Below are 43331 nucleotides of genomic sequence, written 5' to 3'. Positions count from 1 at the left end.
CCCTGACGGGGCGCTGCCCCTGACGGGGCGCTGCCCCTAACGGGGCGATGCAGGCAGCCGTGTCGTGAAGTCCGCGACCGCCGCTCGCACGTCCTGGGACGTCCATTCCAGGCCCGCCTCCGCCACCGTCACCTCCGTCATCGACAGGCCCGGCCCCTTCGGTTCCCAGAAGCCGGCGAAGAGGTAGGTACCGGTCTCCTCGGCCTGGCGTACCGCCGTCTCCGTCAGCACATCGGGGTCGTACGGCAGCCAGACCTGGAACTGGTGGGTGTGCGGTTCCTCGGGGTGGACGCGGGACCAGGGCACGCCTGCCTCCGCGAAACCCTCGCGCAGGGCCGCGGCGACCACGCGCGCGTGGTGGACGTAGTCCGGAAGGCGGGGCAGTTCGCGCTCCAGGCCGACGAGGGCCGCCAGGGCGGTCGGGAACTGCTGGAAGACCATTCCGCCGTAGCGGTGGCGCCAGGTCTTCGCCTCCTCGATCAGGGGCTTCGGGCCGGCCAGCGCGGCGCCGCCGAAGCCGTCGAGGGACTTGTAGAACGACACGTAGACGCTGTCCGCCAGATCCGCGATCTCCGGCAGTGACCGCCCGAAGTGGACGGTGGACTCCCACAGGCGCGCGCCGTCGAAGTGCACCACCGCGTCGCGCTCCCGCGCCGCCTCCACCAGTTCCGTGAGCTCCTCCCAGGACGGCAGCACGAAACCCGCGTCCCTGAGGGGCAACTCCAGCATCAGCGCCCCGAAAGGCTCCTCGAAGTCGCGCAGTTCCCGGGCGGTGGGGAGCCGGGGCTCGCCGGTGACGCGCACGGTGCGCAGGCCGGCCACCTCGCGCAGGGCGTTGCGTTCGTGCACCTCGGGGTGGGCGAGGGCGTGCAGGGCGACCGTGGGGTTGCCGGTGCGGGCCGCCCAGCAGCGCAGGGCGACCTGCTGGGCCATCGTGCCGGTCGGGAAGAACGCGGCGGCCTCCGTGCCCAGCAGGGCCGCGACGCGCCGCTCCAGGGCCTCGACGATCCCGTTGCCGTAGACGTCCGACGGCTCGTCCAGGTCGTACACCTCGGGGGCCGCTTCCTGGAGACGTGCGAGGCGCTCGCGGAGCGGGGCCCGCACGCCCACGCGCGCGAGGACGCGGTCGGCCCGCCGGTAGGCGGCGGTGCGCCGCTCTCGCAACTGCTCGTCCGCCGACCGTGGTCCGGTCGGCTGCTCGTCCTGGGGCGTCGCCGTGTCACTCATGCGGTGGATGATGCCGTGGCGCGCCGGCCGGGGCACCCGGATTTTCCGCACCGCCGATGTGACCGGTCCGATGTGACCAGTCACCCACAGCCTGTGGACAGCCGATCGACCCCGGACCGGATAGCGTTAACATGACGAGAAATCGTCCGGTACCCAGAGCGGACTGGAACGGGAAGGCCACCCTCGCGTGAGTACAGTCCAACAGCCAGACCCCAGTGACCGCCCCGCGCGGCTCACCGTCGGTGTCGTCGGCGCCGGCCGGGTGGGTCCCGCGCTGGCCGCGTCCCTGCAGCTCGCCGGGCACCGTCCGGTGGCCGTCTCGGGGGTCTCCGACGCCTCCCGGCGGCGCGCCCAGGAGATGCTGCCCGAGGTCCCGCTGCTCCCGCCCGCCGAGGTCCTCCAGCGCGCCGACCTGGTCCTGCTGACCGTCCCCGACGACGCCCTGCCCGGCCTGGTCGCGGGCCTCGCCGAGACCGGTGCCGTACGGCCCGGCCAGCTGCTCGTGCACACCTCCGGGCGATACGGCGCGAAGGTCCTGGACCCGGCCCTGCGCGCGGGCGCGCTGCCGCTGGCCCTGCACCCGGCGATGACCTTCACCGGGACCCCGGTGGACGTGCAGCGGCTGGCGGGCTGCTCGTTCGGGGTGACCGCGCCCGAGGAGCTGCGGCTGGCCGCCGAGGCCCTGGTCATCGAGATGGGCGGCGAACCGGAGTGGATCTCCGAGGAGAACCGCCCGCTCTACCACGCGGCCCTCGCACTCGGCGCCAACCACCTGGTCACCCTCGTCGCCCAGTCCATGGAGCTGCTGCGCGCCGCCGGCGTCGAGGCCCCCGACCGGATGCTCGGCCCGCTGCTCGGCGCCGCCCTGGACAACGCCCTGCGCTCCGGCGACGCGGCGCTGACCGGGCCGGTCGCGCGCGGCGACGCGGGCACCGTCGCCGCGCACGTCACGGAGCTGCGCAGGCACGCACCGCAGGCCGTCGACGGCTACCTGGCGATGGCCCGCGCGACGGCCGACCGGGCGCTCGCGCACGGCCTGCTGAAGCCGGAACTCGCCGAGGACCTCCTCGTCGCCCTCGCCGATGGCGGCGACGGCACCGGAAAGCCCGGCACCAACGGCACCGAGGGGACCCGATGAGCACCGCCCTGCTGCGCACCGCCGAGGCACTGCACGCGCGCGTACGGCACGGCCGCCGCGCCGTCGTGATGACCATGGGTGCCCTGCACGAGGGCCACGCCACCCTGATCCGCACCGCGCGCGAGATCGCGGGACCGGACGGCGAGGTCGTCGTCACGGTCTTCGTCAACCCGCTCCAGTTCGGTGCCGGCGAGGACCTGGACCGCTACCCGCGCACCCTGGACGCCGACCTCAAGATCGCCGAACAGGCGGGCGCCGACGCCGTCTTCGCCCCCTCGGTCGACGAGGTCTACCCGGGCGGCCGGCCCCAGGTGCGGGTCACCGCGGGACCGATGGGCACGCTCCTGGAGGGCGCCTCCCGCCCCGGGCACTTCGACGGCGTCCTCACCGTCGTCGCCAAGCTGCTGCACCTCACCCGCCCCGACGTGGCCCTGTTCGGGCAGAAGGACGCCCAGCAGCTGGCCGTGATCCGGCGCATGGCCCGCGACCTGAACTTCGGCATCGAGATCGTCGGGGTGCCGACCGTGCGCGAGGCCGACGGGCTCGCGCTGTCCAGCCGCAACCGCTACCTGTCCGCCGACGAGCGGCGCACCGCGCTCGCGCTGTCCCGCGCGCTGTTCGCCGGCCGCGACCGCCACGCGGCCCAGGAGGCGCTGCGCGCGCGGGCGCTCGAGGTGCCGTCCTCGCGGGCGCGCGCCGAGGCGCTCAGCGCCATAGGCGAGTCCCGCGCGGCCGCCGACGCCCACGCCGTAGCCAAGGCCGTGCCGAACGCCGCCGCCGCGGTCCGCGCGGCCGCCCGCCAGGTCCTGGACGAGGCCGCCCACTACGACCCGCCGCTCGACCTGGACTACCTGGCCCTGGTCGACCCCTCCGACTTCACCGAGATCGACGACGACTTCACCGGAGAGGCCGTCCTCGCCGTCGCCGCCCGGGTCGGGACGACCCGGCTGATCGACAACCTCCCTCTCACCTTCGGACCCCTCGGAGCCGCCTTGTGACCAGCACAGGCACCAGCACTGGCGCCAGCACAGGCATACGACTGCACGCGCCCGCCCCGGGGTGGAGCATCTCGGCCGACGTGGTCGTCGTCGGGTCCGGGGTGGCCGGCCTGACCGCGGCACTGCGCTGCCAGGCCGCCGGGCTCACCACCGTCGTCGTCACCAAGGCCCGCCTGGACGACGGCTCCACACGCTGGGCGCAGGGCGGCATCGCCGCGGCCCTCGGCGAGGGCGACACCCCCGAACAGCACCTCGCGGACACCCTGGTGGCCGGCGCCGGCCTCTGCGACGAGGAGGCGGTGCGGATCCTCGTCACCGAAGGCCCCGGCGCGGTACGGCGGCTCATCGACACCGGCGCCATCTTCGACGAGTCCTCCGAAGGCGGCCTCGACCTCACCCGCGAGGGCGGCCACCACCGGCGCCGGATCGCGCACGCGGGCGGCGACGCCACCGGCGCCGAGGTCTCCCGGGCCCTCGTGGAAGCGGTACGCGCGCGTGGGCTGCGCGCCATCGAGAACGCGCTCGTCCTGGACCTGCTGACCGACGCCGAGGGCCGTACGGCCGGGGTCACCCTGCACGTGATGGGCGAGGGCCAGCACGACGGCGTGGGAGCCGTGCACGCCCCCGCGGTCGTCCTCGCCACCGGCGGCATGGGCCAGGTGTTCTCCGCGACCACCAACCCGTCGGTGTCGACCGGCGACGGCGTCGCGCTGGCACTGCGCGCGGGCGCGGAGGTCAGCGATCTGGAATTCGTGCAGTTCCACCCGACCGTGCTCTTCCTCGGCCCGGACGCGGAGGGCCAGCAGCCGCTGGTCTCCGAGGCGGTGCGCGGCGAGGGCGCCCACCTGGTCGACGCGGACGGCACGCGCTTCATGATCGGCCAGCACGAACTGGCCGAGCTGGCGCCCCGCGACATCGTCGCCAAGGGCATCCTGCGCCGGATGCTGGAACAGGGTGCCGAGCACATGTACCTCGACGCCCGGCACTTCGGCGCCGACATGTGGGAACACCGCTTCCCGACCATCCTGGCCGCCTGCCGGGCCAACGGCATAGACCCGGTCACCGAGCCCATCCCGATCGCCCCGGCCGCCCACTACGCCTCCGGTGGCGTCCGCACCGACGCGCGGGGGCGCACCACCGTCCCCGGGCTGTACGCGTGCGGCGAGGTCGCCTGCACCGGCGTGCACGGCGCGAACCGGCTGGCCTCCAACTCCCTCCTCGAAGGCCTGGTCTACGCCGAGCGGATCGCCGCCGACATCACGGCGGTCCGCGCGGAGCACGGCCTGCACGCGCGCGTGCCCGCACCGGTCCCGCACCCCGAGAAGCCCGCGCACCCGCTGCTCGCCCCCGAGACCCGCTTCGCCATCCAGCGGACAATGACCGAGGGCGCCGGTGTGCTGCGCTCCGAGGAGTCCCTGGCCAGGGCCGCCGAACAACTGCAGCGGCTGCACACGGACGCCCGTGACACCCTGGCCGAGAACGGCAAGACCGCCGAGCCCGGAGTCGACACCTGGGAGGCCACCAACCTCCTGTGCGTCGCGCGCGTGCTCGTCGAGGCGGCCCGCCGCCGCGAGGAGACCCGCGGCTGCCACTGGCGCGAGGACCACGCCGACCGTGACGACGCCGCATGGGGCCGCCACATCGTCGTACGGCTGAATCCGGACCGTTCACTGGCCGTGCGCACCACCGACACCGCAGACTTCCCCCCTACCCGGCCGCACCAGCCACACCAGGAGCAGTGACAGACGTGAGCACCAACGACCTTCCCCTTGCCGACGGCGGTGGCTGCGGCGACGGCTGTGCCTGTGGCGCCGAGGGCGACGAGGAGTACCTGGAGTGCGGGCTCGACCCCGCGCTCGCCGAGCTGCTGGCCGCCGCCGGACTCGACCCCATCGAGGTCGAGGACATCGCCAACGTGGCCATCCAGGAGGACCTGGCGGGCGGCGTGGACGTGACGACCGTCGCGACGATCCCCGAGGAGGCCGTCGCGACCGGCGACTTCGTCGCGCGCGAGGCCGGAGTGGTCGCGGGCCTGCGGGTCGCCGAGGCCGTGGTCTCCGTGGTCTGCACCGACGAGTTCGAGGTCGAGCGGCACGTCGAGGACGGCGACCGGGTGGAGGCCGGGCAGAAGCTCCTCTCGATCACCACCCGCACCCGTGACCTGCTCACCGCGGAGCGCAGCGCGCTGAACATCCTGAACCGCCTCTCCGGCATCGCGACCGCCACGCGCGCGTGGGCGGACGTCCTGGAGGGCACGCGGACACGCGTGCGTGACACCCGCAAGACCACTCCGGGGCTCAGGTCGCTGGAGAAGTTCGCGGTGCGCTCGGGCGGTGGCGTCAACCACCGCCTGTCGCTCTCGGACGCGGCGCTGGTCAAGGACAACCACGTGGTCGCCGCCGGCGGCGTCGCCCAGGCCTTCAAGGCCGTCCGCGAGGCCTTCCCGGAGCTGGCGATCGAGGTCGAGGTCGACACCCTGCACCAGCTGCGCGAGGCCGTCGACGCGGGCGCCGACCTGATCCTGCTAGACAACTTCACGCCGGGGGAGTGCGAGGAGGCCGTCGCGATCGTCGGCGGGCGCGCGCTCCTCGAGGCGTCCGGGCGGCTCACGCTGGACAACGCGCGGGCGTACGCCGAAACCGGCGTGGACTTCCTGGCCGTCGGCGCCCTCACCCACTCCTCGCCGATCCTGGACATCGGCCTGGACCTGCGCGAGGCGGAGTGACCCCATGCTCCTCACGATCGACGTCGGCAACACGCACACCGTCCTTGGGCTCTTCGACGGCGAGGACATCGTCGAGCACTGGCGCATCTCCACGGACGCGCGCCGTACCGCGGACGAGCTGGCGGTGCTCCTCCAGGGCCTGATGGGCATGCACCCGCTGCTCGGCGACGAGCTCGGCGACGGCATCGACGGGATCGCGATCTGCGCGACCGTGCCGAGCGTGCTGCACGAACTGCGTGAGGTCACCCGGCGGTACTACGGCGATGTGCCGGCGGTGCTGGTGGAGCCCGGGGTGAAGACCGGGGTGCCGATCCTCACCGACAACCCCAAGGAGGTCGGCGCCGACCGGATCATCAACGCGGTCGCCGCGGTCGAGCTGTTCGGTGGGCCGGCGATCGTCGTCGACTTCGGTACGGCGACCACCTTCGACGCGGTGTCAGCGCGCGGGGAGTACGTGGGCGGTGTGATCGCGCCCGGCATCGAGATCTCGGTGGAGGCGCTGGGGGTCAAGGGCGCGCAGTTGCGGAAGATCGAGGTGGCGCGGCCGCGGAGTGTGATCGGGAAGAACACGGTGGAGGCCATGCAGGCGGGCATCGTGTACGGGTTCGCCGGGCAGGTCGACGGGGTGGTCGGGCGGATGGCGCGGGAGCTGGCGGATGATCCGGACGATGTGACGGTGATCGCGACGGGGGGGTTGGCGCCGATGGTGCTGGGGGAGTCGTCGGTGATCGACGAGCATGAGCCGTGGCTGACGCTGGTGGGGCTGCGGTTGGTGTACGAGCGGAACGTGTCGCGTATGTGAGCGGCCGGTGGGGGCGGGCCGTGGGGTCTTCGCCCCCGCCGCCCCTGCCCGTCCCGTCCTCCAGGGAGTGGGCCCCCTTCGACCGCCCGCTCCGGGGGCTGCCGCCCCCGGACCCCCGCATCGGCCTGAACGGCCTCGTCCTCAAACGCCGGACGGGCTGATAACGGGGGTGCGGGCCGGTCTTCGTCCTCGGACGCCGGACGGGCTGGGGGCGAGTCGGTCTCGTTCTCAGGTGCCGGACGGGCTGGTGGGGGGCCAGGACGGTCTTCTTCCCCAAGCTGCGGCGGCCAGGTGGGTGGCCCTCTTGCGGCACACCGGGTTGTTGTGTCTGGTTTGTCTGATTTACGCGTATCTTCGGTACATGCCCACGCCATACGGATCCCGCGGCGGCATGGCGTTCGGTGCGGAGGAGCTGCGTGTGCTCCGCCGTGCTCTCGCCCTCGCCCTTCATCCCGGTCCCGTCTCCGCCGAGGACGTCAAGGACTGTCATCGGCTCGCCGAGTCACTTGACGAGGCGTTGTGCGAGGGGGCCCGGCTGCGCGCCTTCCTGGTGGCCGACCTGGCCCGGTACCGCGCCGCGCTGCCGGGGGCCGTCGCCGGTTACCTCGCGCTTCTGGAGGAGGCGCTGGGTGCCGGGCACCGGCCCACCCCGGACGACCTGGCCGCGCTGCGGGCGCTACGGGGGAACACCGGCGCCGCCGCTCTGCTCGGCCGCTGCCAGGATCTCGCCGAGCGCGATGTGCGGGCCCGGCTCGCCCAGGGGGACCTGCCGGTACCCGCGCCCGCTGTTCCGGTCTCCAGGGCCCGGCTGACGGCCCTGCCGGGCGGTGTGGCCAAGGAGCCGGAGAAGAAGCCCAAGGAGAAGCCCGCCGAACGGCCCGACCCGCGACCCGCGGCTCCCGAGCCCGCCCCGCCGAAGCGGCCCATTCCCACGCCGGGCGAGGTCTTCCCCCGCCGCCGCCCCGGCTCGCCGTCGACCGGGTCCCCGGAGCAACTCGCCGCTGGCTGAGAAAGCCGGGAAAGCCGAGAAGGCCGAGAAAACGGCACTCGGCGGGGGAACGGGGGAGTGGTTCGCCCACCCCGCCCCTTTCGCCCGGTACTCCCTGGCTACTCTGGACCCATGGACTACGTCTCCGCGCTCCTGCCCCCGGTCGTCATGGCCGTCTTCTTCATCGGTCTGGTCCGGGTGATCGTGAAGACCCAGGGCGGCGCCGCCAAGGCCAAGGAGGACGCCGCCGTCGACGCCGCCCTGGAGCGCGCGGCGAGCGCCCGCCGGGCCGCCGTCCCCGAGTCCGACGGCGTCTGAGTCCCGCCGCGCCCTGCCCGGCGTACGACTCGCCGGGCATCCCTCGCACGCCTGCGCCCGCCGAGCTGTACGCCCTTTTTGTCCACGTTTACCGGTCAATGTGCACGTTCGGCACGCCATAGGCGTGATCTCCCACTATTGTTCTGAGTTGTGCCTCGCCCATTGGGAGAACTCGAAGACGCGGTCATGACGCGGGTGTGGAAGTGGAACCGCCCGGTGACCGTTCGAGAAGTCCTGGAAGACCTTCAGCGGGAACGGTCCATCGCGTACACCACGGTGATGACCGTTTTGGACAATCTCCATCAGAAGGGCTGGGTCCGGCGGGAGGCCGAAGGCCGTGCCTATCGATATGAGGCCGTCTCCACCCGGGCCGCCTACGCCGCCGCCCTGATGAACGACGCGTGGTCGCAGAGTGACAACCCGGCCGCCGCACTCGTCGCCTTCTTCGGGATGATGAGTGACGAACAGCGACAGGCCCTGCGGGACGCCGTGCGCATCGTGCAGGGTCCGGATAGGCAGAGGGAAGACCGGGAAGCTCCGCAAGAGGAGAACCCCGGCTCCGTGGCGGACGCCGACGGACGATAGCGTCCGCTCATGTCAGCGACGCACCCCGAAGTCACCGCAAAAGCCATCACCGTCCGGCGGGCCCGGACCAGCGATGTCCCGGCTGTGCGCCGCCTCCTCGACGTGTACGTTCGCGACCGCATCCTGCTCGACAAAGCCACGGTGACGCTTTACGAGGACATCCAGGAGTTCTGGGTTGCCGAACGCGACGACAACGCAGAGGTGGTCGGCTGTGGCGCACTGCACGTGATGTGGGAAGACCTCGCGGAAGTACGCACTCTCGCGGTGAACCGCAGCCTCAAGGGCGCCGGTGTCGGTCATCAGTTGCTGGAGAAGTTGCTGGAGACCGCACGCTGGCTTGGTGTTCGCCGTGTTTTCTGTCTGACCTTCGAAGTCGAGTTCTTCGGGAAGCACGGCTTCGTGGAGATCGGTGAGACACCTGTCGACACCGATGTCTACGCGGAGCTGCTGCGTTCCTATGACGAGGGTGTCGCGGAGTTCCTCGGACTCGAACGAGTGAAACCGAACACCTTGGGCAACAGCCGGATGCTTCTGCATCTGTGATCGTCGAGAGGGATCGGCGGACAAGGGCCATCGGGGCAGAGATGGGCGGGAGATCGGCCCGCTATTCCGGTCAACCCGCCTGCCCGGGTGCCCTATGTCCGAAACGCGCATGTTTCCGGGTGTGGGCGGGCCCCTCGGTCTCTCCCGGGGGTTTGTGTTTTTCCCGCAAAAGCGGTTTGCTTTCCGAGTACTGCAGTACTGCATATAACAGGGGGGCGGCGAAACGGCGGACGCCGCAGACCCCCGGCCCCTGAAGTTATCGATGAAAGGAAATCCGGTGGCACAGAAGGTTCAGGTCCTTCTTGTCGACGACCTCGACGGCGGCGAGGCGGACGAGACCGTGACGTTCGCGCTGGACGGCAAGACGTACGAGATCGATCTCACGACCGCCAATGCGGACAAGCTGCGCGGCCTTCTCGACCCCTACGTCAAGGGCGGTCGCCGTACCGGTGGCCGTGCTTCCGGTGGGCGTGGAAAGGCTCGGGTGGCTTCCGGCGGCAGCCAGGACACCGCGCAGATCCGTGCGTGGGCCAAGGAGAACGGTTACGAGGTCAACGACCGCGGCCGTGTTCCCGCGACGATTCGCCAGGCCTACGAGGACGCCAACGCCTGACCGTGCTGCGGTCCTTGGTCCGCGCGCCGCAATCGGATGCGGTGGCACTCCGTGGCCACCGTGTTCACCAGCCGTACGAGATCGGGGGCTCCTCCGAGGCCCCCCATGGCCGACAGCGTCGGCAGCGAGGCCTCGACCTCGCACCCCGACTCGGGGGGCCGCAACCAGAGGGCGGCCCCCTGCACGGGCGTGTCCGGACCGGGCCGTGCGGGCGCGTCCATCGCGTCTCCGGCGCCCAGCGCCCGCAGATCGAGGTCCAGGGCCGCCGTGCCCCACTCCAGCCAGTCCAGCAGCCCCGGCAGCTCCTCCGCGCTGCCCGCGGCCACCAGCAGCCGCGCCCGGACGCCCTGCAGGGCCACCGGAGAGCCCGGCGCGAGATGCCTGAGCGCCCGCACGCCCGCCCGCGCCGGCACCTCCAGCACGTCGAAACGCACGCCCGTGACCAGCCGTAGCGGCTCTCCGGGCGACGGGGGCACTGTTGCCCACCCCAGATCGTTCTCGTACCAGTGCCGCAGCCGGCCCGGCTGCCCGGCGCGGGGATCGGACGGATGACGGGGGTGAGGGACCGTGGAAGCTGCCGGAGGCGCTGTGCCAGCCATGCCCGGTGCAACCTTTCCGAGACCACCGTGGTTACGCTGGGTGTGCGCACTGCTGCGCTGAGTCCCCGAAAAACGGGGCGTGCGGGAGCCGGAGAGACGCAAGGCTGTTCGCCCATAGCGGAGGGACCGGGGGGCCACGGCATGGACTGTCCGTCGCTGCGGGTAAGACATCCCTAGTGGGAGGGGGGCGACACGCAGACGAGGCCGTCTCACGTTCGCCATCGGCGTACTGACGGAAGGGGTAACTGCCTGGCCTGCGGGAACATCGTCTCGCACCATCGGGTTGGAGCAGATGTCGGCGTTCGGGGTCAGGAGGCCATCGACGGTGTCGGCAGTTGGAATGAGCGGTCCCCGCTTGCGGGACTAAGCTGCGGAAGGACAGGAGGGGAAGTTCCCCCCACTGCCTGACCGCTCTGAGGAGCGATTAACGATGTTCGAGAGGTTCACCGACCGCGCGCGGCGGGTTGTCGTCCTGGCTCAGGAAGAAGCCCGGATGCTCAACCACAACTACATCGGCACCGAGCACATCCTCCTGGGCCTGATCCACGAGGGTGAGGGTGTCGCCGCAAAGGCCCTGGAGAGCCTCGGCATTTCGCTTGAGGCGGTCCGTCAGCAGGTCGAGGAGATCATCGGCCAGGGCCAGCAGGCCCCGTCCGGGCACATCCCCTTCACCCCCCGTGCCAAGAAGGTCCTGGAGCTGTCGCTCCGCGAGGCCCTTCAGCTGGGCCACAACTACATCGGCACGGAGCACATCCTGCTCGGCCTGATCCGTGAGGGCGAGGGCGTCGCCGCCCAGGTCCTGGTCAAGCTGGGCGCCGATCTCAACCGTGTGCGGCAGCAGGTGATCCAGCTGCTCTCCGGTTACCAGGGCAAGGAGACCGCCACCGCCGGCGGCCCTGCCGAGGGCACCCCCTCGACGTCCCTGGTCCTCGACCAGTTCGGCCGGAACCTCACCCAGGCCGCTCGTGAGTCCAAGCTCGACCCGGTCATCGGGCGCGAGAAGGAGATCGAGCGGGTCATGCAGGTGCTGTCCCGCCGTACCAAGAACAACCCGGTCCTGATCGGTGAGCCCGGCGTCGGCAAGACCGCCGTCGTCGAGGGCCTCGCCCAGGCCATCGTCAAGGGCGAGGTGCCCGAGACCCTCAAGGACAAGCACCTCTACACCCTGGACCTCGGTGCACTGGTCGCCGGCTCCCGCTACCGCGGTGACTTCGAGGAGCGCCTGAAGAAGGTGCTCAAGGAGATCCGCACCCGCGGTGACATCATCCTGTTCATCGACGAGCTCCACACGCTGGTCGGTGCGGGTGCGGCCGAGGGCGCCATCGACGCCGCGTCGATCCTGAAGCCGATGCTGGCCCGCGGTGAGCTGCAGACCATCGGTGCCACCACCCTGGACGAGTACCGCAAGCACCTGGAGAAGGACGCGGCCCTGGAGCGCCGCTTCCAGCCCATCCAGGTCGCCGAGCCGTCCCTGCCGCACACGATCGAGATCCTCAAGGGTCTGCGTGACCGGTACGAGGCCCACCACCGGGTCTCCATCACGGACGAGGCGCTGGTTCAGGCGGCCACCCTGGCCGACCGCTACATCTCGGACCGCTTCCTGCCGGACAAGGCGATCGACCTGATCGACGAGGCCGGTTCCCGGATGCGTATCCGCCGGATGACCGCGCCGCCGGACCTGCGCGAGTTCGACGAGAAGATCGCCGCCGTCCGCCGGGACAAGGAGTCCGCGATCGACTCGCAGGACTTCGAGAAGGCCGCCTCCCTCCGCGACAAGGAGAAGCAGCTCCTGGCCGCCAAGGCCAAGCGGGAGAAGGAGTGGAAGGCCGGCGACATGGACGTCGTCGCCGAGGTCGACGGCGAGCTGATCGCCGAGGTCCTCGCCACGGCCACCGGCATCCCGGTCTTCAAGCTGACCGAGGAGGAGTCCAGCCGGCTCCTGCGCATGGAGGACGAACTCCACAAGCGCGTCATCGGCCAGGTCGACGCCGTCAAGGCGCTGTCGAAGGCGATCCGTCGTACGCGGGCCGGCCTGAAGGACCCGAAGCGCCCCGGTGGCTCGTTCATCTTCGCCGGTCCGTCCGGTGTCGGTAAGACCGAGCTGTCCAAGGCCCTCGCCGAGTTCCTCTTCGGTGACGAGGACGCGCTGATCTCCCTCGACATGTCGGAGTTCAGCGAGAAGCACACGGTGTCGCGTCTCTTCGGTTCGCCCCCCGGCTACGTGGGCTACGAAGAGGGCGGCCAGCTGACCGAGAAGGTCCGCCGCAAGCCGTTCTCCGTCGTCCTCTTCGACGAGGTGGAGAAGGCCCACCCGGACATCTTCAACTCGCTGCTGCAGATCCTGGAGGACGGTCGCCTGACCGACTCCCAGGGCCGGGTCGTGGACTTCAAGAACACGGTCATCATCATGACGACCAACCTCGGCACCCGGGACATCTCCAAGGGCTTCAACCTGGGCTTCGCGGCCTCGGGTGACACGAAGACCAACTACGAGCGCATGAAGAACAAGGTCCAGGACGAGCTCAAGCAGCACTTCCGGCCCGAGTTCCTCAACCGCGTCGACGACGTGGTCGTCTTCCCGCAGCTGACGCAGGAGGACATCCTGCGGATCGTCGACCTGATGATCGGCAAGGTGGACGAGCGCCTGAAGGACCGGGACATGGGCATCGAGCTCTCCCAGTCCGCCAAGGAGCTGCTGTCCAAGAAGGGCTACGACCCGGTGCTGGGCGCGCGTCCGCTGCGTCGCACGATCCAGCGCGAAATCGAGGACACGCTCTCGGAGAAGATCCTCTTCGGCGAGCTGCGCCCCGGTCACATCGTGGTCGTCGACACGGAGGGCGAGGGCGACACCGCGACCTTCACCTTCCGCGGCGAGGAGAAGTCGGCCCTTCCCGACGTCCCGCCGATCGAGCAGGCGGCCGGCGGAGCCGGGCCGAACCTGAGCAAGGAGGCGTAACCCTTCGCGGGTTGGCCGATGAGAGGGGCCGGTGCCATGGGCACCGGTCCCTCTCGCTTCTGCGTACCGACCCTGTCGTCCGGTCAGCGGGGGTCGACGCCGACAGCGGCGTTCGGGAAGAGCCAGCCCCGCGTGCACTGGGGCCGGTTGCCGGAGCGGGCCGCTGCGCAGCAGGGTGCGGTGCACCAAGTCGATGATCCCGTCGGCCCGTTGGCGGAGCAGGCTGGACGCCGGCTTGCCGCCCGGTACCGTCGGCTCCATCCGCCGCCCCCGTGAGTTCCGTCAGCGGATGGAGCCTGTCGGCGCCCTACGACAACTGGCCGTTGTAGTCCGGCAGCTTGAACGTCTTGTCGGCGTGGCCGCCGGAGAGGTCGGAGGCGCTGTTGCCGATGTTGGCGATGATGTCGTAGCCCTTGTTCTCGATGTCCACGCGCTGGGCGGTCTTGTAGGCGGCGACGTCCTTGAACAGGTCGAGGAAGCCGCGGACGTAGAGGCCGGAGACCTGGTAGCCGTCGTGTTCGAGGTTGTACTCGGTGGGCAGGTAGATGATGCCCGGACGCGCGGTGACGAAGAACAGGGAGACGCCGTGCTGCTGGGCGTACTCGGCGACGTTCAGGACCGGCTTGTTGGCCGGCTGGGGCCAGCTGAAGCCGAAGTCGGTCTCCAGCGTGGTGTTGTCGATGTCGAAGACGATCGCCTGCTTCTGGCCCGGCTGCGCGGCGGCGATGCGCTGCTGCAGGTAGGGCAGGGCCTGGTCCATCACGGACTGGCAGTCCTGCTGCCAGGTGGCGTAGTCGACCGTGGTGGAGCTGCTCTCCGTCGCGGCCTGGGCCGGCGTGGCCAGTCCGGCGAGCGCGGCCACGGATACGGCGGTGACGGACATGCGGCGGGTCCAGGTGCCTGTGGTCATCGGGCGGGGTGTCCTCTCACGTCACTCTTGCTATGTCAGGGGCATGGTGAGTGGGGCAGGTGGCGCGAGGGGAACCGTAGGGTTACCGATGGGTAGGAGGCTAGAGGTGTGCGCCGGATTCCGCTGTGTCCGGGAGGGAGGGCAGGCGTTGCCGGTGACATACCGCACGGGCGAAATGTTCGTTACTAGCGTGCATAGTGGGGCGATTTGGCCCGTTTGGTGGCAATTTCGGCCGCGGCGGTGCGGCCGGTCGCCGCCGCCGGACAGGGCTGAGCGGCCAGGCGTCTTCTGTCAAGAAAAGGTCAATTTCGACCCTGAATACTATGAGATGCCGTAGATGGGTGACTTGAGCGGCTGCCGGGACCCGGGTTACCAAGGGATGGCCCGTTCGGTGGCCGCCCCCTGTGGGAGGGCGCCCCGGAAGGGCTCCCTGTTGCCTACCCCACGAGGTTCTGATGTCCCTGCGCGCCGCTCTCCGTTCCCCCCGTACGTCCTCCCTCCGCAGGCGGGCCGCCGTTCTGGCCGCCGGTGCCGGGGTCGCGGCCGTGGTGGGGTCGGGGGTCGCGTCGGCGGCCGCCTCCAGCGCCGCCGCCTGGGTCGACCCGGTCAAGAAGTACACACTCTCCGCGAGCTTCGCCCAGGCCGGCAGCCATTGGAGCGCCAAGCACAGCGGGCAGGACTTCGCCGTGCCGACCGGCACCGAGGTCGTCGCCGCGCACGGCGGCACCATCGTCAAGGCCGGCGGCAACGGCGCCGGTGACGGCCCCGCGTACGGCAACGCCATCGTCGTCAGGCACGGCGACGGCCAGTACTCGCAGTACGCGCATCTCTCCCGCGTCGACGTCAGGCCCGGTCAGACCGTCGGGACCGGCCAGCACATAGGTCTGTCCGGCAGCACCGGCAACTCCACCGGGCCGCACCTGCACTTCGAGATCCGCACCACTGCGAACTACGGTTCCGCGGTCAACCCCGTCACCTTCCTGCGTGCCAAGGGCGTGACCCTCTAGCGGGGCGTCCGGCGGCGCGCTATGCGGGGTGGGAGCCCCGGTGAGCCTGGGTCACCAGGTCCACGGCGACCTCCAGGACGGCCTCGCGCCTCTTCTGGGGGTCGCCTTCGAGGTCCTGCATGACGAACATGCCGGCGTGCAGCGTGAAGAGCGCGCTGACGCAGCGGACCTGGTCGGCCAGGGCGGCGTCCGGGTCGATGATGATGTCCCGCAGGCCGCGCATCCGGTCCTTGAAGGTGTCGCCGATCCGCAGCTCCCGGACCGTCGCCTGGTTCTCCTGCATGAACCGGAAGAGCGGTTCGGCGTCGGCGAGCGCCTGGTGGTAGCGCCGTACGATCTCCTGCTTGGTCTCCAGGGTGTGCGGCTGGCCCTTGCCCCACTCGATCAGGTTCTCGATCGGCCGGGTCAGGTCCGCGAAGACGCTGACCAGGATCTCTTCCTTGGTCTTGAAGTGGTAGTACAGCGCGGCCTTGGTCACGTCGAGGCGCTCGGCGATCTCCCGCAGGGAGGTCTTCTCGTAGCCCTGCTCGGCGAAGAGTTCGAGCGCCACGTCCTGGATGCGCTGGCGGGTGTTCCCGCGGCGCTGCTGCTTGGTGCCGTCCATGGTGACGCTCATCCTCTTACTCCTCGCACTCCCGCGAAACTTGCTTGCCGCCCGGCTAGTAAACTTACTTGACGCCCGGCTAGCAACGGGTCTAACTTCCAAGTGTACTGAACTAGCCGGGCGGCAAGTAAGTAGCTGTCGTCAGGGGGAGTGGGAGAAATGGCGGATACCCAGGCGGTCGAGAGCGGCCAGGCTCCGGGGACACCGGAAGCGGCCGAGCAGCCGGAGAAAGAGCCGAAGAGCGTACGGGTCGTGATGCTCGCGCTCATGGTCGCGATGATGCTCGCGATGCTCGACAACATGATCGTGGGCACGGCGATGCCGACGATCGTGGGTGAGCTGGGCGGGCTGGAGCATCTGTCGTGGGTCGTGACCGCGTACACCCTCGCGACCGCGGCGGCGACCCCGCTCTGGGGCAAGCTCGGTGACATGTACGGGCGCAAGGGCGCCTTCATGACCTCCATAGTCATCTTCCTGGCCGGCTCCGCGCTCAGCGGCATGGCCCAGGACATGGGCCAGCTGATCGGGTTCCGGGCCATCCAGGGACTCGGCGCCGGCGGTCTGATGGTCGGCGTCATGGCGATCATCGGTGACCTCGTGCCGCCCCGCGAGCGCGGCAAGTACCAGGGCATGATGGCCGGCGTGATGGCGCTCGCCATGATCGGCGGCCCGCTGGTCGGCGGCACCATCACCGACAACTGGGGCTGGCGCTGGGCCTTCTACATCAACCTGCCGCTCGGCGTGGTCGCGCTGGCCGCCATCAGTGCCGTACTGCACCTGCCGAAGAAGCGGAACAAGACGCGCATCGACTATCTCGGCGCCGCTCTGCTGACCCTCGGCATCACCTCGATCGTGCTGGTCACCACCTGGGGCGGCTCCCAGTACGCCTGGACGTCCGCGCGGATCATGGAACTGATCGCCATCGGCGTCGTCGCGCTGATCGGCTTCGTCTTCTGGCAGACCAAGGCCGCCGAGCCGGTCCTGCCGCTGCACATCTTCCGCAGCCGCAACTTCACCCTGATGTCGATCATCGGCTTCATCGTGGGCTTCGTGATGTTCGGCGCCACCCTGTTCCTGCCGCTGTACCAGCAGTCCGTGCAGGGCGCCTCCGCGACCAACTCCGGTCTGCTGCTGCTCCCGATGCTCGGCGCGATGCTGGTGACCTCGATGATCGCCGGACGGGTCACCACCAGCACCGGCCGCTACAAGGTCTTCCCCCTCGTGGGCGGCGTGCTGCTCACCGTCGGCCTGTACCTGCTGTCCACCATGGACACCGGCACCACCCGGTTCACCTCCGGGGTGTACATGGCCGTCGTCGGCCTCGGCATGGGCTGCCTGATGCAGATCACCATGCTGGTCGCGCAGAACAGCGTGGAGATGAAGGACATGGGCGTCGCGTCCTCGTCCACCACCCTGTTCCGTACGCTCGGTTCCTCCTTCGGCGTCGCCATCATGGGTGCGCTCTTCAACGACCGGGTCAAGAACGTCATGGCCGAGCGGGCCGGTGCGGTGGGCTCCAAGGTCACCGAGCAGTCGGCGCAGCTGGACGCGAAGAGCCTGGCGAAGCTGCCGGCGGCGGCGCGCGAGGCGTACCAGCACGCGGTGTCGGCCGGTACCCATTCCGCGTTCCTGCTCGGCGCCGTGGTCGCCGTGCTGGTGCTGGTGGCGGCGATCTTCGTCAAGGAGGTCCCGCTGCGGGGCGCTCCGCAGCAGGCGGGCGAGTCCGACGAGGCCGCGCCGATGCCGGTGGTCGAGGCCGTCTGAACGAGGTCCCGGCGGCCGCCGGGACCGCTTGAGCGAGGTGCCGGTGGCCGCCGGGACCGGTTGAGCGTGGTGCCGGTGGTCGAGGCCGGCTGAGCGTGGTGCCGGTCGAGGCCGGCTGACACTGTGCGGGAGTTCCGGGGAGTACCGCCCCCGGAACTCCCGCCTCGCCGTTTCTGGCCGATAATTGACGGCGGCAGCTTCGCCTCGCCAAGGACGCCATGGACCGGGACTGGGCCGACCCGGCCCTGGATCTCGACGCGGTCGCCGCGCACGCCGGATACTCGCGCTACCACTTCCTGCGTGCCTTCAAGGAGGCGTACGGCGAGACGCCCGGCCAGTACCTGACGCACCGCAGGGTCGAGCGGGCACACAGGAGATGCTGCGCGGCGCGAACCTCACCGTCACCGAGATCTGCCATCTGGTGGGCTTCAGCAGCCTCGGTACCTTCTCGGCGAGATTCAAGGCCCGCACCGGACTCAGCCCCACCGAGTACCGGACCAGGCACGTGGGTCGCGGCGCCTCGCTGATCCCCGGCTGCTACGCCATGCTCACGTGCCGGGTGTCCCGGAAGCCGGCCTCGCGGGCGAGGGCCGCCATCCGTTCGGGTGTGCAGAAGCTCAGGAAGGGCGTGCCGGAGGCTCGCGCGCCCCGCTGGGCCGCCAGCAACTGCTCCCGCTGGTCCGGCTCGACGTCCTCGCTGCGTTCTCCTGCCCGCCCACCGCAGAGTGGCTCAGTGGCTTCCCGCCTGGGCCGGGCCCGGCAGCACCGGGTAGCTGCCGGTGGCCGTCGGAGCGTGCTCCGGGAGCCACAGGACGGCCACCGCGCCCTCCGCCGGGAGGCGCTGGGGCGCGCCCGCCGGGCGGATGTTACGGAAGGTCAGGCGGGCGCCCAGGACGCGTGCCTGGCCCGCCGCGATGGTCAGGCCCAGGCCGTGGCCCTGGCCGGCCCGGTCCGTGCTGCCGGTGCGGAAGCGGCTCGGGCCCTCGGCGAGGAGTTCCTCGGGGAAACCGGGACCGTGGTCGCGGACCCGGATGACCCGGCCCTCCACGGTCACCTCGATCGGCGGCCTGCCGTGCCGGGCCGCGTTGGCGAGCAGGTTGAACAGCACCCGCTCCAGGCGGCGCGGATCGGTGGTGACCTCCGACTCGTGCACCACCCGCACCTCGATCCGCGGGTCCTTCGCGGCCACCCGCCGGGCGACGAACTCGCCCAGCATGATGTCCTGCAGCTCGGCCCGCTCCGAGGCACTGTCGAGACGGGCCACCTCCAGCACGTCCTCGACCAGGGTGCGCATCGCCTTCGCCCGGTCCAGGACCAGTTCGGTCGGCCGGCCGGGCGGCAGCAGCTCGGCCGCCGTGAGCAGGCCGGTCACCGGCGTACGCAGCTCGTGCGCGATGTCCGCCGTCACCCGCCGCTCGGCCTCAAGACGCTGCTGCAACGCGTCGGCCATGGCGTCCACCGCCCGCGCCAGGTCGTCGGTCTCGTCCCGTACGACCCCGCCGATCGCCTCACGCACCCGCACGTCCGGCTCGCCCATGGCGACCTGGTTGGCCGCGGCCGCCGCCTTGCGCAGCCGACGCGAGAGCTGACCGCCGATCAGGACCCCGAGCGCGCTGCCGCCGAGGACGACCGCGATGGAGCCGATGACGAGGGCCTGGTCGAGGTCCCTCAGCACGTCGCTGCTGCGGTTCGCGAAGGTGGTGTGCAGGGACAGCACCCGTCCGTCCTTGGCCTGCACCGCCGCCCAGATGTCCGGCGCGCCGGTGTCGTGGTCGATGACGTCGGTCGCCCGGCGGCCCGCCTCGACCCGCTCGCGCAGGTCCGGCGGCAGCCGGGGATCGTCGACCTTGACGTCGGGGAAGTTCGCCCTCCCGTACAGCTCGTAGTTGCGCTGCGCGATCTGCAGCCGCTCGTTGGCCAGGTCGCGCGCGTTGTCCAGCATCGAGACCCGGGCGGCGTTGTGCACCACCAGGCTCAGCGCGATCGCGACCAGCGCGCCGACCAGCGCGATCGCCGCGCTCAGCTTCCATCTGAGCCCGGTGCGCAGTCCCGGACTCCGGTACCGGACGAAGAACCGTCGCATGACCGCCTCGCTCAGGCCTTCAACTTGTAGCCGAAACCACGGACCGTCTCGATCCGGTCCTGGCCGATCTTGGTGCGCAGCCGCTGCACATGGACGTCGACGACGCGGGTGTCGCCACCCCAGCCGTAGTCCCAGACGCGTTCGAGCAGCTTGTCGCGGGAGAGCACGGTCCCCGGTGCCGAGGAGAACTCGAGCAGCAGCCGCATCTCGGTCGGGGTGAGCGCGACCGGCTGCCCGGACCGGCGCACCTCCATGCCCTCGGTGTCGATCTCCAGTTCGCCGAAGGTGAGCATGGAGCCGGTCACCTCCGCCGTGTCCCCGTGCGGCTTGTCGCCGCCGCTCGCGTGCCCGAAGCGGCGCAGCACCGCCCGGATCCGGGCGACCAGTACGGCGCCGTCGAACGGCTTGGTGACGTAGTCGTCGGCGCCCGCCTCCAGGCCCAGCACCACGTCGATCGAGTCGGCCCGTGCCGACAGCATGATCACCGGGACGGTCGACTCGTCACGGATGCGCCGGCACAGGCTCACCCCGTCCATGCCCGGGACCATCACGTCCAGCAGGGCGATGTCGGGCCGGTCGGCGCGGAAGGCCTCCAGCCCCGACAGGCCGTCGGGCATGGCGGTCACCGCGAAGCCGTCCCGCTCCAGGGTGAGCTGGGTGGCCTCGCGGATGACGTCGTCGTCCTCGACGAACAGGACGTGGGTCTGGTCTGCCATCCCGGCTCTCTCGGTGGTCGGTGGGGTGGGTTCAGTTGGCGGTGGAGGGCTCCGGCGTGGCGTCGCCGCTGCCGGCCGCGTTGCCGTAGTCGGTGTGGTGGAAGTCCTCCTGCACGAAGTGTCCCGCGGTCCAGCCGTAGGTGATCACGTTCTCGCCCGAGGGGCTCGACACCGGGTCGCCCTTCTCGTACACCTGCTTGGTCACGCTCAGGTCGCCCCGGTCTATCTCCGCGTAGACCGGGGACTCCTCGGCCTTGAAGACATTCTTGTACGCCCCGCTCTCCCGGCGGTACACGTACGCCCCGACCCCGACCGCGTCCCCGCAGGTCAGTACGTTGACGACGACGTCCTCGGCGGGACCCCCGGTGAGGTCGCCGTACGTCACGTCGACCGGGTACTCGTCGCCCGCGCACGGCTTCAGATCCCGTTTCACCGTGGCCGAGACCACCGGGTCGGCCTTCACCAGAGCGACCGCGTCGACCTTGTCGTACGTCTGGGACGGGTTGGGCGAGGGGGCCCTGGCGGCCGGGATTTTCGCGGCCGAGCCGGCGTGTGCCGGGCCCTCGTCCCGGGCTCCGGTGCCACCGGTGCCGCAGGCCGCGGCGAAAAGGGCGAGGGCGGCGAGCACGGCCGTCGCCGTGATCACCGCCTGTGCACTCGCCGAGCCCCTGCTGGGCTCCGTGCCGGTCAGGCCGCGCAACGCTCCCGCTCCTCACGCTCCAGCGCGCGTGCGTCGAGGTCGCGTGACTCCAGCTCCTCGCGGAGCCGGGCGAGCGCCCGGTGCAGCGTGCTCTTGACCGTTCCGGCCGACATGCCGAGGGCGGCGGCCGTCTCCTCCGTGGACATCTGCTCCCAGTGTCGCAGCACCACGACACTGCGCTGCTTCGGAGCCAGAACCTTCATGATGTCCATAAGGAGAGCGCGGTCCGCGTGCTGCTCGGTGGAGTCCTCCACGCGGGCGTCGGGCAGCTGCTCGGTCGGGACCTCCTCCAGCTTCCGGGCCCGCCACCACTCGGTCCGCGTGTTGATCATGACCCGGCGCAGATAGGCGTCCGCGAGCTTCTTGTCGGCGATGCCGTCCCAGCGGCCGTACGTCCGTACCAGCGCGGTCTGCAGCAGGTCCTGGGCGTCGGTCGGGTCCGGGACCAGCCGGCGGGCGCTGCGCAGCAGCGCGTCCTGCCGAGTGCGGACGTACTCCTCGAATTCGAGCACCTCGCCGTGCGCCATGATCAACCGCCTCCCGATCCCCGTTTTCCCCGGCCCTGTGCCTGAGTTCCCGTCCCGCGGTCCTGGCGGGCACGGAAACGAAGCTACGGACCCGTTGTCACGGAGCTGTGCGCAGCAGCCTGCGGGTAGCAATCGGCTGTCCGTCGGTTGTGTAACGGAAGTAGGTTCGGGGTAAGTAGGCGCAGTTCTATGCCCGGTTGTGCGGTGCTTTGTCGTGCGATCGAGGTCGTGACACAGCCCGTTGCGCTGTGACGCGGCTGTGCGTTCGCGGTGGCGTCAGCCCACGGGGAGCCGGTACAGGCCGCCCGCGAGCGGCTCCACCAGCCCGTCCGAGACCAGCCCGTCCAGCGCCCGCGCCCGCTGCACCGGCTCGTGCCAGACCCGGTCGAGCGCCGTCTGCGGCACGGGCGCGTGCGCCTCGCGCAGAACGGCGAGCAGCTTGCCGCGCACCTGACGGTCGGTACCGGCGTACGTCTGCCCGCGCCGGGGCGGACCGACGTGCTCCGGCTTGCCCGCCAACCGCCAGGCGCACTCCCCGGCGATCGGGCACCGCTGGCACGTCTCGTTCTTCGCCGTGCACACCAGCGCGCCCAGCTCCATCGAGGCCGCGGCCCAGCGGGCGGCGGTCTTCTCGTCCGTCGGCAGCAGTTCGCGGGCGAGCTTGCGTTCGGCGGCGGTGGTGGCGTTCGGCGGGTACTGCACACCGCTGACCGCCCGCGCGAACACCCGCCGCACATTGGTGTCGAGCACGGCGTGCCGCTGCCCGTACGCGAACGAGGCGACCGCCGCCGCGGTGTACTCCCCGATGCCCGGCAGCGCGAGCAGCTGCGCGTGATCCGTCGGTACGTCCCCGCCGTGCCGTTCCGTTATGGCGACGGCGGCGCCGTGCAGCCGCAGGGCGCGGCGCGGGTAGCCGAGCCGGCCCCAGGCGCGCACCGCCTCGCCGGGCGCCTCGGCGGCGAGGTCGGCGGGGCGCGGCCAGCGGGCCAGCCACTGCTCGTAGACGGGCTGCACCCGGCTCACCGGGGTCTGCTGCAGCATGAACTCGCTCACCATCACCCCCCACGGGCCCGCCTCCGGGCGGCGCCAGGGGAGGTCACGGGCATGGGCGTCGAACCAGGCGATCACGGGGGTGTGGAGCTTCTCAGTCATGGCCCTTCCGATCCTGCCACGTCCGGCGACGGCTGGGGTGGACGTGGTTCGTGGCGGGGCCGGGGTTGACGCTCCTCGCCAGGAGGCTCGCCATGGAGCTCGCCACGGACCTCGTCATGAAGACGAGCCGGGCTGAAGGGAGTTGCCGGAATGATGATCCGGAAAAGTTGAGGTTTGGGCGGCGGGTGGGGCGAGGAACTGCACGGATCTCTCGTACAGTTTGCGCCGTGGGATCTCTGCGCAATCCGGTCGGGCCGCTTCCCTCCTCCATCTACTGGCGACGGAGGGTCTTCATGCTGTCGGCGCTCGCCGTCCTGGCGCTGCTGATCGCCTGGATCGTGACGTCGAACGGCGGGGGCGGCAAGAAGAACGCGGGCGGGTCGGACGGCAAGAATCCCGCGTCCACGATCACGCCGGGGCCGTCCGGCAGCGGGCCGGCGATCAGCCAGGCACCGGGCGGCCGGGACGAGTCGAGCGGCGGTGGCTCGGGGAGCGGTTCGACCTCCGGTTCCGACGGCGGGAGTTCGGGCGGTACGGGCGGTGACTCGTCGCCGGGCTCGGCCGGTTCGGCGGGCTCCTCGGGCTCGTCGGGTTCGTCGGCCGGCTCGGGCGGTGACGACGTCACGTCGGGTTCCGGCGGTACGGCCGCCTCGCTGCCCGGGTCCTCCTCGCTGCCCAACTGCACTGCCGGGTCGGTGGCGTTGAGCCTGAAGAGCCTGCACAACTCGTACTCACCGGAGCAGACGCCGACCTTCCAGCTCACCGCGAAGAACACGTCGTCCAGCGACTGCAAGATCGACCTCGGACCGAAGAACGCCGTGCTGACCATCACGCAGGCCAGTTCGGACAACAGCTACTGGTCGTCGGCGGACTGCCCGAAGGCGGCGGCGAGCCGGTGGTACCGGGTGCCGGCCGGCAGCAGCATCACGTACACCCTGCGGTGGGACCGGAAGCCGAGCGCTCCCCAGTGCGCGACGCCTGCGGCGGGCTCGGCCGGGGCGGGCACGTACCTGCTGGAGGCCGAGGCCCCGGGGTACGCCAAGGCCCAGGCGTCTTTCGTGCTGGCGGCGGATTAGCGGGCCGCGGGGGGTTTCACTCGCCCGCGTTGGCGGGGTGCCTCCCCCAGCCTTCGGCCGGGGGGACCCCCAGCGCCCACCCTCCCCCACTCTCGGCTTCGCTCGAGCGGGGGGACCCCCATCGCCCTGGGGGCACCTCCCAGGCCCTTAAGGCACTGGGGGAGGCACGACTCCGCGGCTTGTGAGACAGGGCTGGGAAGCGCCCCGTCAGGGGCGCGGGGAACTGCGCGATCAGCCCCCACTCGCCTGTGGTCGCCATACAACGCGACCACCCGAGCTACCAGGCGAAATCAGACATACCGTTCAAGAATCGAAGACTCCGCCAGCCGGGACAGCCCCTCGCGCACGCTTCGGGCGCGGGCCTCGCCGACGCCGTCCACGGTCTGGAGGTCGTCGACGCTCGCGGCGAGCAGCTTCTGCAGGCCGCCGAAGTGCTCCACCAGCCGGTCGATGATCGCCCCCGGCAGCCTCGGCACCTTCGCCAGCAGCCGGAAGCCGCGCGGCGACACCGCGGAGTCCAGCGCCTCCGGCGAACCCGTGTACCCCAACGCCTTTGCCACCGTCGGCAGTTCCAGCAGCTCCGCATGGCTGAGGGCATCCAGCTCGTACAGTGCCTCATCGACCGTACGGGAGCGCTTCGCCGTCGGCTCGGGCACATAGTCCCGGACCACCAGCTCGCGCTCCGGCTCGACCCCGGCGATCAGCTCGTCCAGCTGGAGCGCGAGAAGCCGCCCGTCGGTGCCCAGTTCGACCACGTACTCGGCGATCTCCGTGGCGATCCGGCGGACCATCTCAAGGCGCTGCGCGACGGCGGACACGTCGCGGACCGTCACCAGGTCCTCGATCTCCAGTGCCGACAGCGTTCCCGCGACCTCGTCCAGGCGGAGCTTGTACCGCTCCAGCGTCGCCAGCGCCTGGTTCGCGCGGGAGAGGATCGCCGCCGAGTCCTCCAGGACGCGGCGCTGACCGGCGACGTACAGCGCGACCAGCCGCATCGACTGGGAGACCGAGACCACCGGGAAGCCGACCTGCTTGGAGACGCGGTCCGCCGTGCGGTGGCGGGTGCCCGTCTCCTCCGTGGGGATCGTCGCGTCGGGCACGAACTGCACGCCCGCCCGAAGGATCTTCGACAGGTCGGAGGAGATCACGATGCCGCCGTCGAGTTTGCACAGCTCCCGCAGCCGGGTCGCCGTGAACTCGACATCCAGCACGAAACCGCCCGTGCACATCGCCTCGACCGTCTTGTCGAAGCCGAGGACGATGAGCCCGCCCGTGTTGCCGCGGAGGACCCGCTCCAGGCCGTCCCGCATGGACGTGCCCGGAGCCACGGCGCTCAGCGAGGCGCGCATCAGGCCATCGGAACCGGCACTCCCACCGGACTTCCCGGGAGCTCCTGCCCGGTCGTTGGCTGCCACTGCACTCCTCCGGTCGCAGGTTCTGAGGCGCTGCCGTCCCCGCACTCGGTTCGTACGGACGGGCGAGACCAGGGCAAAGTCTACCGGCGCTCCTCCGCCTCCCGTGGGGCCTCTCGGCGACGGGAGCGCGGCAGCACCCGCAGCGCATCCCCCATGTCGGCGACTTCCAGGACCTTCATGCCCGCCGGGATCTTGCCGGGATCGCCCGGCACGAGCGCATGCGTGAAACCGAGCCGGTGCGCCTCCGAGAGCCTGCGCTGGACCCCGGTGACCCGTCTGACCTCGCCTGCGAGGCCGACCTCGCCGATGGCGACCAGGTTCTTCGGGAGCGGGGTGTCGCTGGCGGCGGAGGCCAGGGCGAGGGCGATGGCCAGGTCGGCCGCGGGCTCGGAGAGCTTCACCCCGCCGACGGTCGCGGAGTAGATGTCCCGCTTGCCGAGCGCGCTGATCCGGCCGCGCTGCTCCAGGACGGCCAGCATCATCGAGACCCGGGAGGTCTCCAGGCCGGAGGTGGTCCGGCGCGGTGAGGGGATCTGGGAGTCGACCGTCAGCGCCTGCACCTCGGCGACCAGGGGGCGGCGGCCCTCCAGGGTGACGGTCAGGCAGGTGCCGGGGACCGGTTCGGCACGGCGGGTCAGGAAAAGTCCGCTGGGGTCGGCGAGGCCCGTGATGCCCTCGTCGTGCAGTTCGAAACAGCCGACCTCGTCGGTGGCGCCGTAGCGGTTCTTGATGCCCCGGACCAGGCGCAGACGGGCATGCCGGTCGCCCTCGAATTGCAGGACGACGTCCACCAGGTGTTCCAGCAGGCGGGGGCCGGCGATCGCGCCGTCCTTGGTGACATGGCCCACGAGCAGGGTGGACATGCCCCGCTCCTTGGAGGCGCGGATGAGCGCCCCGGCCACCTCGCGGACCTGGGCCATGCCGCCGGGGGCGCCGTCGATCTCCGGGGAGGCGACCGTCTGTACGGAGTCCAGGACCAGCAGTGACGGCTTCACCGCGTCCAGGTGACCGAGGACGGCGGCCAGATCGGTCTCGGCGGCCAGGTAGAGGTGGTCGTCGATGGCGCCGATGCGGTCGGCGCGCAGCCGGACCTGGCTGGCCGACTCCTCGCCGGTGACATAGAGGGTGCGGTGCTCGTCACTGGCCGCCTTGGCCGCCACGTCGAGGAGGAGGGTGGACTTGCCGACGCCGGGCTCCCCGGCGAGCAGCACCACCGCGCCGGGAACCAGGCCGCCGCCGAGGACCCGGTCCAGCTCGGGCACGCCGGTGGTGCGAGCGGTGGCCTGACGGCCGTCGACCTGGCCGATGGGCACCGCGGAGGTGGTGACCCGGCCGGGGGCCGTCGTCCGGACGGCGGGCGCGCCGTACTCCTCGACCGTCCCCCACGCCTGGCACTCGGCGCACCGGCCGAGCCACTTGGCCGTCTGCCAGCCGCACTCGGTGCAGCGGTAGGACGGACGGTCCTTCGAGGTCTTGGTACGGGCAGCCATGCGGAAACCGTAGCCCCCGCCACTGACAGGGGGCCGACAGTGGTCCGTGTGACAGGTGTGGGTGGACCGGTCCCGGCCACCCCGAGGCGGGAACGAGCCACGGAAGAACACGTTCCTGTCCCCGATTGAGGGATCGTTTCACCCGTACGGATTAAAAGTGCTCAAGCCGCCAGAAGGGGCGATACAGGGCCGCCTACGGTCGCACGGGTGATGAGCAGCAGTGCGGAGACCTCGGCCCGAACGACAGGCGCGCACCGGGCACACCGGGAGGCGCGCGCGGCGCGTGATCGTGCGGCGGCGCGTGCGCTGGCGCAGCAACCGCCAGCGCGCTACGAACCGTACCTGGACGGCCTGTTCACCTACTGCCTCTCGGTGCTGTGCGACCACGACGCGGCCGTCGCCGCGCTCGGGGACGTCCTCGCACTCGCCGAGCGGCGCGGCCAGCGCGTCCCGGAGGCCGCCGGGGACCACAGGGCCTGGCTGTACGCGCTGACCCGCTGGGCCTGTCTGCGCGGCCTCGCCCAGGCCAAGCAGAAACGTCAGGCCACCCACGCGGCGGGCCGGCCCCCCGCCCCCACCGCCGACCCCGGGGTCCCCGCCGACACCCAGGAGCAACGGCGTCGCGAACTCGCCCTGCTCGCCTGGCCCGAGGCGGCCGGCACCACCCCCGAGCAGCGCGAGGCACTCGAACTCGCCGTCCGCCACCACCTCGCCGCCCACGAGGTCGCCGCCGTCCTCGGCATGGACCTGGCCGGCGCCCGGGAACTGCTCGCCTCCGCCGCCTGCGAGGTGGAACGCACCCGCGCGGCCCTCGCGGTCGTCGAGACCGGCGGCTGCCCGAGCGTGTCCCACCTCACCGGCGACAGCCAGCTCGTCCTCAGCAGCGCCCTGCGCCGGGAACTGGTCCGGCACGTCGACGACTGCCCGCGCTGCCGCCGTACCGCCGAACGCGCGGCTCCCGGCCGGTGGCCCGGCGCGATGACCACGCCCGCCGAGCTGCCCGTCCTGGAGGCGCCCCGCGCGGCCCTGCGCAGTGCCATGGAGCACCAGCCCCGCGCGCGTGGCGCCGCCGCGCCCCGCTTCGACCGGCGCGGCTTCCCGATGGACCCCAAGGACCACGCGGCCCGCCGTGACCGGCTACGCGCGCGTGCCGTCACGACGACCGTCGTCGCCACGGTGGTCGCGGCGCCGGTGCTGGCCCTGTGGGCGGCGTACCGGGGCTCGCCGGCCGGGGAGGGCCACGAGGGGACGTCCGCGAGCGCGCGGGAGGCCGCCGGCCCCGGCGCGCTCGGTGGCGACACGGCCGGGGGCTACGAGAACGCCGGCAACGCCAGCACCAGGCCCGGACCGCGGATCGGCAAGGACGGCAAGGCCGATGTGTCGGTGGAGGTGATCAGCGTCGGCGGAGCCGACCGGAAGGCGGCCGGCTCGGGGCACCTCGCGGTGGCGGCCGCGAACGACGGCGACACGACGCTGATCACGCTGGCGGCGTCCGGGGGCGCGGCGGTGCGGTGGTCGGTGACCGCCTCGGCGAGCTGGCTGTACTTCTCCCGGCCGTCGGGAACGCTGCGGCCGGGAGAGTCGTTCACGATCAAGGTGTACGTCGATCATCTGCGGGAGCCGGCCGGGTACTGGAGCGCGCGGGTGGCGGTGGCGCCGGCGGGGGCGGTGGTGTCGATCGGCGGGTACGGGACGGCTCCGCCGCCGCGCCGGGGGCCTCAGCCGCCGTCTCCGGGGAGACCGACGCCGACGCCGACCGGGTCGGCGTCCGCCGAGCCGACACCGCCGGTCAGCGACCCGCCGACGTCGGCGTCGCCTACGCCGAGCGCGTCGGACCCGGGGAGTCCGACGGGGTCGGCATCGCCGACGGACCCCGGCAGCGAGAGCCCACCACCGACTCCGTGAGCCCCGTCACCGGCGCCCCTTTTCCGCCGGTCCCGTCCAGCGGCCGGTTCCCTTTCCGCCGGTTTCTACCTGCGGCCCGGTTTCCTCTTCACACCGGTCTCTTCCCTGCGGCCGGTCTTCACGCCCGTGCCTACCTGCCGCCGGTCTCTCCCGCCTGCCGGTTTTCTGCAGGCGTCGGCTCTTCCGCCTGCCGGTCTTTTGTCACCGCCGCGACGGTGCTCGGCCACGACGGTGGAGTTCGGCGGTGCCGGGCTGGGCGGTGACCGCCGTAGGCGGTGCGGTGCGGTGGCGGGTGCGGCGCCGTTGTGGCTGGCCGCGCAGTTCCCCGCGCCCCTGACGGGGCGCCTCGGTGGGCGTTGCAGGGAGAGGCGCCGTGTCCCTGGCGGGGTGCCTCGGTGGGTGTTGGAGGGGGAGGCGCCGTGTCCCTGGTGGGGCGTCTCGGTGGGTGTTGGGGGAGGAGGGGAGGTCAGTTCGTGGGATCCGCCGGGTGTGGTGCCAGCAGTGGCAGTTGCGAGGCCAGGCGGGCCTCGCACAGCTCGGCCAGGCGGTCGTAGCCCGCCTTGCCCATCAGTTCGGTCAGTTCCGGTCGGTAGGAGAGGTACACCGGGTCGCCCGCGCCGTGCGCCGAGGTGGCCGAGGTGCACCACCAGTGCAGGTCGTGGCCGCCCGGGCCCCAGCCCCTGCGGTCGTACTCGCCGATCGAGATCTGCAGGACGCGCGTGTCGTCGGGGCGGTCGATCCAGTCGTACGTGCGGCGGATCGGGAGCTGCCAGCACACGTCCGGCTTGGTCTCCAGCGGCTCGCGGCCCTCCCGCAGCGCCAGGATGTGCAGCGAGCAGCCCGCGCCGCCCGCGAAGCCGGGCCGGTTCTGGAAGATGCACGAGCCGTTGAAGGGGCGGGTCTGGCGGGAGCCCTCCTCGTCCTCCGAGACCCAGCCGTGCCCGGTGCCCTCGGCGTGGTGCTGCCAGATCTCCGGCGTGAGCCGTGCCACATGCTCGGCGACCCGCTTCTCGTCGTCCTCGTCGGAGAAGTGCGCGCCCAGCGTGCAGCAGCCGTCGTCCGCGCGGCCCGCCTGGATGCCCTGGCAGCCGCTGCCGAAGACGCAGTTCCAGCGGGAGGTCAGCCAGGTCAGATCACAGCGGAACACCTGCTCGTCGTCCGCCGGATCCGGGAATTCCACCCATGCGCGCGCGAAGTCGAGACCCTTCTCGTCCGCGGCCAGAGCCTTCTTCGACAGCGTCGCCGCCTTCGGCCGCTTCGGTGGCTGCACGCCCGAAGAACCGTCGGCTGATTTGGCGGCCTTGTGGTCCTTCGTGTTTTTCGTCTTTGGCACGAGTCAAGAGTAAGTCGCCGAAGACGGCCAGGGGCACCGCTCAGGGCCCGCCGGCAGCGGTGTTCCGTACAGTTCCGTACATGAGACTCGGTGTCCTCGACGTGGGATCCAACACGGTGCATCTGCTGGTGGTGGACGCGCACCCCGGCGCGCGCCCGCTGCCGGCGCACTCGCACAAGGCGGAGTTGCGCCTTGCCCAACTTCTCGACGGCAACGGGGCGATCGGCCCCGACGGCGTCGAGAAACTGGTCGGTGTCGTCAAGGACGCCCTCCAGGCCGCGGAGGACAAGGGCGTCGTGGACCTGCTGCCGTTCGCCACCTCCGCCGTGCGCGAGGCCAGCAACGCCGACGACGTCCTCGCGCGCGTGAAGGCCGAGACCGGTGTCGAGCTCCAGGTCCTCAGCGGCGCCGAGGAGGCCCGCCTGACCTTCCTCGCGGCCCGCCGCTGGTTCGGCTGGTCCGCCGGAAAGCTGCTGGTCCTGGACATCGGCGGCGGCTCCCTGGAGATCGCGTACGGCATTGACGAGGAGCCGGACGCGGCCGTCTCGCTGCCGCTCGGCGCCGGCCGGCTCACCGCGGGCTGGCTCCCCGGCGACCCGCCGTCCGCCGACGACATACGGGCGCTGCGTCGCCATGTACGCGCCGAGATCGCCCGTACGATCGGCGAGTTCACCCGCTTCGGCGCCCCCGACCACGTGGTCGCCACCTCCAAGACCTTCAAGCAGCTGGCCCGCATCGCCGGCGCGGCCCGCTCCGCCGAGGGCCTCTACGTCCAGCGCGAACTCAAGCGGAGCTCGCTGGAGACCTGGGTCCCGAGGCTCGGGGCCATGACCACGGCCCAGCGTTCCGCGCTCCCGGGAGTGTCGGACGGCCGGTCGGGCCAGCTGGTGGCGGGTGCGCTGGTGGCGGAGGCCGCGATGGACCTCTTCCAGGTGGAGAACCTGGAGGTGTGTCCGTGGGCCCTGCGGGAGGGAGTCATCCTGCGGCGCCTCGATCACATGGGTACGGCGTGACCGCGCCTTCGCCGGCCCCTTCGCCGGCGCGACCCCGGTCACACCGGCGCGCAGGCGCCCCCTGTCCACCCGCCCCCACCCCGTAACCTGTCCCTCGTGGCAAATCCAAGGGACGTCGTCCGTATCCCGGATGCGAAGGTCGCGCTCTCCACGGCCTCCGTCTACCCGGAGTCGACGGCGACGGCCTTCGAGATCGCCGCGCGCCTCGGTTACGACGGCGTCGAGGTCATGGTGTGGACCGACCCGGTCAGCCAGGACATCGAGGCCCTGCGGCGGCTGAGCGACTACCACCGCATCCCGATCCTGGCCGTGCACGCGCCCTGTCTGCTGATCACCCAGCGGGTCTGGTCCACCGACCCCTGGGTCAAGCTCCGGCGGGCCCGGTCCGCCGCCGAGAAGCTGGGCGCGAGCACGGTCGTCGTCCACCCCCCGTTCCGCTGGCAGCGCCAGTACGCCCGCGACTTCGTCGAGGGAATCTGGCGCATGGCGAACGAGACCGATGTGCGGTTCGCGGTGGAGAACATGTACCCCTGGCGCTACCGCGACCGCGAGATGCTCGCGTACGCCCCCGACTGGGACGTCACCAAGGACGACTACCGGCACTTCACGATCGACCTCAGCCACGCCTCGACGTCCCGTGTCGACGCGCTCGCCATGCTCGACCGGATGGGCGGCCGGCTCGGCCACGTCCACCTCGCCGACGGCCGGGGCTCCGCCAAGGACGAGCACCTGGTGCCCGGCCGCGGCACCCAGCCCTGCGCCGAACTGCTGGAACGGCTCGCGGTCAACGGGTTCGACGGGCATGTCGTCATCGAGGTCAACACCCGGCGCGCGATGTCCGGCGCGGAGCGCGAGGCGGACCTCGCGGAGGCCCTGGCCTTCACCCGCCTGCACCTGGCCTCGGCGGTGAAGGTGCCCCGCCGATGACCCGTACCGCAGGCGGCGGCACCGCAGGAGACACCGCAGGCGTTACCGGAAGCGGCGGCACCGTGGGCGGCACCGGCGTCCGCCGTCGCGGCCGGCCCCCGCGTACCGAGTCGGCCGGCACCCGGGACCGTATCCTCGCCACCGCCCGCGAGGAGTTCTCCGAACGCGGGTACGAGAAGACGTCCGTACGCGCCATCGCCAAGGCCGCCGGCGTCGACTCCGCCCTGGTCCACCACTACTTCGGCACCAAGGAACAGATCTTCGAGGCCGCCGTGTCGGTCGCCTTCGCCCCCGCGCTCGACGCGCCCACCGCCCTCGCCGACGGCCCGCCGGAGGGCGTCGGTGAGCGTCTGACCCGGTTCGTCTTCGGCATCTGGGAGAACCCCACCACCCGTACCCCGCTCCTCGCGATCCTCCGCTCCGCCGTCAACAACGACACGGCCGCCGCCGTCTTCCGCCGTCTGATCGCCACCCAGCTGCTGCGCCGCGTGGCGGAGCAGCTGGACCTGCCCGACGGGGAGCTGCGCGCCGAGCTGGCGGCGGCGCAGCTGGTGGGGTGCGCGATGATGCGCTACGTGATCAAGCTGGAGCCGCTGGCGTCGGCGGACCTGGAGCAGCTCGTGACACGGGTCGCCCCGGTGGTGCAGGGGCACCTGACCGGGCCCTGACCCACTCCCGCTCGGCGCCGAGACACGCGTCCCGCATCCCGGACACCTCGTCCCGAGGCCTGAACAACGGGCGTACGCTCGTTGGCAGCCCTATCTGTCTGAAGGAGCGAGCGACGATGCCCGAGCTGAGGTCCCGCACAGTCACCCACGGCCGCAACATGGCGGGCGCCCGCGCCCTTATGCGCGCCTCCGGTGTACCCGGTGCGGACATCGGCCGCAAGCCGATCATCGCCGTCGCGAACTCCTTCACGGAGTTCGTGCCGGGCCACACCCACCTGCAGCCGGTCGGCCGGATCGTCTCCGAGGCGATCACGGAGGCGGGCGGTATCCCGCGCGAGTTCAACACGATCGCCGTCGACGACGGCATCGCGATGGGCCACGGCGGCATGCTGTACTCCCTCCCCTCCCGCGACCTGATCGCGGACTCGGTCGAGTACATGGTCGAGGCGCACTGCGCCGACGCCCTGGTCTGCATCTCCAACTGCGACAAGATCACCCCCGGCATGCTCATGGCCGCGCTGCGCCTGAACATCCCGACGGTCTTCGTCTCCGGCGGCCCCATGGAGGCCGGCCGCGCGACCCTCGTGGACGGCACGGTCCGCACCCTCGACCTGATCGACGCGATGGTCGAGGCGGCGAACGAGAACGTCTCCGACGCGGACGTCCTCAGGATCGAGGAGAACGCCTGTCCGACCTGCGGCTCCTGTTCCGGCATGTTCACCGCCAACTCGATGAACTGCCTGACGGAGGCCATCGGCCTCTCCCTCCCCGGCAACGGCTCGGTCCTCGCCACCCACACGGCCCGCAAGCAGCTCTACGTCGACGCGGCCCGCACGGTCATGGACATCACCCGCCGCTACTACGAGCAGGACGACGAGACGGTCCTGCCGCTCAGCATCGCGACCTTCGCCGCGTTCGAGAACGCGATGGCCCTGGACATCGCGATGGGCGGCTCCACCAACACGATCCTGCACCTGCTGGCCGCCGCCCAGGAGGCGGGCGTCCCCTTCGGCCTGGAGGAGATCAACGAGGTCTCGCGCCGGGTGCCCTGCCTGGCCAAGGTGGCCCCGAACGTCGCGAAGACCCGCACCTACTACATGGAGGACGTGCACCGCGCCGGCGGCATCCCCGCCCTCCTCGGCGAGCTGCACCGCGGCGGACTCCTCAACGAGGACGTGCACTCCGTCCACAGCCCCTCCCTCGCGGACTGGCTGAAGACCTGGGACGTGCGCGGCGGCTCCCCGTCCCCCGAGGCCGTGGAGCTGTGGCACGCGGCCCCCGGCTGCGTCCGCTCCGCCGAGGCGTTCTCCCAGTCCGAGCGCTGGGAGGCCCTGGACGAGGACGCCGCGGAGGGCTGCATCCGCGACGTCGAGCACGCGTACTCCAAGGACGGCGGCCTCGCGGTCCTCAAGGGCAACCTCGCCGTCGACGGCTGCGTCGTCAAGACGGCCGGCGTCGACGAGTCCATCTGGACCTTCGAGGGCCCCGCGGTCGTCTGCGAGTCGCAGGAAGAGGCCGTCGAGAAGATCCTCAACAAGCAGGTCACGGACGGCGACGTGGTCGTCATCCGCTACGAGGGTCCCAAGGGCGGCCCCGGCATGCAGGAGATGCTCTACCCCACGTCCTTCCTCAAGGGCCGCGGCCTCGGCAAGTCCTGCGCCCTGATCACCGACGGCCGCTTCTCCGGCGGCACCTCGGGCCTCTCCATCGGCCACGCCTCCCCGGAGGCGGCCTCCGGCGGCACCATCGCCCTCGTCGAGAACGGCGACCGCATCCGCATCGACATCCCGAACCGCACCATCGAACTCCTCGTCGAGGAGGCGGAACTGTCCCGCCGCGAGCAGGCCCTGAACGGCGTGTACGCCCCGAAGAACCGCGACCGCAAGGTCTCGGCGGCCCTGCGCGCCTACGCCGCGATGGCCACCAGCGCCGACAAGGGCGCGGTGCGCGACGTGACGAAGCTCGGCTGACACCGCCGTAGCGCCCTGGGGGCCGCCTCCGTCACGGAGGCGGCCCCCTCGTCCGTCCTCACCAGCCGGCGGGATCCGCCGCGTCCACGGCGAAGACGGTGCCGTCGGGGGCGGCGGCGTAGAGGTGGCCGTCGAGGAGCAGGGGGGCGGGCACCGAGGTGGCGATTCCGCCCGAGGCCGTCCCGAAGCGGGCCGAGGTCTGTCCGGCGACCCCTCCGGTGCGCGCGTTCACGGCCATGAGCCGGCCGTCGGCAGCGGAGAAGTACACGTGCCGGCCGTCGGCGACGGGTGCCGAACCACGGCTCACCGAGGTCTCCGTGTGCCATGTGCGCCTGCCGGCCGTCATGTCGACGGCGTCCAGCGAGCCGGTGGCGGCCAGCACGTAGACCACATCGCCATGCACCCCGGCCTGCGCGTCCTCACGCGGTACGGGCAGTTCGACCCGGCGGGTGGCCCCGGACCGCGGGGCGTAGCGGACCACGGCGTCGGTGTCGCCGTACACCGGATCGGCGGACAGCAGCAGAACCGCCCCGTCCTGCGTGCCGACCGGCGTCAGCTGTCCCTGCAGCCGACTGGCACCTTGTACATCTCCGGTGGCCGGATCCAGGACGGTGACCTTGGTGCTGGTCCCGTCCGCGGACGTACTGGTCACAAACGCCGACGACGGATCCGTGGGGAAGAAGTCGATCCGCGCCGTGCCGTGAACCCCGGTCGGCCGGCTCCACCTGGTGGTGCCGGTCGCGCTGTCCACCCCGGTGACCATGCCGTCCGCGCGCGTGAGCAGCAGCATGTCGCGGGCGTACTCCATCGCGCTGTTCTCGGGCAGGTCCCGCTGCCATCGGCTCTCGCCCGAGCCGGGGTCGAGCGCCATCACGTGCCGGGCCCCGTTCGTGACGAGCTGGACGAGTCCGCCGGAGAGGACGGGGGGCCGGTTCCACCAGTGGGCGTTCGCGACGGAGTGCCGCCAGAGCACCGCACCTGTCACCGGGTCCAGGGCGAACACCATCGACGCCTCGGTGCAGAACAGTCTCCCCTCGCCAGTGGCGCATTGGGGAGTGGCCGTGACCTTGGCGACGGGTTTCGCCTGCCAGGCCGAGAAGGCGGCGGCCGTCGTCCTCGGATTGCTCGCCCGCGGTTGCGGGGTGCTCCCGGCGCCCCACTCGACCAGGGCCACGACCGCGCCGAGCGCGAGGACGACGGCACCGGTGGCCAAGGCGACCCGCCTGCCGAGCCGTGGTCCGCGCGCCTGCGGCGGCCTCTCCGCCTGCGGCGGCCTCTCCGCCTGCGGCGGCTCCGGCTTCGCCGCCTCACCGGTGTCGTCCCCGACGAGGGCACCGGCTGTGGCCCGCTGTGCCGGTATGAACGCCTGCGTGTCGTACGACGCCGCCAACGACCGCAGCGCGCGCATCAGCTCGTCGGGCGTCGGCCGGTCCTCGGGCTCCTTGGCGAGGCAGCGCGTCACCAGCGGAGCGACCTCCTCTGGTACACCGGTGAGGTCGGGCTCGTCATGGACGACCTGGTAGGCGACGACATAGGGACTGTCCGAGTCGAACGGCCCCCGCCCCGTCGCCGCGTGCACCAGTACCGACCCGAGCGCGAAGATGTCGGCGGCGGGCCCCACTTCACGCGGCCGCCGGAACTGCTCCGGCGCCATGAACGGCGGCGTGCCGATCAACTTTCCCGTCTCGGTCCGCAGTTCGCTGTCTTTCGGCCGGGAAATACCGAAGTCGATGACCTTGGGACCGTCCTCGGCGAGCAGCACGTTGCTCGGCTTCAGATCCCGATGCACCACGCCGACCCTGTGAATATCCCGCAACGCCTCTGCCAGTCCCGCCATCAGCCGGCGCAACTGGGCAGGAGGCATCGGCCCGTTCCGTTTCACGTGCTCGGAGAGGGTCGGGCCGGGAATGAAGAGGGTGGCCATCCAGGGCCGTTCGGCCTCGGGATCGGCGTCCACCACGGGTGCGGTGAAGGCGCCGCTGACCTTGCGCGCGGCGGCCACCTCCTGCCGGAAACGGCCCCTGAACTCGCGGTCCTTGGCATACTCGGCGTGCACGACCTTCACCGCGAGCTTCAGCCCCGAGGTGCTGCGGGCCAGGTGCACCACGCCCATGCCACCGGAGCCGAGACAGGACTCCAGGCGGTAGTGCCCGGCGTACTCGGGAAGTTCCGCTTCCGCGCCCGCTCCGGTGTTGCGCTGTGGCGTCAAGGGACCACCCCCGTGCTTTTTCCGCGGAGCGCGACGCACGGAGCCTAGTCGATGACTCGTACGAGACAGAGGCGGCTTGCTAGCCTCCGCGTGCGAGTTGCGCAGGCGTGTTTCGTGGCTCGAATCAGGGGAATCAACGGGACTCCATGGAACTCATGGGTCCAGTGGGGGAGTACTGCATGTCTGTCGATCACACACAGGAAGCCGAGAGCGGCGGCGAGGAAGAGGCCGTCACGACACTGGCGGCTGCCACCACCGTTCGCTACTACTCGGTCGCCCCGGGCGTCCGCCTCAACGTCCGCAGCGGCCCCGGCACCAGCTACGACATCACCCGCGTCCTCCCGGAGGGCGCCAAGGTCCCGATCTACTGCCAGACGCCGGGTACTTCGGTGTCCGGGTACTACGGCACGTCGAACATCTGGGACAACATCAGCAACGGCGAGTTCGTCTCGGACGCCTACGTCAACACCGGCAGCGACGGCTACGTGGCCGACCGCTGCGCCTGACCCCGCGCACCACCCCGCCCCGGAGCCCGTGGCCCCCGGCGCCATAATCGTCCCGTGAGCGACGAACCAGGCACCCCGGACACCCCCGCGGGCTCCACCGGCGGCCCACGCCCCGAGCCCCTCCGTTTCTTCGGCACGTCCTGGGTGAACCACGACGACGGCTACACCGCCCGCCGGATCGGCGTGGCCGTGGGCTCGCTCGCCGCCGCCGGCGTCTCCTGCCTGGTCCTCCGCCTCGCCTACGAGGGCGTCCAGCTCGCCGACACCGGCGCCTTCGTGACCGTCCTGGTCGTCGCGATGTTCGCCATCTGCAGCGCCCTGGCCTTCCGCAACACCTGGGAGGCCTTCGGCAAGCGCCCCGACCCCGAGCGCCAGGCCTCGCTGCGCGGCCTCCTCGCCATCGGGTTCGTCGGTTCGCTCCTCGCCTACTTCTTCCGCTCCCTCACCGAGGCCCCCGGCGAGAAGCTCCACCGCGCCGAGTACGACACGGCCGTCCAGGAACACGAACACCGCACCACCCGCCGCTCGGGCGACCCGTCGAAGAAGAAGCGGAAGCGGTGAGGCCGGCCCGCCGGTCGCGGGGCAGAGCAGAGCGCAGGCGCTGAGGTCGGCGGCCTGGCGGAGGGGCGGACAGGGGGGTGTGTCCAACCCGCCCGTCCGAAATCCCTGTCGCCCCCCTCCCCCCTGCCGGGACCATGGCCGCATGACCACAGGCCAGTCGCAGTCGCATCCCCGGAACCCGACCCCGACCCCGACTTCCGTTCCCTCCCACGCCGCACGCGCCCGCTCCTTCAACGCCGCCGCGGCCCAGTACGCCGCGAACCGCCCCTCCTACCCGCCCGCCCTCCTCGACGCCGTCGAGGAGGAAGCCGGCCGCTCCCTCACGGGTGCCCGGGTGGTCGACGTCGGCGCGGGCACCGGTATCGCGACCGCCCTGCTGCACGCGCGCGGCGCCGACGTGGTCGCGGTGGAACCGGGCGAGGGCATGGCGGCGCAGTTCCACGCCACCCTCCCCGGCCTCCCGATCGTCCGTGGCAGCGGCGACGCCCTCCCGCTCGCCGCCGCCACCGCCGACTTCCTCACCTACGCCCAGGCGTGGCACTGGACCGACCCGGCCCGTTCCGTGCCGGAGGCGCTGCGCGTGCTGCGTCCCGGCGGGGCGCTGGCACTGTGGTGGAACACCGACGCGCTCGACGTCGACTGGATCGCCGACTCCGCCGACCGCATCAGCCGGTTCTTCGGCATCGACGTCAGAGCGGAGCAGCGCAAGTCCGCCGACCGCACCGATCTCGCCGACCCCAGCGGCCGACTCCGGTTCACCCGCCGCGTGGTGCGCTGGAGCCGCCGGGTCCCGGTCGACACCCACCTCGCCAACATCGGCAGCCACTCGGCGTTCCTCGTCACCCCCGAGGCCCGCCGCACCGCCTTCCTCGCCGAGGAACGCACCCACCTTCTGAAGGTCTTCCCCGACGGCGTCGTCGAGGAGACGTACGACGTCCTCCTGCTCGTCGCCCTCAACACCTGAGCGCGCCCACCTGTCGGCCCGCGGCAGCGACTCGGCCGCGGGCCGGTGGGGCGGCTGATCGCGCCCACACGGCGGTAGCCGCAAACCGCATACGACCCCACGCCCTTACGGGGCGCTGCCCGCCCGCATCTCACCGGCCGCGGGCAGTCGTACCGTTCGGCCAGCGCCGGCTGGCGCCGGTGAGCGTCGCACCCCGACCCCTTCCCCTTGACGCCCCTTGACGCCCCACCCCCTCCCGAGCATTATTCAGCACATGGTGAATTCTTCGTCGGAGCCGCCCCTGGCCCCCGGCAACTCAGCCCTGCCCCCCGCCGTCGAGGCCGCGGGACTCACCGTGGTCCGCGGCCCCCACACCGTCCTCCGCGGCCTCGGCTTCACCGTCCCGCGCGGTCAGATAACCGGCCTCCTCGGCCCCTCCGGATGCGGCAAGTCCACCCTGATGCGCGCCATCGTCGGCACCCAGGCCAAGGTCACCGGCACCCTGAACGTCCTCGGCCGCCCCGCCGGTCACCCCTTCCTGCGCACCCGCATCGGCTACGTCACCCAAGCCCCCTCCGTCTACGGCGACCTGACCATCCGCCAGAACCTCGACTACTTCGGCTCGATCCTCGACCCCACCCGCCCGGCCCCCGCCCGCCGCGCCGACACCGACCGAGTCCTCGGCGAAGTCGACCTCACCAGCCACGCCGACACCCTCGCCGGCAACCTCTCCGGCGGCCAGCGCAACCGCGTCTCCCTCGCCGTCGCCCTGCTCGGCAGCCCCGAACTCCTCGTCCTTGACGAACCCACCGTCGGCCTCGACCCCGTCCTGCGCCGCGACCTCTGGAACCTCTTCCACTCCATCGCCGCCACCCGCGGCGCCACCTTCCTCATCTCCTCCCACGTCATGGACGAGGCCGAACGCTGCCACCGCCTCCTCCTCATGCGCGAGGGCGAGATCCTCGCCGACGACGCCCCGGAGGCCCTGCGCACCCGCACCGGCTCCGGCACCGTCGAGGCCGCCTTCCTCCACCTCGTCGACGAGGCCAACGCCAACTCCCGCACGAAGGAAACGGCACGATGACCACTCAGCCGGCCACCACAGGAACCACCGCAAGCACCGCGGGCATCCCCGTCAGCACCCTCAACCTCTCCCGCACCACCGCCACCGCCGGCCGCGTCCTGCGCCAGCTCCGCCACGACCCCCGCACCATCGCGCTGCTGATGCTCATCCCCTGCCTGATGCTGGTCCTGCTCCGCTACGTCTTCGACGGCAGCCCGCACACCTTCGACAACATCGGCGCCTCACTCCTCGGCATCTTCCCGCTCATCACGATGTTCCTGGTGACCTCCATCGCCACCCTCCGCGAACGCACCTCCGGCACCCTCGAACGCCTCCTCGCCATGCCCCTGGGCAAGGCCGACCTCATCGCCGGCTACGCCCTCGCCTTCGGCATCCTCGCGATCATCCAGTCGGCCCTCGCCACCGGCCTCGCCGTCTGGTTCCTGGGCCTCGACGTCACCGGCTCCCCCTGGCTCCTGCTCCTGGTCGCCCTGCTCGACGCCTTGCTCGGCACGGCCCTCGGGCTGTTCGTCTCGGCCTTCGCGGCCTCGGAATTCCAAGCGGTCCAGTTCATGCCCGCGGTGATCTTCCCGCAACTCCTCCTCTGCGGTCTCTTCACCCCGCGCCCTCAGATGCACCCCGTCCTCGAAGCCGTCTCCGACGTCCTCCCCATGTCCTACGCCGTCGACGCCATGAACGAGGTCCTCCGCCACACCGACGTGACCGCCACCTTCGTCCGGGACGTCCTGATCGTCGCCGGCTGCGCCCTGCTGGTCCTGGTCCTCGGAGCGGCCACCCTGAGGCGACGGACCGCCTGACCCACCGCCCACGTCCGCCCAGCGGACAACCGGCCCCCGCCCCACCACCCGGTGCCAGACTGAACGGCATGAGCCAGAAAGTCGCAGTCCTCGGCACCGGCAAGATCGGCGAAGCCCTGCTCAGCGGAATGATCCGCGCCGGCTGGGCCCCTGCCGACCTCCTGGTCACCGCCCGCCGCCCCGAACGAGCCGAAGAACTCCGCGCCCGCTACGGAGTCGCCCCGGTCACCAACCCCGAGGCCGCGAAGACCGCCGACACCCTGATCCTCACGGTCAAGCCCCAGGACATGGGCGCCCTCCTCGACGAACTCGCCCCGCACCTTCCCGCCGACCGCCTCGTCATCAGCGGCGCCGCGGGCATCCCCACCTCCTTCTTCGAGGAGCGCCTCGCCGCAGGCACCCCGGTCGTCCGTGTCATGACGAACACCCCCGCCCTCGTCGACGAGGCGATGTCCGTCATCTCCGCCGGCAGCCATGCCACCGCCGGCCACCTCGCCCACGCCGAGGAGATCTTCGGCGCCGTAGGCAAGACCCTCCGGGTTCCCGAGTCCCAGCAGGACGCCTGCACCGCCCTTTCCGGCTCGGGCCCGGCGTACTTCTTCTACCTGGTCGAAGCCATGACCGACGCCGGCATCCTGCTCGGCCTGCCCCGCGACAAGGCCCACGACCTCATCGTCCAGTCCGCGATCGGCGCCGCCGTGATGCTCCGCGACAGCGGTGAGCACCCCGTCAAGCTCCGGGAGAACGTCACCTCCCCCGCCGGTACCACCATCAACGCCATCCGCGAACTGGAGAACCACGGCGTCCGCGCCGCCCTCATCGCCGCCCTGGAAGCCGCCCGCGACCGCAGCCGCGAACTCGCCTCCGGCAAGAAGGACTGACGGCCCGCCCCTCGAACGCACTGACCTGCCCGCATCCGAGGTCACTCCGCCGGGCCGGGTTCGGCGACGAGGTCGCGATGCGCCGGCAGTGCGCATCGCGCCTCGCCACCGGCCCCCACGCCTACCGCGCCGCGTTCAACGCCGGCTCGGCCGTCACCTGCCCCGGGCCGGCGAAGGCGCCGGGCGGCAACAGCCCGATCGCCCGGTAAGCCGTATCGACGATCGGCCGGGCGATCACCCGAGCCTTCTCCGCCCCATGCCGCAGCACCTCCTCCACATATCCCGGATCGGCACACAACTCCTTGTGCCTGGCCTGCACGGGCCTGAGCGTCTCCAGCACCGCCTCCGCGGTGGCCTGCTTCAGAGCGCCGTACGAATCGTGAACGGCCGCCAGTGACTCAGGGTTCCCGCCCGTGCACGCAGCGAGAATCTCCAGCAGGTTCGCGACCCCGGGACGCTCCTCCCGGTCGTACACGACCTCCCGCCCGCTGTCGGTGACGGCCCGCATGACCTTCTTCCGGATCACGTCCGGCTCGTCGAGGAGATAGACGATCCCGGGCCCGGAGTCGTCCGACTTCCCCATCTTCGACGTCGGGTCCTGCAGGTTCATCACCCGGGCCGCCACCGTCGGCACGGTCGCCTTCGGCACCACGAACGTGTGCCCGTACCGCTGGTTGAACCGCACCGCCAGATCCCGCGCCAGTTCCACGTGCTGTGCCTGGTCGTCCCCGACCGGCACCTCGTCCGCTCCGTACGCCAGGATGTCCGCCGCCATCAGCGCCGGATACGTCAGCAGCGACAGGCGCACGCCCCGCCCCCGCGCGCCCTCGCTCGTGACCTTCTCCTTGTACTGGATCATCCGCCGCATCTCACCGTCGGTCGCCACGCACTCCATGACGTACGACAGCCGGGTGTGCTCGTCGACGTGGCTCTGCACGAACACGGTGCACAGCTCCGGATCCAGCCCCGCCGCCAGCAGCAGCGTCGCCGCCTGCCGGGTGAGTCTGCGCAGCCGGGCCGGGTCGTGGTCCACGGTCATCCCGTGCAGATCGACGACGCAGAACACGGCGTCGGACTGATGCTGGTCGACGGCGGCCCACTGCCGCATCGCTCCCAGGTAGTTCCCCAGTGTCAGGTGCCCGGTCGGCTTGATGCCGCTGAAGACCCGTGTCATTCCCTCTCCACCTCCTGGCCGAGGCCGCCGCTCCCGGCGGCCGGCCCCCGGAAGTTCCGGAGGGAGATACGCGAACGGCCGCCGAAGCGGCGGCCGTTGAGTACGTACGTGAGCGCGGCCGCCGTCAGGCGGGCCACCACTGCTGGGTACACGTACGCGTAGTCATGCCGCCCACCTTACGCCCCCGGGGCGCAGTCCCGCCGGGAGTTGACACGCCCCGACCGGATACGTAGTGTTCTCCGGGTTGTCCGACGTGAGCGCCGACCTCGGTCGGTCCCCGGGCAGCCATTCCGCAGTACCTACCAGCAATCGGCGACATGTCGTCGAGGGCTTCGGCATGCGTATTCGCGTAATGAGGAATCCGTGTTCGAAAGGACGCGGCCCCCGATTAGCTCGGAGGCCGGGAATCCGCTAAAGTCTCACT

Annotated in this window: 40 protein-coding genes and 2 pseudogenes; 26 read left to right on the top strand and 16 right to left on the bottom strand. The window is 71.4% G+C overall.

Features of this window, described 5'->3' with window-relative positions; genetic code table 11:
- Window positions 1-36: 36 nt before the first annotated feature.
- The gene (locus LQ326_RS42770; protein ID WP_234544484.1) at window positions 37-1227 is read right to left on the bottom strand and encodes a threonine aldolase family protein; all 1191 of its coding nucleotides are present in this window, start codon (window positions 1225-1227) and stop codon (window positions 37-39) included.
- 187 nt (window positions 1228-1414) lie between these two features.
- On the opposite strand from LQ326_RS42770, the gene LQ326_RS42765 reads away from it, so the two are divergent.
- The 10 genes from LQ326_RS42765 to LQ326_RS42720 all read left to right on the top strand — a co-directional run bounded on the left by LQ326_RS42765 (window position 1415) and on the right by LQ326_RS42720 (window position 9937).
- Window positions 1415-2365, top strand: a complete 951-nt coding sequence (locus LQ326_RS42765; protein WP_234544483.1) for a Rossmann-like and DUF2520 domain-containing protein — start codon at window positions 1415-1417, stop codon at window positions 2363-2365.
- Entirely contained in the window at window positions 2362-3363 is a 1002-nt protein-coding gene (gene panC, locus LQ326_RS42760) for a pantoate--beta-alanine ligase (protein WP_234544482.1), read from the top strand. The genes LQ326_RS42765 and panC overlap by 4 nt, the downstream gene beginning before the upstream one ends.
- Window positions 3360-5105, top strand: coding sequence for an L-aspartate oxidase (locus LQ326_RS42755; protein ID WP_234544481.1), 1746 nt, complete (start codon window positions 3360-3362; stop codon window positions 5103-5105). Before panC ends, LQ326_RS42755 begins: the two co-directional genes overlap by 4 nt.
- Window positions 5106-5110: 5 nt before the next feature.
- Window positions 5111-6088, top strand: coding sequence for a carboxylating nicotinate-nucleotide diphosphorylase (nadC, locus tag LQ326_RS42750; protein WP_234544480.1), 978 nt, complete (start codon window positions 5111-5113; stop codon window positions 6086-6088).
- Window positions 6089-6092: 4 nt separating this feature from the next.
- Entirely contained in the window at window positions 6093-6890 is a 798-nt protein-coding gene (locus LQ326_RS42745; RefSeq protein ID WP_089099902.1) for a type III pantothenate kinase, read from the top strand.
- 391 nt (window positions 6891-7281) lie between these two features.
- Window positions 7282-7899 carry a hypothetical protein gene (locus LQ326_RS42740; protein ID WP_234544486.1) on the top strand — a complete coding sequence of 206 codons (618 nt, stop codon included), beginning with the start codon at window positions 7282-7284 and terminating at the stop codon, window positions 7897-7899.
- 111 nt (window positions 7900-8010) lie between these two features.
- The gene (locus LQ326_RS42735; RefSeq protein ID WP_181806392.1) at window positions 8011-8196 is read left to right on the top strand and encodes a hypothetical protein; all 186 of its coding nucleotides are present in this window, start codon (window positions 8011-8013) and stop codon (window positions 8194-8196) included.
- A 186-nt stretch (window positions 8197-8382) separates the two neighbouring features.
- On the top strand, window positions 8383-8781 hold the full coding sequence (locus LQ326_RS42730) for a BlaI/MecI/CopY family transcriptional regulator (RefSeq protein WP_234544485.1): 399 nt from the start codon (window positions 8383-8385) through the stop codon (window positions 8779-8781).
- Between the two features lie 9 nt (window positions 8782-8790).
- Window positions 8791-9324, top strand: a complete 534-nt coding sequence (locus LQ326_RS42725; RefSeq protein ID WP_181806391.1) for an amino-acid N-acetyltransferase — start codon at window positions 8791-8793, stop codon at window positions 9322-9324.
- Between the two features lie 277 nt (window positions 9325-9601).
- A complete protein-coding gene (locus LQ326_RS42720) occupies window positions 9602-9937 on the top strand; it encodes a histone-like nucleoid-structuring protein Lsr2 (RefSeq protein ID WP_181806390.1) in 336 nt (111 codons plus the stop codon).
- Here LQ326_RS42720 and LQ326_RS42715 read toward each other — a convergent pair.
- Complete coding sequence (locus LQ326_RS42715) at window positions 9916-10536, bottom strand: SCO3374 family protein (RefSeq protein ID WP_234544479.1); 621 nt, start codon at window positions 10534-10536, stop codon at window positions 9916-9918. The two genes, LQ326_RS42720 and LQ326_RS42715, sit on opposite strands and share 22 nt — an antisense overlap.
- 430 nt (window positions 10537-10966) lie before the next feature.
- Between LQ326_RS42715 and LQ326_RS42710 the strand changes: the two genes are divergently transcribed.
- Window positions 10967-13492 (top strand): ATP-dependent Clp protease ATP-binding subunit, encoded by a 2526-nt coding sequence (locus LQ326_RS42710; protein ID WP_234544478.1) that lies wholly within the window; start codon window positions 10967-10969, stop codon window positions 13490-13492.
- A gap of 307 nt (window positions 13493-13799) precedes the next feature.
- Here LQ326_RS42710 and LQ326_RS42705 read toward each other — a convergent pair whose 3' ends face one another.
- Entirely contained in the window at window positions 13800-14402 is a 603-nt protein-coding gene (locus LQ326_RS42705; protein ID WP_234544477.1) for an HAD family acid phosphatase, read from the bottom strand.
- A 455-nt stretch (window positions 14403-14857) separates the two neighbouring features.
- Between LQ326_RS42705 and LQ326_RS42700 the strand changes: the two genes are divergently transcribed.
- The gene (locus LQ326_RS42700) at window positions 14858-15409 is read left to right on the top strand and encodes a M23 family metallopeptidase (RefSeq protein ID WP_234544476.1); all 552 of its coding nucleotides are present in this window, start codon (window positions 14858-14860) and stop codon (window positions 15407-15409) included.
- Between the two features lie 19 nt (window positions 15410-15428).
- On the opposite strand, the gene LQ326_RS42695 is transcribed toward LQ326_RS42700, so the two are convergent.
- The gene (locus tag LQ326_RS42695) at window positions 15429-16025 is read right to left on the bottom strand and encodes a TetR/AcrR family transcriptional regulator (RefSeq protein ID WP_234544475.1); all 597 of its coding nucleotides are present in this window, start codon (window positions 16023-16025) and stop codon (window positions 15429-15431) included.
- A 147-nt stretch (window positions 16026-16172) separates the two neighbouring features.
- On the opposite strand from LQ326_RS42695, the gene LQ326_RS42690 reads away from it, so the two are divergent.
- Both LQ326_RS42690 and LQ326_RS42685 read left to right on the top strand, forming a co-directional pair.
- On the top strand, window positions 16173-17777 hold the full coding sequence (locus tag LQ326_RS42690) for an MDR family MFS transporter (protein ID WP_234544474.1): 1605 nt from the start codon (window positions 16173-16175) through the stop codon (window positions 17775-17777).
- A 218-nt stretch (window positions 17778-17995) separates the two neighbouring features.
- Window positions 17996-18328 (top strand): annotated as a pseudogene (locus LQ326_RS42685) (helix-turn-helix transcriptional regulator); the annotation flags it as partial.
- Here LQ326_RS42685 and LQ326_RS42680 read toward each other — a convergent pair.
- From LQ326_RS42680 to LQ326_RS42655, 6 genes and pseudogenes are all read right to left on the bottom strand, one after another.
- Window positions 18324-18437, bottom strand: a pseudogene (locus tag LQ326_RS42680) (SAM-dependent methyltransferase); the annotation flags it as partial. The pseudogenes LQ326_RS42685 and LQ326_RS42680 overlap by 5 nt on opposite strands.
- 70 nt (window positions 18438-18507) lie before the next feature.
- Window positions 18508-19860: a two-component system sensor histidine kinase CseC gene (gene cseC / locus LQ326_RS42675; protein WP_234544473.1), complete on the bottom strand. Its 1353-nt coding sequence runs from the start codon at window positions 19858-19860 to the stop codon at window positions 18508-18510.
- Window positions 19861-19871: 11 nt separating this feature from the next.
- Window positions 19872-20576 carry a two-component system response regulator CseB gene (gene cseB / locus LQ326_RS42670; RefSeq protein ID WP_234544472.1) on the bottom strand — a complete coding sequence of 235 codons (705 nt, stop codon included), beginning with the start codon at window positions 20574-20576 and terminating at the stop codon, window positions 19872-19874.
- A gap of 31 nt (window positions 20577-20607) precedes the next feature.
- Complete coding sequence (locus LQ326_RS42665; RefSeq protein ID WP_234544471.1) at window positions 20608-21276, bottom strand: hypothetical protein; 669 nt, start codon at window positions 21274-21276, stop codon at window positions 20608-20610.
- The gene (locus LQ326_RS42660; protein WP_181804400.1) at window positions 21264-21803 is read right to left on the bottom strand and encodes a SigE family RNA polymerase sigma factor; all 540 of its coding nucleotides are present in this window, start codon (window positions 21801-21803) and stop codon (window positions 21264-21266) included. Before LQ326_RS42660 ends, LQ326_RS42665 begins: the two co-directional genes overlap by 13 nt.
- Before the next feature lie 276 nt (window positions 21804-22079).
- Complete coding sequence (locus LQ326_RS42655) at window positions 22080-22955, bottom strand: HhH-GPD family protein (RefSeq protein WP_234544470.1); 876 nt, start codon at window positions 22953-22955, stop codon at window positions 22080-22082.
- A 227-nt stretch (window positions 22956-23182) separates the two neighbouring features.
- Here LQ326_RS42655 and LQ326_RS42650 point away from each other — a divergent pair, with 227 nt between their 5' ends.
- Window positions 23183-24031, top strand: coding sequence for a hypothetical protein (locus LQ326_RS42650; RefSeq protein WP_234544469.1), 849 nt, complete (start codon window positions 23183-23185; stop codon window positions 24029-24031).
- Between the two features lie 290 nt (window positions 24032-24321).
- Here the strand turns inward: LQ326_RS42650 and disA are convergent, their stop codons facing one another.
- Window positions 24322-25446: a DNA integrity scanning diadenylate cyclase DisA gene (gene disA / locus LQ326_RS42645; protein WP_234544468.1), complete on the bottom strand. Its 1125-nt coding sequence runs from the start codon at window positions 25444-25446 to the stop codon at window positions 24322-24324.
- A gap of 80 nt (window positions 25447-25526) precedes the next feature.
- Complete coding sequence (gene radA / locus LQ326_RS42640; protein WP_234544467.1) at window positions 25527-26936, bottom strand: DNA repair protein RadA; 1410 nt, start codon at window positions 26934-26936, stop codon at window positions 25527-25529.
- Between the two features lie 207 nt (window positions 26937-27143).
- Between radA and LQ326_RS42635 the strand changes: the two genes are divergently transcribed.
- Window positions 27144-28841, top strand: coding sequence for a BACON domain-containing protein (locus LQ326_RS42635; protein ID WP_234544466.1), 1698 nt, complete (start codon window positions 27144-27146; stop codon window positions 28839-28841).
- Window positions 28842-29307: 466 nt separating this feature from the next.
- Here the strand turns inward: LQ326_RS42635 and LQ326_RS42630 are convergent, their stop codons facing one another.
- Window positions 29308-30174, bottom strand: coding sequence for a DUF3109 family protein (locus LQ326_RS42630; RefSeq protein WP_234544465.1), 867 nt, complete (start codon window positions 30172-30174; stop codon window positions 29308-29310).
- A gap of 80 nt (window positions 30175-30254) precedes the next feature.
- On the opposite strand from LQ326_RS42630, the gene LQ326_RS42625 reads away from it, so the two are divergent.
- The 4 genes from LQ326_RS42625 (at window position 30255) to ilvD (ending at window position 34752) form a co-directional block, all read left to right on the top strand.
- Entirely contained in the window at window positions 30255-31187 is a 933-nt protein-coding gene (locus LQ326_RS42625; RefSeq protein ID WP_234544464.1) for a Ppx/GppA family phosphatase, read from the top strand.
- Window positions 31188-31283: 96 nt separating this feature from the next.
- Window positions 31284-32114 carry a sugar phosphate isomerase/epimerase family protein gene (locus LQ326_RS42620; RefSeq protein ID WP_181808302.1) on the top strand — a complete coding sequence of 277 codons (831 nt, stop codon included), beginning with the start codon at window positions 31284-31286 and terminating at the stop codon, window positions 32112-32114.
- On the top strand, window positions 32111-32782 hold the full coding sequence (locus LQ326_RS42615; protein ID WP_234544463.1) for a TetR/AcrR family transcriptional regulator: 672 nt from the start codon (window positions 32111-32113) through the stop codon (window positions 32780-32782). Before LQ326_RS42620 ends, LQ326_RS42615 begins: the two co-directional genes overlap by 4 nt.
- A 116-nt stretch (window positions 32783-32898) precedes the next feature.
- A complete protein-coding gene (gene ilvD, locus LQ326_RS42610; RefSeq protein WP_234544462.1) occupies window positions 32899-34752 on the top strand; it encodes a dihydroxy-acid dehydratase in 1854 nt (617 codons plus the stop codon).
- 58 nt (window positions 34753-34810) lie between these two features.
- On the opposite strand, the gene LQ326_RS42605 is transcribed toward ilvD, so the two are convergent.
- A complete protein-coding gene (locus LQ326_RS42605; protein WP_234544461.1) occupies window positions 34811-36961 on the bottom strand; it encodes a serine/threonine-protein kinase in 2151 nt (716 codons plus the stop codon).
- Window positions 36962-37140: 179 nt separating this feature from the next.
- Here LQ326_RS42605 and LQ326_RS42600 point away from each other — a divergent pair, with 179 nt between their 5' ends.
- The 6 genes from LQ326_RS42600 to proC all read left to right on the top strand — a co-directional run bounded on the left by LQ326_RS42600 (window position 37141) and on the right by proC (window position 41733).
- Window positions 37141-37467: an SH3 domain-containing protein gene (locus LQ326_RS42600; RefSeq protein WP_234544460.1), complete on the top strand. Its 327-nt coding sequence runs from the start codon at window positions 37141-37143 to the stop codon at window positions 37465-37467.
- Between the two features lie 54 nt (window positions 37468-37521).
- A complete protein-coding gene (locus LQ326_RS42595) occupies window positions 37522-38028 on the top strand; it encodes an EamA/RhaT family transporter (protein ID WP_234544459.1) in 507 nt (168 codons plus the stop codon).
- 142 nt (window positions 38029-38170) lie between these two features.
- Window positions 38171-38992 (top strand): class I SAM-dependent methyltransferase, encoded by an 822-nt coding sequence (locus tag LQ326_RS42590; protein ID WP_234544458.1) that lies wholly within the window; start codon window positions 38171-38173, stop codon window positions 38990-38992.
- Between the two features lie 253 nt (window positions 38993-39245).
- Window positions 39246-40055 carry an ABC transporter ATP-binding protein gene (locus LQ326_RS42585; RefSeq protein WP_234544457.1) on the top strand — a complete coding sequence of 270 codons (810 nt, stop codon included), beginning with the start codon at window positions 39246-39248 and terminating at the stop codon, window positions 40053-40055.
- Window positions 40052-40852: an ABC transporter permease gene (locus LQ326_RS42580; protein WP_234544456.1), complete on the top strand. Its 801-nt coding sequence runs from the start codon at window positions 40052-40054 to the stop codon at window positions 40850-40852. Before LQ326_RS42585 ends, LQ326_RS42580 begins: the two co-directional genes overlap by 4 nt.
- 68 nt (window positions 40853-40920) lie before the next feature.
- Complete coding sequence (proC, locus tag LQ326_RS42575; RefSeq protein ID WP_234544455.1) at window positions 40921-41733, top strand: pyrroline-5-carboxylate reductase; 813 nt, start codon at window positions 40921-40923, stop codon at window positions 41731-41733.
- A 121-nt stretch (window positions 41734-41854) separates the two neighbouring features.
- On the opposite strand, the gene trpS is transcribed toward proC, so the two are convergent.
- Both trpS and LQ326_RS42560 read right to left on the bottom strand, forming a co-directional pair.
- The gene (trpS, locus tag LQ326_RS42565; RefSeq protein WP_234544454.1) at window positions 41855-42907 is read right to left on the bottom strand and encodes a tryptophan--tRNA ligase; all 1053 of its coding nucleotides are present in this window, start codon (window positions 42905-42907) and stop codon (window positions 41855-41857) included.
- Window positions 42904-43044: a hypothetical protein gene (locus LQ326_RS42560; RefSeq protein ID WP_234544453.1), complete on the bottom strand. Its 141-nt coding sequence runs from the start codon at window positions 43042-43044 to the stop codon at window positions 42904-42906. The genes trpS and LQ326_RS42560 overlap by 4 nt, the downstream gene beginning before the upstream one ends.
- Window positions 43045-43331: the final 287 nt, after the last annotated feature.

The sequence above is a fragment of the Streptomyces shenzhenensis genome, from assembly GCF_021462265.1.
GTDB lineage: Bacteria > Actinomycetota > Actinomycetes > Streptomycetales > Streptomycetaceae > Streptomyces > Streptomyces shenzhenensis.
This window is presented reverse-complemented; position numbering and strand designations above follow the sequence as displayed.

Excerpts from the sequence above, each read along its gene's own strand:
- LQ326_RS42770 (WP_234544484.1), bottom strand. The coding sequence starts at position 1,227 with ATGAGTGACACGGCGACGCCCCAGGACGAGCAGCCGACCGGACCACGG.
- panC (WP_234544482.1), top strand. The coding sequence starts at position 2,362 with ATGAGCACCGCCCTGCTGCGCACCGCCGAGGCACTGCACGCGCGCGTA.
- LQ326_RS42745 (WP_089099902.1), top strand. The coding sequence starts at position 6,093 with ATGCTCCTCACGATCGACGTCGGCAACACGCACACCGTCCTTGGGCTC.
- LQ326_RS42740 (WP_234544486.1), top strand. The coding sequence starts at position 7,282 with ATGGCGTTCGGTGCGGAGGAGCTGCGTGTGCTCCGCCGTGCTCTCGCC.
- LQ326_RS42735 (WP_181806392.1), top strand. The coding sequence starts at position 8,011 with ATGGACTACGTCTCCGCGCTCCTGCCCCCGGTCGTCATGGCCGTCTTC.
- LQ326_RS42730 (WP_234544485.1), top strand. The coding sequence starts at position 8,383 with ATGACGCGGGTGTGGAAGTGGAACCGCCCGGTGACCGTTCGAGAAGTC.
- LQ326_RS42725 (WP_181806391.1), top strand. The coding sequence starts at position 8,791 with ATGTCAGCGACGCACCCCGAAGTCACCGCAAAAGCCATCACCGTCCGG.
- LQ326_RS42715 (WP_234544479.1), bottom strand. The coding sequence starts at position 10,536 with ATGGCTGGCACAGCGCCTCCGGCAGCTTCCACGGTCCCTCACCCCCGT.
- LQ326_RS42710 (WP_234544478.1), top strand. The coding sequence starts at position 10,967 with ATGTTCGAGAGGTTCACCGACCGCGCGCGGCGGGTTGTCGTCCTGGCT.
- LQ326_RS42705 (WP_234544477.1), bottom strand. The coding sequence starts at position 14,402 with ATGACCACAGGCACCTGGACCCGCCGCATGTCCGTCACCGCCGTATCC.
- LQ326_RS42700 (WP_234544476.1), top strand. The coding sequence starts at position 14,858 with ATGTCCCTGCGCGCCGCTCTCCGTTCCCCCCGTACGTCCTCCCTCCGC.
- LQ326_RS42695 (WP_234544475.1), bottom strand. The coding sequence starts at position 16,025 with ATGAGCGTCACCATGGACGGCACCAAGCAGCAGCGCCGCGGGAACACC.
- LQ326_RS42690 (WP_234544474.1), top strand. The coding sequence starts at position 16,173 with ATGGCGGATACCCAGGCGGTCGAGAGCGGCCAGGCTCCGGGGACACCG.
- cseC (WP_234544473.1), bottom strand. The coding sequence starts at position 19,860 with ATGCGACGGTTCTTCGTCCGGTACCGGAGTCCGGGACTGCGCACCGGG.
- cseB (WP_234544472.1), bottom strand. The coding sequence starts at position 20,576 with ATGGCAGACCAGACCCACGTCCTGTTCGTCGAGGACGACGACGTCATC.
- LQ326_RS42660 (WP_181804400.1), bottom strand. The coding sequence starts at position 21,803 with ATGGCGCACGGCGAGGTGCTCGAATTCGAGGAGTACGTCCGCACTCGG.
- LQ326_RS42655 (WP_234544470.1), bottom strand. The coding sequence starts at position 22,955 with ATGACTGAGAAGCTCCACACCCCCGTGATCGCCTGGTTCGACGCCCAT.
- radA (WP_234544467.1), bottom strand. The coding sequence starts at position 26,936 with ATGGCTGCCCGTACCAAGACCTCGAAGGACCGTCCGTCCTACCGCTGC.
- LQ326_RS42625 (WP_234544464.1), top strand. The coding sequence starts at position 30,255 with ATGAGACTCGGTGTCCTCGACGTGGGATCCAACACGGTGCATCTGCTG.
- LQ326_RS42615 (WP_234544463.1), top strand. The coding sequence starts at position 32,111 with ATGACCCGTACCGCAGGCGGCGGCACCGCAGGAGACACCGCAGGCGTT.
- ilvD (WP_234544462.1), top strand. The coding sequence starts at position 32,899 with ATGCCCGAGCTGAGGTCCCGCACAGTCACCCACGGCCGCAACATGGCG.
- LQ326_RS42600 (WP_234544460.1), top strand. The coding sequence starts at position 37,141 with ATGTCTGTCGATCACACACAGGAAGCCGAGAGCGGCGGCGAGGAAGAG.
- LQ326_RS42590 (WP_234544458.1), top strand. The coding sequence starts at position 38,171 with ATGACCACAGGCCAGTCGCAGTCGCATCCCCGGAACCCGACCCCGACC.
- LQ326_RS42585 (WP_234544457.1), top strand. The coding sequence starts at position 39,246 with ATGGTGAATTCTTCGTCGGAGCCGCCCCTGGCCCCCGGCAACTCAGCC.
- LQ326_RS42580 (WP_234544456.1), top strand. The coding sequence starts at position 40,052 with ATGACCACTCAGCCGGCCACCACAGGAACCACCGCAAGCACCGCGGGC.
- proC (WP_234544455.1), top strand. The coding sequence starts at position 40,921 with ATGAGCCAGAAAGTCGCAGTCCTCGGCACCGGCAAGATCGGCGAAGCC.
- trpS (WP_234544454.1), bottom strand. The coding sequence starts at position 42,907 with ATGACACGGGTCTTCAGCGGCATCAAGCCGACCGGGCACCTGACACTG.